This window comes from Enterobacter sp. 301B (assembly GCF_003850715.1).
Classification (GTDB): Bacteria; Pseudomonadota; Gammaproteobacteria; order Enterobacterales; family Enterobacteriaceae; genus Enterobacter; species Enterobacter intestinihominis.
The window spans coordinates 1-57,671 of sequence record NZ_PQTC01000017.1 but is presented as its reverse complement, the minus strand read 5'-3'; the positions used below and the strand labels follow the sequence as shown (position 1 = coordinate 57,671).

The window sequence follows — 57,671 nt, the reverse complement described above, 5'->3', positions numbered from 1 at the left end:
ACCACCTGGGCCAGGAAGTAATTGATAACAGTGTGGACGAAGCGCTGGCAGGTCATGCCAAACGCGTGGACGTTATCCTGCACGCCGATCAGTCGCTGGAAGTCATCGACGATGGCCGCGGCATGCCGGTGGATATTCACCCGGAAGAGGGGGTTCCTGCCGTTGAGCTGATCCTCTGCCGTCTGCATGCGGGCGGTAAGTTCTCCAACAAAAACTACCAGTTCTCTGGCGGCTTGCACGGCGTGGGGATCTCTGTGGTTAACGCCCTGTCAAAGCGCGTGGAAGTGAACGTCCGTCGCGACGGACAGGTGTATAACATCGCGTTTGAAAACGGCGAAAAAGTGCAGGATTTGCAGGTCGTCGGGACGTGCGGTAAACGCAACACCGGCACCAGCGTCCATTTCTGGCCTGACGAAAGCTTCTTCGACAGCCCACGCTTTTCTGTTTCCCGCCTGACGCACCTGCTGAAAGCCAAAGCGGTGCTGTGCCCAGGCGTAGAAATCACCTTTAAAGATCACGTTAACAACACCGAACAGAGCTGGCGCTACGAAAAGGGTCTGAACGATTACCTGTGCGAAGCGGTTAACGGCCTGCCGACCCTGCCGGAAAAACCGTTCGTCGGGAATTTCGAAGGTGATACCGAGGCGGTGGACTGGGCGCTGCTGTGGCTACCTGAAGGCGGTGAGCTGCTGACGGAAAGCTACGTCAACCTGATCCCAACGCTGCTCGGTGGGACGCACGTCAACGGCCTGCGTCAGGGTCTGCTGGATGCGATGCGCGAGTTCTGCGAATACCGCAACATTCTGCCGCGCGGCGTGAAGCTTTCCGCAGAAGATATCTGGGACCGCTGCGCCTACGTGCTTTCCGTGAAAATGCAGGATCCGCAATTTGCCGGTCAGACTAAAGAGCGCCTGTCGTCACGCCAGTGTGCGGCGTTTGTTTCCGGCGTGGTGAAAGATGCGTTTACCCTGTGGCTGAACCAGAACGTTCAGGCCGCAGAAATGCTGGCTGAAATGGCGATCTCCAGCGCCCAGCGTCGTCTGCGCGCGGCGAAGAAAGTGGTGCGTAAAAAACTGACCAGCGGCCCCGCGCTGCCGGGCAAGCTGGCGGATTGTACCGCCCAGGATCTCAACCGCACCGAGCTTTTCCTGGTGGAAGGGGACTCGGCGGGCGGATCGGCCAAGCAGGCGCGCGATCGTGAGTATCAGGCGATCATGCCGCTCAAGGGTAAGATCCTCAACACCTGGGAAGTCTCGTCTGATGAAGTGCTGGCCTCGCAGGAAGTACACGACATCTCCGTGGCGATCGGCATCGATCCGGACAGCGACGATCTGAGCCAGCTGCGCTACGGCAAGATCTGCATTCTCGCGGATGCGGACTCCGATGGTCTGCACATCGCCACGCTGCTGTGCGCGCTGTTCGTGAAGCACTTCCGCACGCTGGTGAAAAACGGTCACGTCCACGTGGCGCTGCCGCCGCTGTACCGTATCGACCTTGGCAAAGAAGTCTACTATGCGCTGACGGAAGAAGAGAAAGCGGGCGTGCTGGAACAGCTGAAGCGCAAGAAGGGCAAACCGAACGTGCAGCGCTTTAAAGGGCTGGGCGAGATGAACCCGATGCAGCTTCGCGAAACGACGTTGGATCCGAACACGCGCCGTCTGGTGCAGCTGACGATCAGCGACGAAGACGAACAGCAAACCAACGCCATGATGGATATGCTCCTTGCTAAGAAACGTTCGGAAGACCGACGTAACTGGCTGCAGGAGAAAGGCGATATGGCGGATATTGAGGCCTGATGCTGAAAAAGCCCTGCGATGCAGGGCTTTTTTTTGCCCGGTGGCGCTGCGCTTACCGGGCCTACGATCGATCCCCTCGCCCCTCTGGGGAGAGGGTTAGGGTGAGGGGAACGCCTCGCACTGACGTCAAAACTCCATCTTCACCGTAAACTGCACTTCACGCGGGTCGCCAATCTGGTTGCCCAGGTTATTGGTCGCAATCGACGACGTGTAGTAGGTCTTATCAAACAGGTTTTTCACGTTCACCTGTAGCGTCACCGGATATTGCAGCTTCATTTTGTACGCCGCAAATGCATCCGCCACGAAATAGCCCGGCAGATAATAATCCGCACCGTTAGTCGCTGAACGACGGCTCACGCCGTGCCCGCCGCCGCCAATTGTCAGCGTATTCCCGGCAAACGCATTGTGAATATCGTACGTCAGGAACAGGGAGCCGGTATGGCGCGGCACGTTCGGCAGCGGTTTGCCCGCGTAGTCCGGGTCTTCCAGCACCTTCGCATCGGTATAGCCGTAGCTGGCGATAATGTTGGTGTTCTCGGTCAGCGATCCGGCGAGATCCACTTCGACACCCTGCGAGCGCACGCGGCCCGCGGTTTTGGCGACGGTTTCATCACCGATGCTCTCGGTGTACAGCACGTTGCGCTTGTGGATATCAAACAGCGCGATGTTGGCGGTAATGCCGTCGAACAGGTCGAATTTAGCGCCTATTTCATACGCATTCGACGTTTCCGGCGGCAGGTCGCCGATGTAGCTCGCAATGGACGACTGCGGCATAAACGTCTGGGAATAGTTAGCAAACAGGGAGACTGCCGGCGTGAGCTTGTATACCAGGCCCAGCTTCGGCGTCCACTGGTCGTCGCGGCTGTCGGTGTTGACATTAAACGGACGGCCTTTGCCCGCGTACTGGGTGTAATACTGGTAGCGCAGTCCGGCAACGGCGATCCATTTATCGGTCAGGTACAGTGCGTCCTGCGCGTAAGCGGAGTAGCTCTCCTGCTTGATGGTTTGATCGCTGTCGGATGCCGAGACGGTGGTGCACTTGCCGAGGCTGCCGTAGCTCGGGTTGTAAATATTGAAATCCTTAACGTTCTTACAACGGATCATGTCCGTACGCAGCAGATCGTAATTCTCATACGACACGCCGGTCAGGATCTCATTGTAAAAGCCCGCGATGTCCACGTTCCCCTGCAAATCTGCCCGCGTTGTGTGCATACGCTGGGTCGAACCCTGGGTCGCATCCACGCGGCGGGTCAGGTTGCCGGTTTTTGAATCGTAGGCCATCACGCGAGCCTGGTTATCGCTGTACTTATCCTGGCTGTAGCTGTAGTCGAACTTCGCGGTCCACTGGCTGTTAAGGCGATACTCCGCATTAAGCTGAGCGAGGTCGGACTGACCGTCGGTCACGTTAAATGGCTCATCAAAGCGGGTTTTGCGATCGACGTCGACGGCCTTTTTGGTGTTGAGATCGAAGATCGTTCCGCGATCGAACGGCGTTTTATAGTCGCGATGCGAATAGAGCATGGTCACGGTGGCATCATTGCCGAACCAGGTCAAAGACGGGGCGATAAAGGTGCTGCGTTCGGTGCCGTAATTACGCCAGTAATCCTCGTCCTGATACTCCCCCGTCAGGCGATAGGCCAGACGCGTACCTTCAATCGGACCGGTGACGTCAAACTGTCCGGTACCGCCGCCAAAGCTGGTTGATGTGGCAGAAATCGAGCCGCCGAAGGTTTTCTCCGGGCGTTTGGTCACTACGTTAATCAGGCCGCCGGGGTCGAGAATACCGTAAAGGGTCGAGGCCGGGCCTTTTAGCACCTCCACGCGCTCGGTTGCGGCATTGAAGCTGCGCGGCAGCACGGTGCGCAGGCCGTTGGTCATGATCGAGCCATCGCGGTTTGCGCCGAAGCCACGGCGCACGAAGGCATCCTGCGTGCCGCCCAGGGTGTTGGTCTGCACCACGTTGCTGACGTTATACAGCGCCTCGTCGAGCGTGGTCGCGTTTTGGTCTTCCAGCACTTTATCGCTGACGGTATTGACCACCTGCGGGATGTCCAGCATCGGCATGTTGGTCAGCGTGGCGGTGGAGGTGTTCAGGGGCTGATAGCCGCTGGTGGCGTCGGTGGAAGCGTAAGGGTCGGCAGTGACGGTAAGCGTCTCACCGTCTTTTGCTGCTGCGTGCACCAGAGGCGCCATGAACAGGAGTGAAAAGAGCGCGCGCCCTTTTACCCCGGCGAATGAAGGTGTGAACTTAGCCATTACATCTGTTTTCCCAAAATATCCTGCGATGAAATGCTCGCGGAAGAATGTGTGAGTCATTGCCCTTACGGTCTGTCCGTTAGCCTCTACGGCATCGGACTTGTAATTGAGAATCATTCAAGCATGAGGGAATGTAGTAGTAAATGGAATAAATAAAAATTTCGCTACAGAGGTTTCTCTCTGGCTAATACGCGTTGATTTCCTGTTTAAGGCATTGAAAATAATTGATAAAAAGGAATTTCGATTTGTGAATCGATGCTCAGTTATCCCTGGGTTTTACAGGGTATATCTTCGCTTGACTACTACATGGCGCGGCGGCAAACTCACAAAAGAGAATGAGTTTTATTTTTATTTGTTGGTTTTTTTTCTTACGTTGGCGTTCACGTGGCTCACTACATCAAAAAGCCGGGACTGGTTCTTGAGAACCTCTCCGCGGGTTACCAGAAAAAAATCATCGTTGATGATATCTCCCTTGCGATCCCCCAGCAGAAAATGACTGTTCTGGTGGGCGCAAACGGCTGCGGAAAATCGACGCTGTTAAGTACCCTCGCGCGGCTGCTTCAGCCGCTCGGCGGCAGCGCGGTGCTGGACGGCAAAGCCATCCACTCGCAGCCAACCAAAGCGGTCGCCCGCCAGCTCGGGATCCTCCCGCAGTCTCAGCTGCTTCCAGAAGGGTTAACCGTATTTGAGCTGGTCTCGCGCGGACGTTTCCCCTGGCAGAACGTGATGCGCCAGTGGAGCGAGGAAGACGAGCGGGCCGTGGAGGAGGCGTTACGCCTGACCGGGACGGCAGAGTTTGCCCATCATCTGGTTGAAAGCCTGTCCGGCGGCCAGCGCCAGCGCTGTTGGATCGCCATGGTGCTGGCGCAGCAAACGCCCTACATCCTGCTGGATGAACCCACGACGTACCTCGATCTTCGCTACCAGGTGGAGATCCTCGAACTGCTGCACACGCTGACGCGCCGGCACGGGCGCACCGTGGTGGTGGTTCTGCACGATCTCAACTTCGCCGTGAACTACGGTGATTCGCTGGTCTTTTTACGTCAGGGAAAGGTTGAGGGGGTACTGCATGAGGGCGACGCCTGCACGCCGGAGCTGATCAAAGCGGTGTTTGATGTCGACGTGCATATGTCGGTTAACCCGCTGACCGGCAAGCCGTTCTTTATGCCGTTCCGTCAGGCTGTCGACAAACCATGATGCGCACGTCTGTGGCCTTTATTCTCTTTACGCTGCTGCTTCTGGCAGGCGCGATTGCGCACCTGAGCATCGGGGCGCGCGTTATCGCCCCCCGGACGGTAGTAGACGCATTTTTCCACTTCGACCCGCGCAATTTTGAGCATAGCGTGATCGTCAGGCTGCGCTTGATGCGACTGTGCGCTGCCCTGGTGACGGGCGCGGCGCTCGGCGTCGCGGGCGTGCTGCTGCAGTCAGTGATCCGCAACCCGCTCGGCGAGCCGCATATCCTGGGGCTAAATGCAGGGGCGGCGCTGGCGGTGGTGCTGACGAGTGCCCTCGGGCTGTCGCTGCCGTTTGGCCGCCCTCTGATAGCCGCAGCCGGCGCCGCCGCGCTCTTTTTGCTGGTGCTAACGTTCTCCTCATCCGGGCGTACCGGTCTCACGCCGATGAAAGTCACGCTGTGCGGCGTGGCGATGTCGGCATTTGCCTCATCGATAACCGCCACGGTGTTGATTCTGGATGAACAGACGCTGCTGGCCATGCGGACCTGGCTTGCGGGGGATGTGGCGGGAGTCATCGGCGAGACGACCGCTAGCGCCGCGGGGGGCGCTGCCGTGGGTTTTGCGCTGGCGCTCTGGCTGTCGCCGTCGCTGAACATGCTGGCGCTGGGGGACAGAATGGCGCAGGGGCTTGGCGTGTCGCTGCTGAAAACGCGCCTGCTCGCGCTGCTGGCCATCGCCCTGCTGTGCGGCGCGGCGGTTTCAGTTGCCGGACCGATCGGGTTTATCGGACTCGTTGTGCCGCAGCTGATTCGCCGTCTGGTATCGGTGGACCTGCGCGTGATGGTGCCGCTCTCAGCCCTCTGCGGGGCGCTGGTTCTGCTGATGGCGGATATCGCCGCCCGCACGCTGTTTACGCCGTATGAGCTGGCAACCGGCGTGATGACTGCGCTGGTCGGCGCGCCGGTCTTTATCCTTATGGCGTCAAGGATGTTCAAATGAACCGGGCTGGATTGAGGGCAGTACGATTTCCCTCCTTCTCGGCGCTGGTTCGCCCGAGGGCGCTGCTGTATCTGACCGTTTTAACCCTTGCCGTTTTACTGCTGCTAAGTTTTGGCCTGACGCACGGCTCGCTGCCCATTCCTGCTTCCGCCATCGGACGTGCGCTGTTTTATCCTGAACGTCTGACGGCGGATGCGCATTACATTGTGATGGATATCCGCCTGCCGCGCCTGCTGATGGCGGTGCTGTGCGGCGCGATGCTCGGCATGGCGGGGGCGGCCATGCAGTCCATTACCCGCAACGGCCTTGCTGACCCCGGACTTATCGGCGTGAAAGAGGGCTGTAGCGCGGCGGTGCTGCTGCTGATTTTTCAGTTTCCGGGATTGGGGCCGTACTGGCGTCCACTTATCGGCATGGCCGGTGGGCTGCTGACCGCGCTGCTGGTAGTGGCGCTGGCGCGTGATATCTCGCGCCCGCGATTCATCCTGATCGGCATCGGCGTGTCATGGGCGTTTGCCGCCGCGATGGGGGTCTTTATGACGACCGCCGACGTGCGCGACGTCCAGACGGCGATGCTGTGGCTGGCGGGGAGTCTGCATGCGGCAAGCTGGACGCTGGTCAGCATCGCTGCTGCCTGGACAGTGCCGGCGTTTGCGCTGCTGCTCTTAACCGCGCGCGCCGCAGACGTAGCCTTGCTCGGCAACCACACTGCGACGGGGCTGGGCGTGCGGACTTCACGCCTCGCGCTGCTGCGCGTGTTTGCCCCCGTGGTGCTCACCGCGGCCTGCGTCTCCTGCGTGGGGAGTATCGGCTTTGTCGGGCTGATTGCCCCGCACATGGCGCGCCTGCTGCTGCGCGGAGGGCAAACGGCACTGCTGACGGGAAGTGCCGTACTGGGCGCGCTGCTGGTGCTGCTGGCGGATAACGTCGGGCGGCTGGCATTTCTCCCGTTGCAGCTGCCGGCGGGAATTGTCATTTCACTGATTGGCGGACCGTTTTTCCTGCTGCTGCTCTGGCAGCGTCGGGATCGATTTTAGGGGATAGAAATGCGCGTATTTTTTGCAATGCTGGTGCTGGTGGGTTTTGCTGTAGGAGCCGCAGAGCCAACGCAGACGTTTACTGACGACCTGAACCGCAAAGTGGTGGTGCCGGTTAACCCGAAGCGGATTGTGTCCCTGCACGACCTGGATATCACCATTCCGCTGATCGAGTTTGGCGTACCGCCGGTTGCCAGCCATGGCCGTACCCGACCGGACGGCAGCCATTTTCTGCGCTCCAGCGGCATGCTGACGGGCATCGATTTTGATAATTCCGACATCACATTCATCGGCACCGCCGATATCGATATTGAAGCCATCGCCGCGGCGAAGCCGGATCTTATCATCACCGAGCCGACCCGCAACACGCCGGTCGAACAGCTGGAAAAAATTGCCCCGACGGTGAGTATCGATCACCTCGACGGCGGCGCGCCGGAGATCTACCGCAAGCTGGCGCAGCTTACCGGGACAGAGGCGCGGCTGAAGATTCTGGAGCGTCGCTATCAGGAGCAGATCGAGGCGCTAAAGGCGACCATCGATACGAGCAAACTGACCGTCTCGGTGATTCAGGCCAATCAGGGCAAAATCAACGCCATGCACAGCTACCACTCGCTTGGGCGCGTGCTGCGCGACGCAGGGTTCAGGTTCCCGCCGCTGATTGAGAGCATCCCGGAGGGCGGGCGCATCGACGTCAGCGCCGAGCGTCTGCCGGAGCTGGATGCTGACTTTGTCTTTGCAACCTGGCGCGGGGACACCGGCGGAAAACCGCAGGACGAGCTGGCGGCGATGGATGCGGTGATGCCGGGCTGGTGTCAGTTTCTCAACGCCTGCCGAACCGGGCATTACGTGCTCATCTCCCGCGAGGAAGCGATCTCAAATTCATTTGCCTCGCTGGGGCTGATGGCCGCGCAGGTGCAGTCGCAGATAGCGGGCCGTCCGCTGCCGGAGGCCGCTCGATGATCCGAAAAATTGATGTCTACGGCGACCGCCTCCGCTCGCGGGCGCACCAGCTGACGCCGCGCCTGCTGCAGGTGGCGAGCTATATCAATGAAAATCGTGAAGCGGTTATGGAGCAGACGGCAATGGAGATTGCCGCTGTGCTACACACCTCGGACGCCACCGTGGTGCGTGCCATTCAGGCGCTTGGGTTTGGCGGGCTGCGGGATCTCAAGCAGACCCTGGAGCAGTGGTTTGGCCCGGTGGTCTCCTCCAGCGAGAAGATGTCCACGACGGTAAACACGCTTACCAGCGACGTCGACGCGAGCATCGATTTTGTGCTGGAAGGCCATCAACACACCTGCGCGGTGTTGTCCGAACCGGGCAACCGCTACGCGATGGCGCAGGCGGTGTCGCTGCTGGCGCAGGCGAGACAGGTCGCTATTTTTGGCATTGGCGCATCCGGCATTCTGGCTGAGTACACCTCGCGACTGTTTAGCCGTATAGGCCTGCCTGCGATCCCGCTCAACCGCACCGGTATTGGCCTCGCCGAACAGCTGATTGCCCTACAGCGCGGTGACGTGCTGGTAATGATGGCGCAAAAATCCGCGCACCGGGAGGGACAGACCACGCTGCGCGAAGCGAAGCGCCTGGGTATTCCCACCATTTTGCTGACCAACGCCACGGACTCGCGCTTTAGCAAAGAGGCAAGCGTAGTGATCCACGTCCCGCGCGGCGGCGAGAAGGGCAAAATCCCGCTGCACGGCACGGTGCTGCTGTGCCTGGAGATGATTATTCTGTCCGTCGCCTCCACCGAGCCGCAGCGCACCATCAAGTCGATGAAGCGCATCAACGAGTTACACCGCGGATTAAAGCCGGGCAAGAAGAGCGGTTGATTTTCCCCCTCTCCCCGTGGGCTGAGGGATCCCCAGTAATTTTTTTATGCAGAAGCAATAAAGTTGCTTTCTAAATGACTGAGGACTGTCAGCGATGCCCTGGTCCGGCTGTAAATCGCTGAGGCGTTTGCCTTCCGGCCGGGGCGAGGCGCAGGGATGCGCCGAGAGGGCGGCTTTACAGGGACGTTGCCTCCGCCCGTACCCGATAAGCCGGAAGGAATGAGCCGAGGGCACCGCGAAGCGGCGATTTACCGCCGGGAGCCCGGGTCGCCAGGGTGGTGGCGACTGAGCCACCCTGGCACGTTCACCGGTCATGTCGTTACAGAGTAGCAAGGAACATAAAGTGAACGGAATGACCACCACCGCCGTATGTTCCCCTCACCCTAACCCTCTCCCCGGAGGGGCGAGGGGATTGCTCAGTGCTCGCATTAATTTGTGGGGAACCCTCAGCCCCGTGGGTGAGGGCGTCAAACCGCACGATGGTTCTTCCTGTACTGCAGCGGCGTCTCGCCAATTCCTTTTTTAAACGCGCTGATAAACCACGTCACGTCGGAAAAACCCGCCTGTGCGGCAATGTCACGCACGCTCGAATCAGTGTGGAGTAAACACTCACACGCCTTACGCAACCTTAGCGTATTCAGGTAGTCGTGAATTTTTTCGCCCGTTTCCGCATGGAATTTTCGCGATACATAGCTGCGGGATTTTCCCAGCTCATTGGCCAGCGCATCCAGACGAAATTTCTCCTGATAATGCTCGTCGAGCCAAAACATCACCTGGCTGGCGATCCCCTGGGTGTTTCCCGGCTCGCCGTCGCGATCGTCGGGCAGCATCGCGAACAGGCCTATCAGCAGGCTGGCGATGCTCTCGCCGTTCATCGGCGGTTTATAGCAGCTAAACAGATGGTCGATATGGTGATGGAAGTGGGCTAAATCGGCGACCCACGCTTCGCCGCCACGGCGTGACAGCCGCTCCAGACGCTGCCGGGTCTGGGGAAAATCCCGCAGGATCTTCAGCACCGCGTGCTGGTCGAGATGAATAATGGTGCGGCGGTAAATTGCCTCCGCCTGTTCGTCCACCATGACCTTGTGCAGCGTAAAAGGCGGGAAGAAAAACAGCCGTCCGGGGCGCATGGTGTAGTGACGATTATCGACAATCGCCACGCCAAAGCCCTCTTCCACATAGAGGATCTCCAGACACTGGTGCCAGTGATGGTAGCGCACGGTATTGGCAAACAGGCGGCTGAACGAGGCCACGGTATCGTTCAGGGCGATCAGTTCCAGAAGATCGGATGTCGGCGTGTCGCGCATAGTGCAATAAAACTCAACTTTTTCCCGTCTGACCGTCTTTATAAACCACCTTTTTAAATTTTCTCAACTGGAGGTTTATTCATCGTTCATGCCTGTGACACGGCTAACATTTCTGCCCCTTGCGGATTCACTATGCTTTGCCGCAGTTGATTACGAGGGCGAACCGATGTGGGCGGCAAACAAAGAAAAATCAAATCCGTTGTCTTCACGCCAGGAGGTAGTGGCGTCGTTGAATGCACTTTTACAGGCGCTGGATACGCAATTTCCGGCGAACCGTTCACGATTCTCGCTGGGTGATACCTGCGCCCATTACACAGCGGATATTGCGCAGATGGAGGGACTTTCCCGCGCGCTGTGGGGGCTGTTTCCGCTGATGGCATCCGGCGAAAGCACGCCGTTCAGCGAGAAGTACCTTACTGCCATTAAGCTTGGTACCGACCCGCAAAGCACCGGCTACTGGGGTGAAACCGGCCCGTACGATCAGCGTCTGGTAGAGATGGCGGCCTACGGTCTGGGGCTCGCTCTGCTGGGAGATAAACTCACCGCGCACTTTACCGGGCGCGAGGTGATGAACCTGCACGCGTGGCTCAACCAAATCACCGACGCGCAGATGCCAGACAGCAACTGGAACTATTTTGCCATTATGGTCCAGCTCGGCTTTAAGCGCGCCGGCCTGCCGTACGATCAGGCCGCCATTGACCACCGCTTTGCGCTGATGGACGCCTACTATCTCGGCGACGGCTGGTACTCCGACGGTCCCGGCCGCCCGAAAGACTATTACATCTCCATGGCTTTCCATTTTTACGGCCTGATTTACGCCACCCTGAGTGACGACGAGGCGAGGGCGAAGGTGCTGCGCGAGCGCTCGCGTCTGTTCGCGGAAGACTTTATCTACTGGTCCGCCGCCGATGGTGCCTCGGTGCCGTTTGGCCGCAGCCTGACCTACCGCTTTGCCATGGTTGCCTTCTGGAGCGCGGTGGCTTTTTCTCAGCTGGACGTCTTCACCCCGGGTATCGTGAAGGGCATTGTGCTGCGGCATCTGCGCTGGTGGCAGCAGCAGTCGATTGTCGATCGCGACGGTATTCTTACCCTGGGGTTTGCGTATCCGAACCTGGCGATGTGCGAGGATTACAACTCCCCCGGTTCACCGTACTGGGCGCTGAAAACCTACCTGATCCTGGCGCTGCCGGAGGCGCATCCGTTCTGGCAGGCCGACGAGCAGCCGCTGCCCGCGCTTGCTGAAAAACATGTGATCCCGCATGCGCAGCAGATCCTGATGCATTCGAAAGCTTCGCAGCACGTCGTCATGCTCACCGCTGGTCAGCTGGAGCTGAATAACTACGTCAACACCGAAGCGAAATACACCAAATTTGCCTACTCCAGCCGCTTCGGATTCACCATTGAGCGCGGGCGTTTTGGCCTGAAGCATACCGCCTGCGATTCCATGCTGCTGCTGGCGGACGAAGATGACTATTTCCGCGGTCGTCGCGAGTGCGAAGAGGTTCGGGTGGATGAACATTACATTTTCTCGCGCTGGTCGCCGTGGCGCGACGTGCAGATTGCGACCTGGCAGATCCCGTTCGGGGAGTGGCACCTGCGCCTGCACCGCATCAACAGCGCGCGCACTCTGCAAACCGTCGAGGGCGGCTTTGCGGTGATGAAAACCGCCCACCAGGTGCGCGATCGCGGTTGTTATCTGATGGCTGAAAACGGCAGCAGCGTCATTGTCGATCTTTCGCCGGTCATTCACCGCCAGCCAGACAGCATCGTCACGCCGCCGAACAGCAGCATTATGTTTGCGGAGTGCGCTTCCATTCCGTTGTTAAAGGCCGACCTCCCGCAAGGGGAAAGCTGGCTCTGTTGCGCCGTTCTGGCTGGCGGAAAACAGCCCGTTGCGGCGACGCCGCAGCTGAATATAACCCATAGCCGGGTCGTCATTAGCGAACCCGGAAGCGAACGTAAGCTGTCGTTCACATTATAAAAATCTGGCCCTACACGTCGGCGAGGATGATATGAAAAGCACATCGACAACTAACAGAACTGAATATTACAAAATCAGTAGCTTTATCTTTCTCTATTTCTTTACCTGGTCTGCCAGTATTGGACTGCTGGCGATCTGGCTTGGCCAGAAAGCCAATCTCAGCGGCTCGGTGATTGGAACCGTTTTTGCGGTGAACGGGATATTCTCCGTTATTCTTAAACCGATCTACGGCTATATTCTCGATAAGATCGGCATGAGCAAATACCTGCTCTATTTTGTGGTGATCATGTCGGCCCTGATGGCGCCGTTCTTTATTTACGTATACCAGCCACTGTTAATGTCTAATACCCTGCTGGGGATTATTATCGGCGCGCTCTATTTAAGCTTTGCCTGGTACGCGGGTGTGGCGGCGTGCGAATCGTATTCCGACCGCTTTAGCCGTTTGAACGGCATGGAATTCGGGCAAATTCGCATGTGGGGTTCGCTCGGCTGGGCGGTGGCATCGTCCTTCTCCGGCCTGCTGTTTAACCTCTCACCGGCGTATAACTTTATCCTCGGCAGCGTGGCGTCGGTGGTGATGCTGATCGTCCTGCTGAGCCTGAAAGTGAACACTAACTCCATTCACGCGGGCGAGGTGCTGACGAAAGAGAAAATCGCCCCGTCAGACGTTTACGCCCTGCTGCGAAACCGCAAATTCTGGGCCTTCTGCCTGTACGTGGCGGGCGTGGCGTGGATGATGTTTATCGCCGAGCAGCAGTTCTCGCGCTATTTCGTCACCTTCTTCGATGATATTCATGAGGGCAACGCGGTATTCGGTTATCTCGGGACCGTGCAGTCGGGCATGGAATTTGTCATGTATATGGTGGTCCCGCTGTTTGTGAACTTTATTGGCGCCAAACGCGGGCTATTAATTGTCGGGCTGGTGGTCGGGGCGCGTCTGATTATTTCCGGCATGTGTGATTCTCACCTGTTAATTTCAGTGCTTAAGCCGCTGTACGGTCTGGAAATTTGTCTCCTGCTGGTGTCGGTATTTAAATATATCGCCGAGCATTTCGACAAGCGCGTCAATGCCACCATGTATTTACTCGGCTATCAGGCAATGCTCTACGTTGGCAACGTGGTGGTCTCTTCCCCTGCCGGGTATATGTATGACCGTATTGGCTTTGAGCACACCTATATCATCATGGGCGCAACGGCGCTGACCTTTACCCTTATTTCTGCTTTTACGTTATCCGCCTGTCAGAGCAAATGGCGCGGGGCTCGTGCGCTGAACGTAGCAGAAACGTCAACACGATAAATTACGCCGTCAAAGAAGGAACCGAAATATGTTAAGTCGTATCAAAGAAGAACGTCTGCCTGTTATCGCTGCGCCCGTTGACTCCCGCGCATTCAGCGATGAACTGAATTCGGCGCGCAGCCACGTTCTGGACCTGATTAGCCGTCATTTAACGGAGTTCGGCGACAAATTCCCGGCGGAAACCTGCCAGAACGGTTTTTATCCGCTGACTGACAACGTGGAGTGGACCACCAGCTTCTGGACCGGGCAGCTATGGCTGGCATGGGAGATGAGCGGCGAGGAAAAATTCCGCGCGATGGCGGAAAAACACGTGCGCTCGTTTGGCCTGCGCATCGCCGGGCGCAACGACACCAACACCCACGATTTAGGCTTCCTCTACACGCTCTCCTGCGTAGCCGCGTGGCGGCTGACCGGAAACCGCGAGGCGCGCGGCTTCTCGCTGCTGGCGGCGGAAGCTCTGCTGGAACGCTTCCACGAGAAGGCGAAGATCATCCAGGCGTGGGGCGATCTCTCCGATCCGGACCAGGCCGGGCGGATGATCATCGACTGCAACATGAACCTGCCGCTGCTCTACTGGGCAACGGAGCAGACGGGCGATCCGCGTTTTGCCGACGCCGCAAAAGCGCACGTCATGCAGGCGGCGACGTACCTCATTCGTGACGATGCCTCCACCTTCCACACCTACTATATGGATGTGACAACCGGCGCACCGCGCTACGGCAACACCCAGCAGGGCTACGCCGACGACTCCTGCTGGTCACGCGGGCAGGCGTGGGGAATTTACGGCTTCCTGCTGAGCTATATCTATACCGGCGACGAGACGATGATCGCCCTGTCAAAACGGCTGGCGAACTACTTCCTCAATCGCCTGCCCGACGACTACGTCTGCCACTGGGATCTGGCGCTGGTGGGCACCGACGCGCTGCGTGATTCTTCCTCGGCGGCGATTGCGGTATGTGGGCTGCTGGAGCTGGTGAAACACCTGCCGGTCACGGATCCGGATCGCGAGCGCTATATGGAATGGGCTAAAGGCATTATGTCGTCACTGACGAAACACTATCTGATGGGGAGAGAAGAAAAGGGCAACGGGCTGCTTAAACACTCGGTTTACCACCTCGGGAGCAACAAAGGCGTGGATGAGTGCGCAAGCTGGGGAGATTACTTCTACGTTGAGGCGCTGGTGCGTTTCACCCGGAGCTGGAAACTGTACTGGTAACTGGCCGGGGGATTACCATCCAAGCACGTCTTTAATGACGCGCCGGTAGGGCGTATCAAGCTGGGCAGGCACGCGGCAAATATAGTCCTGCGCATGGCTACGGGTCTCTCCGCTGAGGCCGTCGAGATAAGCGATGGCTTCGTCCACGGCAGGAACCCTGCCTTCCTGTGACGCGCTTCTCGGCGGGAGCCCGGTCCAGATGATCGCTTCAATACCTTTCTCCCTGGCCCATGTTGTCAGGATACCCGTGTCGCGTCCGGTGATTAGCAGCGAGCCAATGCCATCGCAGCGATCCTCGGGAATGGCTTCGCGCTCACGCAAAGCGCGGCAGGCCACGCTCAACGTTGTGGCCTCCAGCCATGCCCAAAGCACCGGCACGGCAGGGGCATTCATACAGATGGCGGTCGCCAGTTCACCGCCATCGCTGACCCGACAGAACTCGACGGGCAAAGAAGGCCCGTCGGTCTGCCACTCACCGGCTACCGGTAACGCGCCGCTTTTCCAGATTAACGAACCCCAGCCAAGACAAGCTATTTTCATTCTGTTCCTCTGCGCGACGTGAACCGACTGTTTTAGACGTTATGCTTTAGGAATACGCAGCGTCTGGCCGGGATAGATTTTATCGGGGCTGGAGAGCATAGGGCGGTTAGCCTCAAAAATCTTGTTGTACTGGTTAGCATCGCCGTACACGGTTTTAGAGATCGCGCTCAGGGTATCGCCGGATTTCACCGTATAGTAAGTAGCTTCATCTTTGGCATCTGTCGCGGTGATGTTGTTCTCCACCTCGCTGACGCCTGCGATGTTGCCGACGGCGACCTGGATTTTTTCTTTCTGCTCCTGCGTCAGCCCGTCGCCCGTCACGCTGGCTTTGCCGTCGGTGACGTCAACCTGAACCTTATCGGAACCGGGAATGTTGAGTTTCTTGAGGTGCTCGGTGATTTTATCGCTCTGACCCTTATGATCGGTCAGATTGTCCCACAGCTTTTCGCCTGCTTCTTTTACGAAATTAAAAAGACCCATTCCATCCTCCTGTTTAACATGAAGTCAGAATAAGCATAGCAGTTGAGTGTTAAGGTGATAAAAAAAGCCCGGTGGCGTTAACGCTTACCGGGCCTGGGAGGGAAGTTGTAGGCCGGGTAAACGCAGTGCCACCCGGCAAATTTCACAGAACTTAAACCCCTTGCTCCAGAATACGGATATGGGTTTCCAGAACGTCCCCTTTCACCGCGTCGCTCCACGCTTTCATATGCGCGGTCTGCAAATGCGCTTCAAGGTGCGCGACGGTTTCCCACTGCTCAACCATGATGATCGAGTCTGGCGCGGTCGCCTGGAAGCTTGCGCTGGTGGCGGCGTCCACCATTGGCGCGTAGCCGTGGCAGCCTTCTTCTTTCAGTACGGTCGGGATGATCTTTGCGAACTCATCCAGCACCGCCTGGCGGTGATGTTGGCCAGGACGCGTACGGATTTCAGCAATAACGGTAAGCATAATTAACTCCTTCTAATTCCAGGCTACCAGTTAAGCAAAAATTTCCGCGAGATGCTTGCGATATTCTGCGATATAGCGTGGGACGTCCGGCATTTTAATTACGTCATTGACGATAAAGGTCGGCAGCGGCTCCATAGCCAGGAACTGATTCGCCTTGTGGAATGGCAGATACGCGCCGTCTACGCCTACGCCTTCAAAGAACTGATCTTGCTCGGTGAACGCTTCAAGCGGGGCATTCCAGGTCAGGGAGAGCATGTATTTCTTGCCCTGCAACAGGCCGCCGGAACCGTATTTTTTAGACGCGTCTGAGCGGGTGCGGCCGTCGCTGGCATACAGCGAACCGTGACCTTCGGTAAACACATCGTCCATGTATTTTTTCACGGTCCACGGTGCGCCCATCCACCAGCCCGGCATCTGCCAGATAACCACGTCGGCCCACAGGAAGTTCTGCACTTCGGCCTTCACGTCGTAATCGCTGTCCGCGTGCACAACCTTAACATCATGTCCGGCGTCGCGCAGGAAACCATCCGCGACCTCGGTCAGGGTGTCATTGAGCTGGCCTTTAGAGTGCGCAAATTCTTTCGCGCCGTTGATAATCAGAATGTTGCTCATTATTTGTCCTCGATGCTGAGAGTATGCCAGGTATTCTACGCGCGAGGACGGAGCGGAAAAATAAGCAAAATGTGCAAAGTCTTTTGCGCTCAGCGCAATAATGGCTACCAGCTGACGGTCACCTCAAAGCCCCCTTCAGGCGCATTGCCCAGCGAGACGCGCATCTCGTATAACGCCGCGATGCGCTTCACGATAGACAACCCCAGACCGCTGCCGGTGGCGTCCTGGCCCGGTGGACGATAAAAGCGCTCGCCGAGACGCGCCAGCGCATCGGTTGAAATGCCCGGGCCGTTGTCGCGCACGGTAAAGCTTTGGGTGTTCAGCGTCACGTCCACCACGCTGCCGCGCGGGCTGTAACGAACGGCGTTGTCCAGCAGGTTACGCGCCAGCAGGCTCAGCAATAGCGGCTGTCCGTGACGCATCACCTCGGGCGCGTTGACGTTGAGCCGAATATCAATGCCCGCCTGCTGCGCCGGATGCCAGATATCCAGCACCGCGGATTGCAGCAAATCGGCCATCATCACGGGTTCGACGTCATCAAGATTATCCAGTGAATCCAGGCGCGACAGGGTGAGAAGCTGATCCACCAGCCGGGAGGCGCGGTCGATGCCCGCATGCAATTGCCCCAGCGCTTTAGACTGCGCCTCGGGATCGTCAAGGGAAAGCTGCGCCACGTCGGTTTGCACCTTCAGCGCGGCAAGCGGGCTGCGCAACTCATGAGCGGCATCCGAGGTGAAGCGGCGCTCGCGGGCCATCATCTCCTGCGTACGGGCGAAAAGATGGTTAAGCGCATCAAGCAGCGGGCGAACCTCCGTCGGCACGCCGTGGGTGGGCAGCGTATCGGTCGCATCCGGCGAGCGTGAACGCAGGGTCTGCGCCAGGTTTTTCAGCGGTTTCAGTTCCCGGCTCAGCAGGACAATCAGCAACAGAAGCATTACGGGCAGCGCCACCAGCCACGGCGTCAACTGCGAGCTGACCACGTCCAGCGCCATATCTTGTCGGTACTCCCACTCCTGGCCAACCACCACGCGGTATTTCCCGTCCGGGGAGGTCAGCCACAGGAAACGCCATTCGTCGTTGTCATCCTGCAACCGACCGTCATCAAATCCGTCCCGGCGGTAGTGATAAGGTATGTCGCGCCCGTTCTCACCGTCGTTAAGCACCATGCTGCCGTCTGCGGTGAAGATTGCGAAGGCCAGCGCATCGTCGTCAAGATGGCCGTGTTTGGCTTTTTTCGGCACCTCGCGCATGCGTTCCGGGGCGCGGAGTTCGTCCACGTCCATCGTCAGCAGCCGTTTGGCAAACAGCATCTGCTGGGTATCGAACAGCTTATCGAGCTTGTCGGTCGTCTGGTGCCAGGCCACCACGCTTGCGGCAAACCAGGCCGCCAGGGACAGCAGCAAAAAGAGGAGCGTCAGGCGCAGCTTTAGGCTCAGGCGTTGGGTCAGTTTCATGCGTCACCCAGGGTATAACCGATGCCGTGCACGGTGCGGATAAATTCGCTGCCGAGCTTGCGGCGTAAATGATGAACGTGGACTTCGACGGCGTTGCTGGAGACGTCATCATCCCAGTTGTAGAGTTTCTCTTCGATGGCCTTGCGCGGCAGCACGCGGCCCGCGTTGCGCATCAGCAGTTCCAGCAGGGCGAACTCTTTGGGTTTGAGCACCAGCGTTTCGCCCTCCAGCGTGGCGACGAGACTTGCCGGATCGAGCGTGACCTTGCCGTGACGCAGCTCGCTGCGCGCCTGCCCGTGGCTGCGGCGCACCAGCGCTTCGAGGCGGGCTGCCACTTCAATCAGCGCGAACGGCTTACACAGGTAATCATCCGCCCCCAGGCGTAACCCTTCGACGCGCTGATTCAGCGCATCCCGCGCGGTGAGGATCAGCACCGGTTCGCTCTTACCGCTTTCGCGCCAGGCGCGCAGGATCTCAAGCCCGTCGATTTCCGGCAGCGTCAGGTCCAGCACCACGGCATCGTACGGCGCGGTGTACAGGGCCGCCTGCCCGGTTTTACCGTCGGTAAACCAGTCCACGTTAAAGCCCATTTTGCTTAAGCCCGCTTTGATGCCATCGCCGATGAGCTTGTCGTCTTCTACCAGTAAAATGCGCATATTTCCTCCTTGATGCCGTCAGTAAACCTTCTGCAAGCGCCTGCTGTACAGTAAAAATAAATAAATTTTCCCCTTAAGAAGTTGTTAAGGTTTACCCTGTTTAATGGATTGTGAAACGACATTAAAGGGAGAGATTAAGATGAAAAAATACGCTGCAATTGCTGCCATCATGATGATGACCACTGCCCCTGTTTTTGCTGCACAGGGTGGCTTCTCTGGCCCATCTGCGACACAGACCCAGACGCAAACCCAGCAGGGTGGCTTTGTCGATAATAACGCCAACCTCACTACCGCGGCTAAAGTCAAAGATATGAAGGACGACAGCTGGGTGAAGCTGCGCGGTAATATTACCGAGCGCCTGTCCGATGACCGTTACACCTTCCGCGATGAAAGCGGCACGGTGGTGGTGGAGATCGACCACAAGCGCTGGAACGGCGTGACGGTGACGCCACAGGATAAAGTCGAACTCCAGGGTAAAATCGATAAAGACTGGAACGAGTTTGAAATCGACGTGAAGCAGGTTATCAAGCTGAACAAATAACCCGGAAAGGGCCGCTTATGCGGCCCTTTTTCTTTGTGACTCAACTCGCCAGATGAGGTAGTATCTGCGGCAATATTGCCTGAAACCCATCGGTTTCTGAGTTGAGGAATCACACGTAATGAGCGATATGGCAGAGCGCCTCGCGCTACATGAATTCACGGAAAACGCCTACCTGAACTACTCCATGTACGTCATCATGGACAGGGCGTTGCCGTTTATCGGGGATGGCCTGAAGCCCGTTCAGCGCCGCATCGTCTATGCGATGTCCGAACTGGGGCTGAATGCGACCGCCAAGTTCAAGAAATCCGCCCGTACCGTTGGTGACGTGCTGGGGAAATACCATCCGCACGGTGACAGCGCCTGCTATGAAGCGATGGTGCTGATGGCCCAGCCGTTCTCTTACCGCTATCCGCTGGTGGATGGCCAGGGGAACTGGGGGGCGCCGGACGATCCGAAATCCTTCGCGGCGATGCGTTATACCGAATCCCGTCTGTCTAAATATGCCGAAGTGCTGTTGGGCGAACTGGGGCAGGGTACGGTCGACTGGGTGCCAAACTTCGACGGTACGATGCAGGAGCCGAAAATGCTGCCTGCGCGTCTGCCGAACATCCTGCTGAACGGCACGACCGGTATCGCCGTGGGCATGGCGACGGACATTCCGCCGCACAACCTGCGTGAAGTGGCGAAAGCCGCCATCACCCTGATTGAGCAGCCAAAAACCTCGCTGGACGATCTGCTGGATATCGTGCAGGGGCCGGACTATCCGACCGAAGCCGAGATCATCACCTCGCGTGCGGAAATCCGTAAAATCTACCAGAACGGCCGCGGCTCCGTGCGCATGCGCGCGGTATGGACCAAAGAGGATGGCGCCGTGGTGATCACCGCGCTGCCGCACCAGGTCTCCGGCGCGAAGGTGCTGGAGCAGATTGCCTCCCAGATGCGCAATAAAAAGCTGCCGATGGTGGACGACCTGCGTGACGAATCGGACCACGAAAACCCGACCCGTCTGGTGATTGTGCCGCGCTCTAACCGCGTGGATATGGAGCAGGTGATGAACCACCTGTTCGCCACTACCGATCTGGAAAAAAGCTACCGCATCAACCTGAACATGATTGGTCTGGACGGTCGCCCGGCGGTGAAAAACCTGCTGGAGATCCTCACCGAATGGCTGGCCTTCCGCCGCGATACGGTGCGCCGCCGTCTGAACCATCGCCTGGAGAAAGTGCTTAAGCGCCTGCATATCCTCGAAGGTTTGCTGGTGGCGTTCCTCAACATTGACGAAGTGATTGAGATCATTCGTACCGAGGACGAACCTAAGCCTGCCCTGATGTCGCGCTTTGGCATCAGCGAAACCCAGGCCGAAGCGATCCTCGAACTGAAGCTACGCCATCTCGCTAAGCTGGAAGAGATGAAGATCCGCGGGGAGCAGAACGAGCTGGAAAAAGAGCGCGATCAGCTTCAGGCGATTCTGGCGTCCGAGCGCAAGATGAACACCCTGCTGAAGAAAGAGTTGCAGGCCGATGCCGACGCCTTTGGCGACGACCGTCGTTCTCCGCTGCATGAGCGCGAAGAAGCGAAGGCGATGAACGAGCACGACATGCTGCCGTCCGAGCCGGTGACCATCGTGCTTTCCCAGAGCGGCTGGGTGCGTAGCGCCAAAGGCCACGATATCGACGCGCCGGGTCTGAGCTACAAATCCGGTGACAGCTTCAAGGCGGCGGTGAAGGGCAAGAGCAACCAGCCGGTGGCGTTTATCGACTCCACGGGCCGCAGCTACGCCATTGATCCGATCACGCTGCCATCCGCGCGCGGGCAGGGCGAACCGCTGACCGGCAAGCTGACGCTGCCGCCGGGCGCCACGGTTGACCATATGCTGATGGAAGCCGACAATCAAAAACTGCTGATGGCGTCTGATGCTGGCTACGGCTTTATCTGCACCTTTAACGATCTGGTATCGCGTAACCGCGCCGGTAAAGCGCTGATCAGCCTGCCGGATAACGCCCACGTCATGCCGCCGCTGATCATCGAGAACGAAAGCGATATGCTGCTGGCGATCACCGCTGCCGGACGCATGCTGATGTTCCCGGTCAGCGATCTGCCGGAGCTGTCGAAAGGGAAGGGCAACAAGATCATCAGTATCCCGTCAGCGGAAGCGGCAAAAGGCGAAGATAGCCTGGCGCATCTCTTCCTGCTGCCGCCGCAGAGCACGCTGACCATTCATGTCGGCAAACGTAAGATCAAACTGCGTCCGGAAGAGTTGCAGAAGGTGGTTGGCGAGCGCGGACGTCGCGGCTCACTGATGCGTGGCCTGCAGCGCATCGACCGCGTGGAGATCGACTCGCCGGCGCGCAGCAAAGCGGACGACAGCGAAGAGTAACCTGTTTCATCCCCCCCTCTTTCCGGAGGGGGATTACCATAAAATTTCCCGTAAAAACGTTGTTAATTCGTGCGTTGCGATTAACAATACGCGCTCGTAATAAAGTCCTTACCTGGCCACAGGTGAAGTATAATTGTCAGCTGTCAGGGCTTCAGAGGTCGCTATGCTATACATTGTTCGTCTTATTCTTACCGTTATTTACTGCATTCTGGTCTGTATTTTCGGATCGATTTATTGCCTGTTCAGCCCGCGTAACCCAAAACATGTCGCGACGTTCGGGCACATGTTTGGTCGCCTTGCGCCATTGTTCGGCCTGAAGGTTGAAAAGCGTCTGCCTGAAGGGGCGGAGAATTTCGGTAACGCCATCTATATCGCTAACCATCAGAACAACTACGATATGGTGACGGCCTCAAATATTGTTATTCCGCCGACCGTAACCGTCGGGAAAAAGAGCCTGCTGTGGATCCCGCTTTTCGGCCAACTGTACTGGCTCACCGGTAACTTGCTGATTGACCGCAACAACCGTGCGAAAGCGCATGGCACCATTGCGGAAGTGGTGGATCAGTTTAAAAAGCGCCGGATCTCAATCTGGATGTTCCCGGAAGGGACGCGCAGCCGCGGTCGCGGCCTGCTGCCGTTCAAGACCGGCGCGTTTCATGCTGCAATTGCGGCAGGCGTTCCAATTATTCCCGTGTGCGTTTCCAATACATCGAATAAGATTAATCTTAACCGTCTGAAAAACGGACTGGTCATTGTCGAAATGCTACCGCCGGTGGATACCTCCAAATACGGTAAAGACCAGGTGCGCGAGCTGGCCACGCACTGCCGCGAGCTGATGGCTCAGCACATTGCACAGCTCGATAAAGAAGTTGCAGAGCGAGAAGCCGCCGGTAAGATTTAACCCGGTTTCGTTCAAGGGAAAACGAATTCCCGCGTTGTTAGTCGTTTCAGATGGAGCTTATATGTCACTCAGTCGGCGTCAGTTTATTCAGGCTTCGGGTATCGCCCTTTGTGCGGGTGCGATGCCGCGGACAGCCAGCGCCGCCGGGCAGCAACAGCCGCTGCCTATTCCGCCGTTGATTGAATCCCGTCGCGGACAGCCGCTATTCCTCACGCTTCAGCGTAGCCACTGGTCCTTTACCCAGGGAACGCGCGCGCAGGTATGGGGCATTAACGGACGCTACCTCGGGCCGACCATTCGCGTGTGGAATGGGGATGACGTCAAGCTCATCTACAGTAACCGGACGACGGAAAATGTCGCAATGACCGTCAGTGGGTTGCAGGTGCCGGGGCCGCTGATGGGCGGCGCGGCGCGCATGATGTCGCCGAATGCCGACTGGGCGCCCGTCCTCCCGATTCGTCAGAGCGCGGCGACATTGTGGTATCACGCCAACACCCCGAACCGCACCGCCCAGCAGGTCTATAACGGCCTGGCCGGGATGTGGCTGATTGAAGATGAGGTCAGTAAAACGCTGCCGATCCCGAATCACTACGGTGTTGATGATTTCCCGATCATTATTCAGGACAAGCGTCTGGATAACTTCGGTACGCCGGAGTACAGCGAGCCGGGCAGCGGTGGCTTTGTAGGCGATACGCTGCTGGTTAACGGCGCGCAAAGCCCGTATGTCGAAGTGTCTCGAGGCTGGGTGCGCCTGCGTCTGTTGAATGCTTCTAACTCGCGCCGCTACCTGCTGCAAATGAGCGACGGCCGCGCCCTGCATGTGATTTCAGGCGATCAGGGGTTATTACCTGCGCCGGTGTCGGTGAAACAGCTGGCGCTTGCGCCGGGCGAACGTCGTGAAATCCTCGTGGATATGACCAACGGGGATGAAGTGTCCGTGACCTGCGGCGAAGCGGCAAGCATTGTTGACCGCATTCGCGGCTTCTTTGAACCGTCGAGCGTTCTGGTCTCCACGCTGGTGCTGACGCTGCGCCCGACCGGCCTGTTGCCGCTGGTGACCGACAGTCTGCCGATGCGCCTGCTGCCGCAAGAAATTGTGACCGGCCCGGCAGTACGCAGTCGCGATATCAGCCTTGGCGACGATCCGGGCATCAACGGCGCGCTGTGGGACGTAAACCGTATTGATATCACCGCCCAGCAGGGAACCTGGGAGCGCTGGACCGTCCGCTCGGAGATGCCGCAGTCGTTCCATATTGAAGGGGTGTCATTCCTGATCCGCAACGTCAACGGGGCGATGCCGTTCCCGGAAGACAGGGGCTGGAAAGACACCGTCTGGGTGGATGGGCAGGTAGAACTGCTCGTCTACTATGGACAGCCGTCATGGCCGCACTTCCCGTTCCTGTTCCACAGCCAGACGCTGGAGATGATGGACAGGGGGTCGGTAGGGCAGATGCTGGTGAATCCGGCACCGTAAAACGAGTCGGGTGGCGGCTTCGCCTTACCCGACCTACAGGCCCGTAGGCCCGGTAAGCGTAGCGTCACCGGGCAATAAATACCCCTTCATTTCCCCCGATAAACCAGCGTATAATCCCGCTCCTTTTGTCTATTTTTTCTTCGGAAGCATTATGAGCGCAATTTCCCTGATCCAGCCGGATCGCGACCTCTTCTCCTGGCCCCAGTACTGGGCAGCCTGCTTTGGACCGGCGCCGTTCCTGCCGATGTCCCGGGAAGAGATGGATCAACTGGGCTGGGACAGCTGCGATATCATTCTGGTGACGGGTGATGCGTATGTCGATCACCCGAGCTTTGGCATGGCGATCTGCGGCCGTATGCTGGAAGCTCAGGGTTTCCGCGTGGGGATTATTTCTCAGCCTGACTGGAACAGCAAAGACGACTTTATGCGTCTGGGTAAACCTAACCTGTTCTTTGGCGTGACCGCGGGCAACATGGACTCGATGATCAACCGCTATACCGCGGACCGTAAGCTGCGTCATGACGACGCTTATACGGCAGATAACGTGGCGGGTAAACGTCCCGATCGCGCGACCCTCGTCTACACCCAGCGATGCAAAGAAGCATGGAAAGACGTGCCGGTGATCCTGGGCGGCATCGAGGCGAGCCTGCGCCGCACCGCGCACTACGACTACTGGTCTGACACCGTGCGCCGTTCGGTGCTGGTGGATTCGAAAGCCGACATGCTGATCTTCGGCAACGGCGAGCGTCCGCTGGTGGAAGTGGCGCATCGCCTGGCGCAGGGTGAAGCGGTCAGCGAGATCCGCGACGTGCGCAACACCGCGATCATGGTGAAAGAGGCGCTGCCGGGCTGGAGCGGGGTGGATTCCCGCATTATCGATATGCCGGGCAAAATCGACCCTATCCCGCATCCGTACGGTGACGATCTGCCGTGCGCGGATAACAAACCAGTTGAGCCGAAGAAAGCGGAAGCAAAGGCCGTGGTGGTGCAGCCGCCGCGTCCGAAGCCGTGGGAAAAGACCTATGTGCTGCTGCCGTCATATGAGAAGGTCAAAGCTGACAAGGTGCTCTACGCACACGCCTCCCGTATTCTGCACCATGAAACCAACCCGGGCTGTGCCCGCGCGTTGATGCAAAAGCACGGCGAGCGTTATATCTGGGTTAACCCGCCGGCGATCCCGCTCTCTACCGAAGAGATGGACAGCGTTTTTGCCCTGCCGTACAAGCGTGTGCCGCATCCGTCATATGGCAACAGCCGTATTCCGGCGTACGAGATGATCCGCTTCTCGGTCAACATCATGCGCGGCTGCTTCGGCGGGTGCTCCTTCTGTTCGATCACCGAACACGAAGGTCGTATTATTCAGAGCCGTTCCGAAGAGTCGATTGTTAACGAGATCGAAGCCATTCGCGACACGGTCCCGGGCTTTACCGGCGTAATCTCCGATCTGGGTGGTCCAACGGCTAACATGTACATGCTGCGCTGCAAATCGCCGCGCGCTGAGCAGACCTGTCGTCGTCTCTCCTGCGTCTATCCGAGCATTTGCGAGCATATGGACACCAACCACGAGCCGACGATCAACCTTTACCGTCGCGCCCGTGACCTGAAAGGCATCAAGAAGATCCTGATCGCCTCCGGCGTGCGTTACGACATTGCGGTGGAAGATCCGCGCTACATCAAAGAGCTGGCGACGCACCACGTTGGCGGTTATCTGAAGATCGCCCCGGAGCACACCGAAGAGGGCCCGCTGTCCAAAATGATGAAGCCGGGCATGGGCAGCTATGACCGCTTTAAACAGCTGTTTGATACCTTTTCAAAACAGGCGGGGAAAGAGCAGTATCTGATCCCATACTTCATCTCCGCGCACCCCGGCACCCGTGATGAAGACATGGTGAACCTGGCGCTGTGGCTGAAGCAGCGTCGATTCCGTCTGGATCAGGTGCAGAACTTTTACCCGTCGCCGCTCGCCAACTCGACGACCATGTATTACACCGGCAAAAACCCGCTAAGTAAGATTGGCTATAAGAGTGAAGACGTGGTGGTGCCGAAAGGGGATAAACAGCGCCGTCTGCACAAAGCGCTGCTGCGCTATCACGACCCGAAAAACTGGCCGCTGATCCGTCAGGCGCTGGAAGAGATGGGGAAAAAGCACCTGATCGGCTCGCGTCGTGATTGCCTGGTGCCTGCGCCAACGCTGGAAGAGATGCGCGAAGCGCGCCGCCAGAACCGCAATACGCGCCCGGCGCTGACCAAGCACACGCCAATTGTGCATCAGCGTTCGAACGGTGGGGCTTCGGGGACGAAAAAAACGGGAAAACGTAAGATCGGATAACGATGATGCCCTCACCCCGGCCCTCTCCCACAGGGAGAGGGTGGAAAGCATTCCCTCTCCCTGTGGGAGAGGGTTAGGGTGAGGGGAAACTACCCGCCGAACTGATCCGGGTCCGGCCCAAGCCGCTTGCCCTGATCCAGCTTCGCAATCTCACCCAGCTCGTCTTTATCCAGGCGGAAATCCCAGACGTCGAAGTTCTCGGCGATACGCGATGGCGTGACCGATTTCGGGATCACCACCAGACCGCTATCCAAATGCCAGCGAATGACGATCTGCGCCGGCGTTTTGCCGTACTTATCCGCCAGTTCACGAATGATTTTCTGGTCAAACACCCCTTCGCCGCCCTGAGCCAGCGGGCTCCAGGATTCGGTCTGGATCTTGTGCGTGGCGTTCCACGAATGAAGCTGGCGCTGCTGCATCAGCGGGTGTAGCTCAATCTGGTTAATCACCGGCGCGACGCCCGTTTCATCAATCAGGCGTTGCAGGTGATGAACCTGAAAATTACAGACGCCGATGCTTTTTATCAGCCCCTCTTTTTGCAGCTCAATCATCCCTTTCCAGGCATCAACGTAATGGTCGATAGCCGGTACCGGCCAGTGCATGAGATAAAGATCGACGAAATCGAGCTGGAGTTTCTCCAGACTCTCCTGTAACGCTTCGCGTGGACGCTTTTGATCGTCGTTCCACAGCTTGGTGGTGATGAATAACTCATCGCGGGGAATGCCAGCGCTGGCAAGCGCGGTCCCCACGCCGTCCTCGTTTTTATAGGCGGCGGCGGTATCGATGGACCGATAGCCTACTTCCAGGGCTTTATGAATGGCGGAGACGACCTCGTCGTTACCGGCTTTCCATACACCTAGCCCCAGCTGGGGCATCACGTTGCCGTCCTGTAGCTTGATTACGGTTTGGTTTGCCATTTTTCCTCCTTCAGGTGCTCATCGCCGGAGGGAACCTCCGACAATGTGATGTGCATTAAGTCTGGACGAAATGTCAAAAAACGAAAGTCAGGATCCTAAAAACGCTTAGCGTGCCGCTTCGTAAATACGACGGCTGACGTCCAGGGTGATGTCGCCATGCTCGCCGATCTGCGTCATACCGTGTGCTTCCAGCTTCGCCAGCAGGGCAGGGATGGAGCTGCCGTCCAGGCCGTAGCCAGAGAGACGCGTAGGCACGCCCAGGCTTTCAAAGAAGTGACGGGTGGCTGCAATTGCGGCATCAATACGCGCATCGTCGGAACCCTCGGTGATGTTCCACACGCGTTCGGCGTACTGGAGCAGTTTGGCGCGTTTAGCGTCACGTTTTTCATTCCACAGCGCAGGCAGAACCACCGCCAGCGTCTGGGCGTGATCCAGGCCGTGCATCGCCGTCAGCTCGTGACCGAGCATATGGGTCGCCCAGTCCTGTGGCACGCCTGCACCGATAAGGCCATTCAGTGCCTGTGTTGCAGCCCACATCACGTTAGCACGCACGTCATAGTTTTCAGGCTCTTTCAGCGCTTTCGGACCTTCTTCAATCAGCGTCAACAGAATGCCTTCCGCGAAACGATCCTGAATTTTGGCGTTCACCGGGTAAGTGACGTACTGCTCAACGGTGTGAACAAAGGCGTCGACCACGCCGTTCGCCACCTGACGCGCAGGCAGGGTATAGGTGTAAACCGGATCGAGGATCGCGAACACGGGCTGAACGTGTTCGTTCATAAAGGCCTGCTTGTCACCGGTGGTTTTACGGGAGATGACCGCGCCTTTGTTGGACTCAGAGCCGGTGGCCGGCAGCGTCAGCACGGAGCCCATCGGGATCGCACTGCTGATGTCGCTGCCGCCCGTTTCCAGAATATGCCACGGGTCGATGCCGTCAGCGTAATGCGCTGCCGCCGCGATGAATTTGGTGCCGTCCAGCACGGAACCGCCGCCCACCGCCAGCAGGAAAGTGATCTGCTCGTCACGGGCGATTTTTACCGCGTTCATCAGCGTTTCATAAGACGGGTTAGGCTCGATACCGCCGAACTCGCGTACGTCCAGCCCTTCCAAAGCGCTGTAAACCTGATCCAGTACGCCGGTTTTTTTCACGCTGCCGCCGCCGTAGGTAATCAGGACGCGGGCGTCCGTCGGGATTTGCGCGCGCAGGTCAGCGATAGCGTCTTTACCAAACAGAATGCGGGTTGGGGTGTGAAGATTAAAGTTGTTCATGGCTTGTTCCCTGTAGTGGGTAAAAAATCGTGGTGGCGCAGAAGGCAACCTGATGCTGCACATTGTGGCGGGCAGGCGCTATCCTCTCAATGCACATTCCTGCCGATGTCTTGCCCATTTCTACAGCACGCTGGAGAAACGGTAAGAAAATGCGCACACTGTCAGCGTCGGAAACCGTACCCGGAGTAACTGAAAATGAACCGTGATGCCATCTGCCGCCAGCTAACGTCGCAGATTAAAAGATTGATAGATAACGGAAATGATTCGGCTGAGCTGTTGCCGGATATCCGATTGCTCTACGGTACCCAGCCCGGAACGCGCACCCCGGTGATGTATCAGCCCGGCATCGTGTTTCTCTTTTCTGGCCATAAGATTGGCTATATCAATGAGCGCGTGTTCCGTTACGACACCAATGAATATCTGCTTCTGACTGTACCTTTACCCTTTGAATGTGAAACTTTCGCGACAGAGGAGGTACCGCTGGCCGGGATCCGCGTCAACGTCGACATTCTCCAGTTGCAGGAGTTGCTGATGGAGATTGGGGAGGACGAACTTTTCCGGCCGTCGATGGCGGCAAGCGGTATCAACTCCGCGACCCTATCGGAGGAAATTCTCTGCGCGATTGAACGCCTGTTAGACGTGATGGAAAGGCCTCTGGATGCGCGTATTCTCGGAAAGCAGATTATCCGAGAAATTCTTTACCATGTGCTGCTGGGACCGGGCGGCGGGGCGCTGCTGGCGCTGGTAAGCCGGCAAACGCACTTCAGCCTCATTAGTCGCGTGCTGAAGCGCATCGAGAGCCAGTACACGGAAAACCTCAGCGTTGATCAGCTGGCGGCGGAAGCCAATATGAGCGTCTCGGCGTTTCACCATAACTTTAAATCCGTCACCAGCACGTCGCCGTTGCAGTACCTCAAAACTTACCGTCTGCATAAGGCGCGGATGCTGATGATCCACGATGGCATGAAGGCCAGCGCCGCGGCGATGCGGGTCGGGTATGAAAGCGCGTCGCAGTTTAGTCGGGAGTTTAAGCGTTACTTCGGCGTCACGCCGGGGGAAGATGCGTCACGTATCAGAACCATGCAGGGAGCGTGAGGGGAAACGGAGGCCGGGTAAGCGGTAGCGCCACCCGGCTTTTATTTATGCGCTGCAATACTTTTTCTTGATCACCACCGCAATGGTCCCCACCAGCCCTGCAACCAGCAGGAAAATCGGCAGGATCATCAGGAAAGTCATTACCTGGTCTTCATGGCGCTTAACAAAGGGGATCATATTCAGCGCGTAGCCGAGCGTGGTGACCACGCCCACCCAGAGCAGAGCGCTCAGCCAGTTGAAGAACTGGAAGCGGCGGTTAGAGAGGCCTGAAATACCCGCCATGGTAGGCAACAGGGTGCGAACGAACGCCAGAAAACGCCCGGCAAGCAACGCCAGCAGGCCGTGACGGTCAAACATGCAGGTCGCGCGCTGATGATATTTATGCGGCAGCTGCGCCAGCCAGCCTTTCACCACGCGGGTGTTTCCAAGCCAGCGCCCTTGCAGGTAGCTCAGCCAACAGCCGAGACTGGCCGCAGAGGTGAGGATCACCATTGTTGGTGCGAAGTCCATCACGCCCTTGCCGATTAACGCCCCTGCGAGCAGGAGCAGGCTGTCACCGGGTAAAAATGAGGCTGGCAGTAATCCATTTTCCAGAAACAGCGTCGCGAACATCACGAAATAGACAATCCCGACGACATGTGGGTCCGCCAGCGCGGCAAAATCGTGTTGCCAGAGCGCCGTGATGATATTTTGAATAACAGCCATGGACTTTCCTGTGGAACAGCAGATATAACGCTATTGTACTCCCAATTTTGCCTGTCGGGGTTGATCGCAGGCGCATCTCATACAGACTTTTCTGCTTGCGGTGTTCAGAATAGCGTCCAGGGAGTACATGTCAGCCAGCACTTTACACGATGCGCTCAAATCCTGCCGATAAATCCGCAATTAAATCGTCCACATTTTCCAGCCCGATATGCAGGCGGATTAAGGTCCCCTCGAAGTCCACCTCGCCGCCCGGGCGCAGGGCCGCAATCTGCTCCGGCTGATTGGGCAGGATCAACGATTCAAACCCACCCCATGAATAGGCCATGCTGAAGAGGGTAAAGTTATCCAGATAGCTTGCCAGCTCGGCGTCATTCAGGCGCTTCTTAAGAACAAATGAGAACAACCCGCTGCTGCCCGTAAAGTCACGTTGCCAGTATTCGTGGCCCTTGCTGCCCGGCAGCGCCGGATGGTTAACGCGCTCCACCTGCGGATGCAGCGCCAGCCACTGAGCAATTTGCAGGCTGCTTTCGTGATGCTGACGCAGACGCACGCCGAGCGTACGGATGCCCCGGCTGGTCATGTAGGCGGTATCGGCATCCACCATCTGGCCCATCAGGTAGGCGTTTTCACGCAATTGCTCCCAGCAGCGGGCATTAGATACCGCCGTACCGATCATGCCGTCTGAGTGGCCAATCAGGTATTTGGTCGCCGCCTGAATGGAGATATCGATGTCAAATTCCAGGGCTTTAAACAGCACACCTGCCGCCCAGGTGTTGTCGATCATGATGATCGCTTCCGGCGCTATGCTGCGCACCGCCTTCACGATGGCCGGGACATCATGCACTTCCATGGTGATGGAGCCGGGAGATTCCAGGAACACAACGCGCGTGTTGGGCTGAATAAGCCCGGCAATACCGGCCCCAATCAGCGGATCGAACCAGCTGGTGGTGACGCCGAGCTTGCTGAGTATTTTGGTGCAGAAGTCCTGGCTTGGCTCGTAGGCGGTATTGGTCATCAGGACGTGGTCACCCTGTTCCACAAACGCCAGAATGGTATTGGCGACCGCCGCCGCACCGCACGGGAACAGCGCGCAGCCCGCGCCGCCCTCCAGTTCGCACATGGCTTCCTGCAACGAGAAATGGGTTAACGTGCCACGGCGACCGTAAAACAGCCCGCCCTTCGCGCGATTACGCGTGGCGATTTTTTTATCTTCGACGGTATCAAACACCAGCGAGGAGGCACGCTGGATCACGCTGTTGACCGAGCCCTGGGTGTATTTTTTACTGCGTCCTGCCTGCACCAGCGTGGTCTCAAGCTGCTTTTTAGTCATGTTCGCTAACCCTATTTTTATACGTCTGGACGTCCAGACTACCACGATTGTCAGAATGTGCATCCGGATGCTTATCGAATAAGCAGAAAATATTATCAAATATTCGCACAAGAAATTTTTACTGCGTAAGCGCAAGGAAAGTGAGCGAAAATTACGGCACTATGTAAATACTAATGAGAACTACTATCAATTCGACGACGTTTTGATATTATTACGTTCAGATTGTGTGATTTGCGTCCTGGAGATACAGAGTGGGTAATAATTTGATGCAGACGGATCTCTCCGTTTGGGGCATGTATCAACATGCTGACATCGTCGTTAAGGTTGTGATGATCGGCCTGATTCTGGCGTCCGTGATCACCTGGGCTATCTTCTTCAGCAAGAGCGCCGAACTTCTTTCACAAAAACGCCGCCTCAAGCGTGAGCAGAAGCAGCTGACGGAAGCCCGCTCTCTGGATCAGGCTTCTGATATCACCTCATCCTTCCATGCGAAAAGCCTGACTACCCTGTTAGTGAACGAAGCGCAGAACGAGCTGGAACTCTCCGCAGGCAGTGAAGATAACGAAGGCATTAAAGAGCGTACCGGTTTCCGTCTGGAGCGTCGCGTTGCGGCCGTGGGTCGTCATATGGGCCGCGGTAACGGCTACCTGGCGACTATCGGCGCTATCTCCCCGTTCGTCGGCCTGTTCGGTACCGTCTGGGGCATCATGAACAGCTTTATCGGTATCGCCCAGACGCAGACCACTAACCTTGCGGTCGTCGCGCCGGGTATCGCAGAAGCGCTGCTGGCAACGGCTATCGGTCTGGTTGCCGCTATCCCTGCGGTAGTTATCTATAACATCTTCGCGCGCATGATTGGCAGTTACAAAGCCACACTGGGTGACGTTGCCGCGCAGGTTCTGCTGCTGCAAAGCCGCGATCTGGACCTGAACGCCAGCGCCGTTAAACCGGTGCATGCGGCGTCCAAACTGCGCGTAGGTTGATTGTATGGCAATGCGTCTTAATGAAAATCTGGACGATAACGGTGAAATGCATGAGATCAACGTGACGCCGTTTATCGACGTCATGCTGGTTCTGCTGATTATCTTTATGGTTGCCGCGCCGCTGGCGACGGTGGACGTGAAGGTGAATCTGCCAGCGTCCTCCAGCCAGCCGCAGCCGCGTCCGGAAAAGCCTGTCTACCTTTCCGTGAAGGCCGATAAGTCCATGTTCCTGGGCAACGATCCGGTGACGGATGCCTCGGTTATTCCGGCGCTGGACCAGCTGACCGGCGGCAAGAAAGACACCACCGTCTTCTTCCGCGCGGATAAAACCGTCGATTATGAAACCATGATGAAGGTAATGGACACGCTGCATCAAGCGGGATACCTGAAGATTGGTCTGGTCGGCGAAGAGAAAGCGGCCGCGAAGTAAAACGAAGGCGAAGCCGCCTTCCGTGCCGGGTGGCGGCTTCGCCTTACCCGGCCTACAATCTCAGGCTAGCGCCGCCGGGCGAACCATGTTGTCAGCAGTTAGAAGATGTTGTTGACGCCTCTTCATCGAGCGCCACGCAGGTGACGTTTGATGTGCGATAGTTGCCTTCCGAGAGTTTACGGGTCAGGCGCAGGGTGGCTGTCTCGCGTGCCAGCAGGTACTGATAGTTCGTCTCCAGTCGCCCAAGGATCTTCTCTTTAAGCTCAGGGCGCAGCTCAATAATGGCGTTCATCACCGCGCCGTAAATCTCCTCTTTGGCCTGCAAGGCATAAATTTCCCGACGGTTCTGCCATTTCAGGCGCACCAGCGTGGCCGGAATCGAAACCAAGTCCTGCGTTATTCGCGTCATCTCGTCATTTTTTATCTTTTTCAGGGCGTCGAGATTCTGCTTTAAGATAAATTCATCGCTTTTCTTATCATCTAAAGTCAAATAAACGTTATTACCGCTATCATCATTCACGTTAATCATCCCCCAGGTTATAAAAAATGGGATTGCTTTTTTCACGCGTAATTAAGTTAAGCCAAATTTCATTGCCAGCTTCATTTATTTGCTGTGTTTTCTCGGCCATTATTTGACTTAGAGCCTGGGCATCTATTTCCCCTTCGGCCTGTAAATCATTCAGCAGATGAACTAAGGCTTCAATCTTGATGGCACGAAATAACCGTTCTTTTAAATGGCGATCGTGTTCTTCCAGCACCATATTACGGGATTTGCCGGTGCGTGAAACACCAATTAATATATCGGCTTCATAGTCGGAGAGTTTTCTTTTTCCTTGAGTGAAATTCGCCTCTTTATCTGCTTCCGTCGAAGGCTGTTCCACAGGCGTAATGTGGTACTTTGCCGGGACAAGATTGTCGGGCAGCATTTTAATTTCCTTTAATTTCAAAAGGGTGGGGTTGGAAAAAGGGTGAGATTCGTTGACAATATCATGAGGCGATTTTAAAATCAAAAAAAATGGAGCCTACCCATGAACAGCATTTTCTTCACGGTCGTAACGTTACTATTACTGACCGCTGGCGTGCTTTTATTGATGCAAGAGTTCAATAAAACGAAAGTGTCAAATGACGCCAGTGAACCACCGCAGCCTGAATTGATGTCCAAAGAGGAGGGGGAAGATCATTTCTCCGTCTTGATGAACGCCGTGACGCCAGTCTGGTACTGGCGGGTGAATCACGAATATATCGATTTTCTCCATGCGACAATTAAGCGAATGAAAATGGCCGAAATTAATGATACGCCCGGCCTGTTCGACGCGCAGCGCCGCTGTAGCGACCTTAATTCGGCGGTCTATAAATATTACGACAATATCAAAAAGCGCTGTCTGAATGGCGAGAAGGTGTCGTATTCCGATTTAGACGTATTAAATCTGCGCCAGTGTTTTCGCGAGTTTAGCCTGGAAGCCTACCCGGAACTGGTCGCACTGGTCTGGCCGGAGTATGCGCGTCCGGATGTGGATCCCAACGAGGTATAGTTGAGATATACTGAGCGCTGGTTTCGTTTGCAGACAGGATTTTATGGAACGCTTCTTTGAAAACGCAATGTATGCCTCTCGCTGGCTGCTCGCACCCGTCTATTTTGGTCTCTCTCTGGCGCTGGTCGCCCTGACGATCAAGTTCTTCCAGGAGATATTCCACGTCCTGCCAAACATTTTCTCCGTGGCAGAAGCCGATTTGATTCTGGTTCTGCTGTCGCTGGTGGATATGACGCTGGTAGGAGGATTACTGGTGATGGTGATGTTCTCCGGTTATGAGAATTTCGTCTCTCAGCTTGATATCGCCGAGCACAAAGAAAAGCTCAACTGGCTGGGGAAAATGGACGCCTCATCGCTGAAAAATAAAGTCGCGGCGTCGATTGTGGCGATTTCGTCTATTCACCTGTTACGTGTCTTTATGGATGCTAAAAACGTCCCGGATAATAAGCTGATGTGGTATGTGATTATCCACCTGACGTTTGTACTGTCGGCGTTTGTAATGGGATATCTGGATAAGATCAGTAAGAAATAAATTTACAGCGCCCCTCACCCTGCCCTCTCCCCAGAGGGGAGAGGGCAGGGTGAGGGGCGAAAGCATCGGACCGCACTATTTATTTATCCGACGACGCCTGCCACAAATTCAGCTCACCATCCGCCACGTGCTGGTCAATCCGCGTCAGTTCATCTTCGGTAAAGCACAGGTTATTCAGCGCCTGAACGTTCTCTTCCAGTTGCTCCGGGCGGCTCGCGCCGATGAGCACTGACGTTACACGTGTATCTTTCAACAGCCAGCTTAGCGCCATCTGCGCCATCGTCTGCCCGCGCGCGTGCGCCATCTCGTTCAGCAGACGAAGGCTGCTCAGGTTGGCTTCGGTCAGCATTTTCTCCGTCAGGCCGCGCACTTTTTTCCCTTCGCGCTGCATACGTGAACCGTCCGGAATACCGTTCAGGTATTTCCCGGTCAGCAGGCCCTGCGCCAGCGGGGTAAAGGCGATACAGCCCGTTCCGTTTTTCTCCAGCGCGTCCAGCAGACCAGTCTTGTCGACCCAGCGGTTAAGCAGGTTGTAAGACGGCTGGTGGATCAAAAGCGGGATCTTCCACTCGCGCAGCAATTCGGCCATCACCGTCGTGCGTTCCGTGGAGTAGGACGAAATGCCGACGTACAGCGCTTTTCCGCTCTGCACCGCGTGTGCCAACGCGGCGGCGGTCTCTTCCATCGGCGTGTTTTCGTCTACGCGGTGAGAATAGAAAATATCCACATACTCCACGCCCATGCGTTTCAGGCTCTGGTCGAGGCTGGCGAGCAGATACTTACGTGAACCACCCGAACCATACGGTCCTGGCCACATGTCGTAGCCCGCTTTGGTGGAGATGATCAGCTCGTCGCGATACCCGGCAAAATCTTCTCGCAGCAGGCGGCCAAAATTTTCTTCAGCGCTGCCTGGAGGGGGGCCGTAGTTGTTGGCAAGGTCAAAATGGGTAATGCCGAGATCGAAGGCCTTACGCAGCAGCGCGCGCTGGGAATCGAGCGCCTGAATGTGGCCAAAGCTGTGCCACAGACCCAGCGACAGCGCCGGTAAGCGCAGGCCGCTTTTGCCGCAGTATCGGTACTGCATGTTTTCGTATCGGCCGGTGTAAGGGTGCCAGGACATGATGTCTCCTTTCTTATCGGTGAATTTTCGAAACAGCGTTTTTATTCTAAGCTTATCAAATCATAAATCATGGAGATAAGCGATGACGCGCCTGACTGCCAAAGATTTTCCGCAAGAGCTGCTTGATTACTATGACTATTACGCCCACGGTAAAATCAGCAAACGCGAATTTCTGAATCTCGCGGCGCGCTATGCCGCAGGCGGCGTAACGGCGCTGATGCTGTTTAATATGCTTAAACCCAACTACGCCCTCGCGGAGCAGGTTAAATTCACCGATCCCGATATTCTTCCGGAATACATCACTTATCCCTCGCCCAATGGTCACGGCGAAGTGCGCGGTTACCTGGTGAAGCCGGCCAAAGCCACCGCGAAAACGCCCGCGGTAGTGGTCGTGCATGAGAACCGGGGGCTGAATCCGTATATTGAAGACGTGGCACGACGCGTGGCGAAAGCGGGGTATATCGCGCTGGCTCCCGACGGCCTGAGCTCGGTGGGGGGATACCCCGGCAACGACGACGAAGGAAAGGTTTTGCAGCAGAAGGTCGACCCGACAAGGCTGATGAACGACTTTTTTGCCGCCATAGAGTTTATGAAAAATCATCCGGAAGCCACCGGTAAGGTGGGGATTACCGGTTTTTGCTACGGCGGCGGCGTATCGAATGCCGCCGCCGTAGCGTATCCGGAACTCGACTGTGCGGTGCCCTTCTATGGTCGTCAGCCGCGGGTGGAGGATGTGCCAAAAATTAGCGCGCCGCTCCTGCTTCATTATGCCGAGCTGGACAAAAATATTAACGAGGGCTGGCCTGCCTATGAAGCCGCGCTGAAATCAAATAATAAGGTTTATGAAGCGTATATCTACCCCGGCGTAAACCATGGATTTCACAACGATTCTACCCCACGCTATGACCAGCCCGCAGCCGAGCTGGCCTGGTCGAGAACGTTAAGCTGGTTTAAAAAATATCTGGAATGATAAGCCCTGCTTAAATAAATCATCACAAAGGGTTATCTTTTCCCCTGTCCCTGCCGATAACGAGGGTAGTACTCGCCTCTGGGCGAATTCACCCTCACGGCAAGGAATACTCAATGAAGATGCTTCGTAATTTCACCATCCGTTTCGTCATGCTGACGGTACTGGGGATCTTTTGTGTCATGTGGGCAGGCGTGGGGCTTTACAGCACCTGGTCTCTGTCTCGTGTTTCTGATGGTAATGACGTTGACCGCCAGCTGGTCAGGCAAATGACGGTGCTGAGCCAGGGCAACGATCAGTATTTCCGTTTCGTCACCCGCCTGAGCCGGGCGATGGAAGCTAAAGCAGCGGGCGGCACGCCGGACCTGGCTCCTGCTCAGCAGGCGCTGGATAACATGAGTAAAAAGCTGGAAGAGATGAAGGCTATCTCCCCGGGCCCGATGGATGAAAAGGTCTCTGCGCAGGTGATTTCCACCTGGCAGGCGCTGCTCGATCGGGGCGTTACGCCTCAGATGGTGCAGGCAAAGCAGGCGACGCTCGAAGGCTATCGTCAGCATGCCAACAATGTTACGCCGCCGCTAAGCCGCGCGTTTGGCGCCGCGGTTGAGAACTTTAACAATTCTGCGGTGAAGGCGCTCGACAGTACGCGCGTTGTGGTCGACAGCCTGACCAGCATGACCCGGACGGTGATTATCACCGCCACGATCGTGGGTCTGCTGATCCTGCTGTTCACCGACCGCTACCTGGTGGCGCTGCTGGTAAAACCGCTGGAGCGTATCCGTCAGCAGTTCCGCCAGATTGCGCAGGGCGATCTCAGCCAGCCGATTGAGCCTATTGGCCGCAACTGCGTGGGGCAACTGGTTCCGCTGCTAAGCGCCATGCAGGACAGCCTGCGGGAGGCGGTCAGCACGATTCGTTCCGGCAGCGAGAATATCTGGCGCGGGGCAACGGAGATCTCCAGCGGGAATAACGATCTCTCTTCGCGTACCGAAGAGCAGGCCGCTGCGCTGGAAGAGACCGCGGCCAGCATGGAACAGCTTACCGCAACGGTGAAGCTGAACGCCGAAAGCGCGCGCCAGGCCAGCCAGCTTGCGGATGTCGCCTCCAGTACGGCCAGCCGCGGCGGGTCGCTGGTAGATGATGAGGTCACGACCATGAGCGGCATTTCGGACAGCTCGAAGAAAATTGCTGAAATCACTACCGTTATCAACAGCATCGCCTTCCAGACCAATATTCTGGCGCTGAACGCCGCGGTGGAAGCGGCTCGGGCCGGGGAGCAGGGGCGCGGCTTTGCGGTCGTGGCGGGTGAGGTGCGTAATCTGGCCAGCCGCAGCGCGAATGCGGCAAAAGAGATCGAAGGGCTGATTGCGGATTCCGTTGCCCGCGTGGAGCAGGGGGCGCAGCTGGTGAACGATACCGGCACGACGATGGAAGCTATCCTGCGCGACGTGACGGAGGTGAACGTCATTATGAAGCAGATCGCCACCGCGTCAGAGGAGCAGAGCAAAGGTATTTCTCAGGTCGGCGTTGCCATCACGCAGATGGACGGCGTGACCCAGCAGAACGCCTCGCTGGTGGAGCAGGTTTCCGCCGCCGCCGCCGCACTGGAACGGCAGACCGAAGAACTCCAGCGCTCAGTGCAGAAGTTCCGTCTCACCGCGTAACCTCATCGTGTCAGGCCGTCTCTGGCGGCCTGACGTTTATCGCTCTGAATAATCTGTGTCACCTGCGACAGCTGACCAATTTTCACTTCGCTTGCCCGCATAAATTTACTTTTGTCTATCAGCAGCAGCGACTGGCTGGCGCGGTTTAACAGCAGCGCCTTAAAGCCCGCGTTGTGCTCGGATGGATCCCAGAGGACGCCATGCTCATCGACCCCTTCACACGAGAAGATGAACAGATCGATCTCCAGCCCTTTTAGCTGCGTCACCAGCGCCGGATTAACATAGCAGCGATACTTACGCTCAAGCGTTCCGCCGGAGCAGATAAGCGTGATCCGCTCGCGCTTCGCCATCTCGTGGCAGACAGGCAGGCTATTGGTAAACACGGTGAGTTCGATATCCGGAAGCTGGCGCGCCAGATGAAAGCAGGTCGAGCTGGCGTCGAGGGCGATGGTCATCCCTTCGCTGATCCAGCCCAGCGCGTGTCGGGCAATATCGGCTTTGTCGGCATAATGGCTTTTCAGGCGTGCGCCAAAGGGTTCACCGCTGTCGCGGCTGTCCGGGTGAATCAGACGCGCACGCCCGTGCTGGCGCAGAAGTTTCCCCTGCTGCTGTAACGACTTCAGATCCCGGCGGATCGTCTCTTTGCTGACGGAGAGCTTTTCAGCCAGGGCATCAGTGGTCAGCCAGTCACTTTTACTCAGCAGGGTGATGATGCTCTGCTGTCGGGTCGCTTTTAGCGTCTGGTCTGACATTCGAGGATCCTTGCGCACGCGTGCTGACTCATTTTTCTCATCGCAGAAGAGGGGCGGCGAACCGCCCGGTCATGGGTCAATCCTGACGTTTATCTTCCGTCTGGGTATCGAAGTCGCTCGCTGAATGGCGCTCATGCAGCTGCTCGTTCAGCTCGCCGTTGGTGCGGTTAACAATGCGCCCGCGTTTAACGGCCGGGCGATTCGCCACATCTTTTGCCCAGCGCTGCACGTTGGTGTACTTCCCGGCGTCGAGGAATTCGGCGGCGTTGTAAACGCTGCCCAGCGCCACGCAGCCAAACCACGGCCAGACTGCCATATCCGCAATGGTATATTCCTCACCCGCTACATAACGACCGCGCCCCAGCTGCTTGTCCAGCACGTCGAACAGGCGTTTAGCTTCCATGGTGAAGCGATCGATAGCGTACTCAATCTTCACCGGCGCGTAGTTATAGAAGTGGCCAAAACCGCCGCCGAGGAACGGGGCCGCGCCCTGTAACCAGAACAGCCAGTTCAGGGTTTCCGTACGTCCTGCCGGATCTTTTGGCAGGAAGTGACCAAATTTCTCGGCCAGATAGAGCAGGATATTGCCGGATTCAAAGACGCGCGTCGGCGGGGTGGTAGAGTGGTCACGCAGTGCCGGGATCTTCGAGTTCGGGTTCACGTCGACAAAACCGCTGGAGAACTGATCGCCCTCACCGATGCGGATTAACCATGCGTCGTATTCCGCGCCCGTCACGCCCAGCGCCAGCAGCTCTTCCAGCATGATGGTAACTTTCTGTCCATTCGGCGTACCCAGAGAGTACAGCTGGAGCGGGTGCTCGCCCACAGGCAGCTCTTTCTCGTGCGTAGCGCCCGAGACGGGACGGTTGATATTGGCGAACGCGCCGCCGTTATTCTGTTTCCATTCCCACACTTTCGGTGGCTGATAGGTGTTATCTGACATGTTGGCCTGCCTTTTTGGTGTTGTGTTGAGGCAGTGTAGCAGGAGATAGGGGAACCGTTTAACGATGCGAGCGTAATGGGCAGGGCGGGTGTATGATAACGCCACCTCTGTCAGTTAATTACAACGTGCAGACGACGACAACCCCACAAAAAAATTGCCGCCTGCCTGTTTTAGGTTGGACACATGCGTAAAGGAACGTTAAGCAGTGACGCACCCTTCGGGACGTTATTAGGTTATGCGCCGGGTGGCGTGGCGATTTACTCTTCAAATTACGGCAGTCTCGATCCGCGGCACTACCCGGAAGACGCGGAATTCCGCAGCTATATCGGCAACGAATACATGGGCCATAAATGGCAGTGCGTTGAGTTTGCGCGCCGTTTCCTGTTTCTCAACCACGGGTTTGTCTTTACCGACGTCGGGATGGCGTGGGAGATCTTCTCCCTGCGTTTTTTACGCCAGGTGGTGAATGACAACATCCTGCCGCTACAGGCCTTTGCTAATGGCTCAAAACGCGCGCCGCAGGCCGGTGCGCTGCTCATCTGGCAAAAGGGCGGTGAGTTTCAAGAGACCGGCCACGTCGCCGTCATCACCCAGTTGCTGGACGACAAAGTGCGCATTGCCGAGCAGAACGTTATTCACTCTCCGCTACCGATGGGGCAGCAGTGGACGCGCGAGCTGCGTCTGAGCGTTGAGAACGGTTGCTATACGCTTCATGATACGTTCAGCGATACCGAGATCCTCGGCTGGATGATCCAGACGGAGGAGACGGAACACAGTATTCCTCAGCCGGAGATCGACGGTGAGCTGCTGAAAATCAGCGGCGCGCGGTTGAAGAACAACCGTCAGTTCGACGGAAAATGGCTCAATGAAAACGACGCCCTGCAACAGGCGTACGTTCGCGCGAACGGCCACGTTATTAACAACGATCCCTGCCAGTACTTCACCATTACCGAAAGTGCCGAGCAGGAGCTGATCAAAGCCACCAACGAACTGCACCTGATGTACCTTCATGCCACCGACAAGGTGCTGAAAGACGACAGCTTACTCGCGCTTTTCGACATCCCGAAAATTCTCTGGCCGCGTCTGCGCCTCTCCTGGCAGTGGCGTCGTCACCATATGATCACCGGTCGTATGGATTTCTGCATGGATGAGCGCGGCATTAAGGTTTACGAGTACAACGCGGATTCCGCCTCCTGCCATACCGAGGGCGGGCTGATTCTTGAAGAGTGGGTGAAAAACGGCTATCGCGGCACCGGCCACAATCCGGCGGAAGGCTTGCTGGAGGAGCTGACCGGCGCCTGGAAGCACAGCCACGCGCGGCCGTTCGTCCATATTATGCAGGACAACGATATCGAAGAGGATTACCACGCGCTCTTTATTCAGCGCTCGCTGATCCAGGCCGGGTTTGAAACCAAAATCCTGCATGGACTGGGCGCGCTGAGCTGGGATGCCGCCGGGCAACTGATTGATGATGAAGGCCGTCACGTCAACTGCGTATGGAAAACCTGGGCGTGGGAAACGGCGATCGAGCAGATCCGCGAGGTGAGCGAAACCGAGTACGCCGCCGTGCCCATCCGTACCGGTCACCCGCAAGGTGAAGTGCGCCTGATTGACGTCCTGCTGCGCCCGGAAGTGCTGGTCTTTGAACCGCTGTGGACGGTGATCCCAGGTAACAAGGCGATCCTGCCGGTGCTGTGGCAGCTGTTCCCGAACCACCGTTACCTGCTGGATACCGATTTTGAGGTGAATGCGCTGCTGAAACGGACAGGCTATGCCGTTAAACCGATAGCCGGACGCTGCGGGAGCAATATCGATCTGATCGGCGCCCAGGATCAACTGCTGGACCAGTCCAGCGGCAAGTTTGTTGACCGCAAAAATATCTACCAGCAGCTATGGTGCCTGCCAAAGGTTGACGGCAGATACATACAGGTCTGCACCTTTACCGTGGGCGGAAACTATGGCGGAACCTGTCTGCGTGGGGATGACTCGCTGGTGGTGAAGAAAGAGAGCGATATTGAACCGCTGATTGTGGTGAAGGATAACTAATTCATACCCGCGACAAAAAAGCCCCCGCCGGATAACCTGCGGGGGCTTTTTCTTACTCTTCTTCCTCGACCTGCTGCTCGCTGATCTTCAGATCAATGATCCGGCCGATCTGGTCATGATAGACCGTCAGCAGGTTGTACTGGCTCATCTCAGACATAATTTGCGGCGTGACGTTAAAACTTTGGGCAAGCTCGTCATGGCGCAACATTTGCGGATGACGCCGCCTCACATGCGCGCGGCGGCGATTGTACTGATACCACAGGATCAGCAGCCAGCCGTTGAACGCGGCAATCAGCAGATAAACCAGCACTGTATTAAAGGAGGCGATAATCATGCTCCAGCGGTGATCGCTCGCCTCGGTTAACTGCATCCACAGCCTGGCATACAGGAAAAACAGGAATCCTCCCCAGGCTATCAGCGTTAATGCGGCATCGAAAAGACGCGGTGCCAGCCGATGTTCAGTCAAAATTAACGTATTCTCGTTCATTGAATGCTCCCTTTTCCCCGGTCCGGACTGATCCAGCGCGCGCGGGCGCGTTTACGTTTAAGCATGACTTTCGGAAATGCCACGAGGGTGGTAAACAGGCCAATCATCCAGTACACCATCGGGAACCAAATCACCCAGAACAGCGAGCCTGCCACTTTCCGCTCGTAGCGCCGCTCGATATACAAACTGACGAGGAATTGCAGCAGGCACATCACCCCCAGCAGCAGCCCGGTAAACGCCGGGGGAAACAGACTCGCAACGGCCAGGTTCGCGGGAAGAGGGATAATATGGCTAAGAATGAACAACACCACGGTCGCTCCATAGGCAAACGCCCACAGCGTTGACAGCGCGTACTCGAGAAACAGGGGCCACATCCGATGATGCTCCCAGCGGGCCATTTTGCGCAGGTTAACCAGAAACACCTCTGCACCGCCCTGAGCCCAGCGCAGACGCTGTTTCCACAGCCCCTTGAGCGTCTCCGGCATCAGGATCCAGCACAGCGCCCGCGGCTCGAAAAAAATATCCCAGTGGCGCAGCTGAAGCTTCCAGCTTATGTCAATGTCCTCTGTGATCATATCCGGGCTCCAGTACCCGACATCCGCCAGCGCCTGTCGGCGAAAGGCGGCGATGACGCCGGAAACCGTAAAGACCCGGCCATAGATCCGCTGCGTTCGCTTGATAAGACCAATAATGGAAGAAAACTCGCCCACCTGAATACGACCAATCAGCGTTGAGCGCGTGCGAATACGCGGATTTCCGGTGACGGCCCCAACGTGGGGATACTGAATCAGCGGTGCCACCAGATACGCGGCCGTATCGCGATCGAGCAGGGCGTCGCCGTCAATGCAGACCAGCAGATCGCCCCGGGCCGCCGCCGCACCAGCCTTGAGCGCCACGGCTTTCCCCTGATTCTCCGCGAGATTAATCACCCGCAGGCGCGGCTGCTCCTGCGCCAGTTGATGCAGCACCTGCGCGGTATTGTCCGAAGAGCCGTCGTTGATGGCGATAACCTCAACATTCCAGTACCGCTGACCCAGCGCGGCGCTAATGGTCTCCCGTGCGTTGCGTTCCTCATTAAAGCAGGGAATAAGAATCGAGATTAACGGTTCGCCGGCTAAGGCGGGCGCGGGTGTTGCGTTATCCCACGACCAGTGCCGTTCAAGCTGAAACCAGAAATAGAGGCCGCCGGTTACCCAGAGCACGGACATAAACAGCGGCCAGAAAAAGACAAAGTCCAGAATCAGTTCGCCGGTAAACAGCGCGGCTACGCCTAACGGCAACCCGAATACCAGACACAAAATAGAGAAGGCGATAATGCGATCAGTCATTGTCAGGATACCAGTACGAAGAAAATTCAGGCCTGATACGCGAAATATCAGGTTGGTTGTTGAGGAAGTCGTCGGGGTAATAACCGTAATTTTTGATGCCGTTCAGCTGGAGCACCTGCATCCACCCCACCAGACGTTCATCGGCTACGGCACGCTGCGGTTTCTGCGCCCAGTCCCTGGCCTGTAGCTCAAAAATCGTTTTATTCAGCGCGCCGGGGCGTGCGGCGACGGCGTTGACTAAACGCGTCAGCCAGGCATTGCTCTCTTCTGCCGGGACGGACTCCATCAGTGGCATTGCCATCGGCACCGTCCAGTCGTAGGCCGCCAGAAAATCATCCAGATTTTGCGCAAACCACGCTTCGCTTTCGGGCTGCAGAATGGGGAGGGCGAACATATTGCGCGCGGTCTTGATCTGCGGGCCACGGATGTTTTTCACCGCCTGGCTCAGGGTGCGGGTAAAGCCGATAAGCTGCTGGCTTTTCTGGCGCGTCGTCTTCTGCCCGGCATCGTCAACGTCCGTCAGCACCGCGTCGTCATGGAACAAGATCCCGTTGAAGCTGGCATAGCGGGCCAGATCTTCATAGATCTCCGTCACCTGCTGGCGAACCTGCGGACTCCAGGGGGAGAGCCGGATATAGGGCTCGGCGGCCACGGTCAACTCTCCCGTTTGACGATCCCGGCGCTGCACGCGCGGCAGGGCTGGACTGAGATCGAAAGAGAGGACCGGCATCCACGCAAAGACTTTCACTCCCGCGCGGGTTTGTAGCTGCCAGGCGACAAAATTAAAGAGATCGGCCCGGACCGGAAGCCGGCGGTTGGGGAAATAGAGCGCGCCGATCCTGCCGTCGCCCCGCGGATCCGAAAACGCCTGGAGAAACACATGGCTGATTTTCATGTCGTAGACCCGCTGGACGAGTTTGTTGATGTTTTTCGTCTGCTGGGCCGGATCGGGATCGTAGACATAATCGAGATCAACATGCATGACGCGCACCGGGTCAAACTCCTGAACGCGGCTAACCGTGTTGGCAAAGGTTTTTATCGACGGATTTCCGGCAATCAGCAGGCGCGGGATGTTGCCGAGGTCGCGCACGTTTGCCAGCCCGTCCTCCAGGGTAAAGGCCAGCTGATAGCCCTGTTTCTGGGCGATAGCGAGCGATGTACCGTTGGCAGCCCCATAGGGCCACACCCAGGCACGCGGCGCTTTTCCCGTCACCTGGGTGATTTTTTCGGTGACTTTCCGTACGTCTGCGGCGATCCGCTGGTTGAAGTGTTCATCGGTTTCGTAATGCCCCGTCGCGTTATCGAAAAAACGGTTGGCGATAGCGGGTTCACGGCTTCCCTGCGGGTTGGCCGGGATGCCGTAATGCGAGGCCCAGGTATGCGAGCCGATTTCAACCAGCGGGGAGCGGCTGAGCTCGCGCACCATGTCCCATGTCGCGAACCGATCGCGGGGCGTCATCAGACCGCCGAAGTTAACTTTTTGATTTGCCGGCGTATCCACCCAGCTGCCCACCGGCGCCCACAGCGCAGGAACGTTCCAGGCCTGAAGCAGGGGCCAGACCCGGGTGTAAAAACTGCTGTAGCCGTCGTCGAAGCTGAGCAAAACGGCTTTCGGCGGCAGCGCTTTTTTTCCTTCATGCGCATCCACAATGTCCTGCACGCTGATGGCGTGATAGCCGTTGTGCAAAAGCCAACTTATCTGCTCGTTTAACGCGCTGGTGCGAACGGAGAGGTAGCGCTGATCGGCAGCATCATCTTCGACGTCGTGGTAGGCCAGGACCAGAAACTGATTCTCCGGCCAGGGTTTGCTGGCCTCCAGCTGCGGCCTCTCTTCAGGAGCCATAAAGGAGAGCGGCTGCGCGCAGAGACTCGCGCTGAGGCAGAGCCAGCCGATGACGATCAGGCTTACAGAAAAACGTGTATTCAGCATATTCATCCTTAAAAGCGTAAAGTCGCATCTAACGTGACGGAGAGATTACTCTCGCGTTTGCCGTCGTAAGGGCGTTTATCCCAGTTCAGCATCACGCCAGTATCGACAACGTTGTTCCACTGAATGCGTTGCCCGTAACCCAGCAGGGTAATGGCGCCAGGCGACTGATTTTTCTGCCAGTAGCTGCCGCCGCCTGCCACGAACTGCTGGCTCCAGAGGGTGTCGTAGTGGCGGTACATCTCATGGTCAACGGACAGGGCTGCCGTCACGGACAGATCCCGTGCCGGGTTGTAATAGAGCGTATTCCGCAGGCTGTTTTTACTGGCGGCGATCCCCGGTTCGAGATCCAGCGTCAGGGTCGGGGTCTGCCAGAGACGCTCTTTCCCAGAGAGGGTGTATTCCTGACGGCGGTTGTGGTCTGAGAAGCGGCTGACGGCGGCGTTGAACTGGTATTCACGTCGCTCGTTTTGATACCAGCGCACCCCACCTTCACCCCGGTTGGCACTGATCCCATTGCGTAATGCCCGTAAGGGTGTCGCGCGTGATAAGCGCTCGAGGCTACCGCTGACCTGCCAGTTATCACTCAGGCTGTAGGTTGTTGAGAGCCGTGCACCCGGCCTGTTTGTGCCGTGATAGCGGTTGCTGGAGAGCTCGGCTTCGAGCGTGAGGTCACGTGGGCGCCACTCAACGCCGCCCAACAGGTGGCGGCTGATGCCTTTACCTTCGTCGAAATTCCCCTGTGCATAGCGGGCGCCAGCAAATAGCCGCCAGTTATCCGCCACGGGTGGGCCATAGAGCGTGGCGTCCCAGCTCATGTCGTGGCTACCGCTGACGAGGTTATCTGAATGCAATCCTTTACCCGCGTTCAGACGCAGCTCTGACATATGGTGGACCGCTCTGAGCCTGTCCAGGCGACGGGCGCTGCGATCGGCGGGGGCGCGAGCAATTACGTCATCAGCCAGTAAATCCATCTGGCGCCACTCCTGAAGGTCCATTGCGACGTAAGCCTGCTGTTTTTCAAGCTCCAGATTCGTGGGTTCGAGCGCCTCTGCTCGTTTAAGCTTTTGCTCGGCCGCGCGCGGCAGGCCCCTGGCCTGAAGCAGGGCGGCATAATCAATCTGTAACCCCTGATTTCCCGGCGCCGTTGATGCCAGACGATACGACAGCTTTTCGGCCTCCGGCAGGGCGTTGGTCGCCAGCAAATAGTTAAGTTTGAGTGACTGTCCGGTGAGCCACCGATCGTTCGGCTGAGCGGTCGGGGACCCGAAATCGTAGCGGGTCCAGGGAACGCTGCGGGTCTCGCGCTCAACGTAGCGGCGGGCGGTCTGATACTGCCCCGTATCCAGCCAGGCGTAGAAAAGCGCATGTTCCTCGTCCTGCGGATCGGAGGCGTAGTGTGGATAGCGTTGCACAAGCGAGAAGGCGGCGACGGCATTTTTCTCCTGCAAATATGCAGAGATCACCCAGCCGATGGCCCAGTCCGGCACCGGATGCTGGGCGGTCGTCAGCGCCTCGTATTCGCTAATGACCTGCCGGTAATCACCCTTCGCATACAGCGCGCCAAGCCGATCGATACGGGCAAGGATGACGTCTTCAGCCGCCTGCGGTTCGTTTTGCCAGCGGGAAAGCAGGGCGTGATAGCGATCTAATGCGTTTTGTGCCAGCCGCAGGCGCTCTTTCTCCGTTCTGCCAGGCACATCCGCCAGGCGTACCTTTTCAGCCGCGGCGTTACGCTCAAGGCGGCGACGCTCCGCGGGGGACATCGCTGCGCTTTGCGACAGCCAGAGTGCGGGTGTGCTTACCCGGTTATCCGTTAACGCATCGATCGTCTCGCGAAGAAGGGCGTTATTCCCTGGTGCGGCGTTTAGCGCGCGCATGTCCGCCAGCAGCCGGTCCCCGTTTTTTCCCTGGCGCATCCAGACATAGGAGAGCGTCTCAAGGTGCGCGGGAGAAGGATCGTCCTTAACCAGCTGCCGGGCTTTCGAAAGCGCGAGGCGATCTCTGCGGGCATCGGCCAGGGTCTTAACATAGCCGATGCGGTAATCGTCGTTATCCGGCGCAAGGCTGAGCGCCTCTTTCCACAGCGATAAGGCGGATGGCCAGGCTTTTTGGTTTCTTCTGGACTGGGCGACAGCAGCGATGGCGCGAGCGGGCAGCGGCATATAAATACCATAACGCTGCCAGACTCGAATAACCTCATCATCGCGTCCTGCCCAGGAGGCTACCTGTAACCAGTCCGCAACCTGTCCAGGTGTTAAAGCATGCTGTTGCTCATAGCGCTGTAGGTAATCAAGAAACAGAGCGTAATTACCGTTACGTGCCTGTTGTATCTGATGCTCATAAACGGATTCATCAGCCTGAACCAGAACAGGAAAGAGTAAAAGCAGGAACAATAATATTGTGGTGCGATAAAAGAATAACGTAGTGAAGCTAAGCGATCTTTCCATATCTATTTGCCATTTGTTTATCGTGAATCCATTGCATAACACGGCCGCCTTTTAACTCTGCGTTAAAGGGCATAAAGGAGAACATTAAATCTGAATGATGCTACGTTATGGGGTACTTACTTAAAGGTAATTATGCGCCCTCATCTCAGTGGTCTGATTGGACTTAATGTACACCCGATGTGTTGGGGGATAAATAAGTTGAAAAGCGGCTGGGAGGTTTTGAGATAATTCTGGAAGAAGTAAGTTTTTTAGATAATTCAGTGCAGGATTGTTCTTTTTAACTGATTGATATTGAATGTTTTTTCTTTTGCTGTTTGCAGTTTTTTTATATTTGAAATGAAGTTCTGCTGAGTTAATTAAAGTACTTTCTGGTACATGTTTGGGAAGTTTCATGACAAAAATTCTTAATGTTCAGAGAAGTGACTTTTCTGAAATTCTTTTTTATTTATAATTAACGACAGGCATTGAGTGATAGTCTGCAAAAAGTCTAGCTCACCAATGTCATATTGAGGGATGATCAAAGCCAGAAAACATTTGCCGTTAATGTAAAGCGCTATAAACGAAAGCGTCCTTGTTTCTTAAGAGGCGGGCTTGCTTTAATCTAAAAGGGATGATTAGTGGCGACTTCAATAGTGTTAGTGACTCAGGATTGTTTCCTTGTCAGGGGGATGCGGCTATTTTTCCCGGATATAATTTGCCTCTGTTCGATAGACAGAAACATATTTGATACCGACGCAAATGAATATACTGTACTGATTGATAGCCGTACGCCGCTCCGTTTATATGATTACCTGATACGCCATCCGGCCAGAACGAGAAAAACCATCTGCTGCGTTATGCTGGATATGCGCCCTCGAGAGGAGGATCTGCACAGTATGAAGCTGTTTATGAACACGTCGCTTACGCCTCCGGATATGGCGTCGTTATTCAATCTGGTGCTTGATATGAAAGGCTGGCGTCTGACAACCAAATGGCTGCTTAACTTACGGCTGAGTAGACATGAAGCGATAATGCTCCGGTTGCTGAAGGCAGGGAGGTCAATGGAAGAGATTGCAGATAAGCTGAATATGTCGGTTAAAAGCCTCTATCGCAAGCGAACGGCGCTATCGGAGCGGTTAGGGGCAGGGAACTTCAACGAGGCGTGTTTGTTTATCTTCAAAAACAAACTGCTGGACGCGGCTGGGAACGATCCCTAGCTTCGTCAGAAGCCAAAAGCACAAACCCGCCACGAGGGCGGGTTCTTTTAATGGAAATAATTCAGAACGACCAGCGCAGATTGGCGTTAACAGAGTTGACGCGGGTATCCGCACCATATTGTCCCTGGTAACCCACATCCAGCGTCGCAGCACGCGACAGCTGTACGCTCACGCCGATATCACCCACCATTACGTCCTCATCCACGGCTTGCCCCTGAGTAATGAACGCGTCGCTGCCCGCAAACGCCATGCGCGAAGAGGTATTTTTATCGCCATAAGCGTGCTGCCATCCCAGCGAACCGTAGAGGTTAACGTTCTTCGGCAGCTCGGTCACACCGCGCACCCCGAGTGTGGAATAGAAGGTGTTCATCGTTTCGTTACGGACGCTCAGCGCAGCGGCACCGCCGTCTTCCCTGAAGCTGTCGGTATGCAGCCGGATGTACGATAAATTGACGAACGGCTCAATATTCCTGTCTGGCTGGCCGAAACGGTAGCCCGCTTCGGTAAACGCCAGCAGCGAGTTAGCGTCGTAATCTGACTTCAGCCGATCCGAGAAGCCGCTGAAATCAACATTGCGCTCGCCCTCGATCTTGTGCCAGGTGTAACCCAGCGCGCCGCGAAGGGAGAACGCATCCTGTTGACCCGCCGCATACAGGCCAAGGTGATAGTTGTCGGTATCCGTTGAGGAGCGACGGCTGTCGACGTCGTAATCACCCCGGCTGTAGCCGAAGTAGCCGCCGACACGCACGTTATGGTCCGCCAGCTTGCGATCTGCCCCCAGCAGGAAGCCGGTGGTGTTGCCGTCCAGCTTGCCCACGTTACCGTCGCCGCTGTTTCGGCTCCAGGAGCTGAAGGTCTGGCCCCAGACGCCATTGTTTTGCGGCTCCGGCTGCTGCACCAGCGACATGGCTAACGGTGGGATCGGCAGGCTGTCGTTATCAAACGCGCGCTGCATACGCTGGTTTAACACGTTAAACACCTGCGTGCTGCCAGCGATCAGGTTGGACTGCATTGATGGATAAACTTCACCAGACAGCTGGTTGAACGCCTCGCGCGCTTCCGGCGCGCTCAGCAGAAGCAGCGAGTTATACAGCGCCAGCGACGGGCCGCTTTGCGTCAGCGTGGAGAGCGCGCCAGCGGTATTCCACTGGTTGCTGCTTTGGGCCACGGTCTGGAAAATGCCCGGCTTGCCGCTGCCCGGGTTTTCTCCACCCGGGTTCTCACCGCCCGGGTTTTCACCTCCGGGGTTTTCACCGCCAGGATTTTCGCCACCGGGATTCTCACCGCCCGGGTTCTCGCCCCCAGGATTTTCGCCTCCGGTCTCTTTCTGCGCGATGGTCAGATCGACGGCGTTGGTGCTTTGCTCAAGCGCCACGTCCAGGAAGGCGGATTTGGAAATCGCTCCGGCGAACTCACCGTCAATTCCCCCGTCGGAGGTCAAAATGCGGTAGCTTTGGCCCGTTTTATAGCTGGTTTGCGGATCCAGCGCGGTGACCTGTACCTTAGCCCGATCGCTGATGGTGGTTTTGCCCGATACCAGTAGCTGGTCGCTGCTGCCATCGCCCGCGATATCCACGTCATAGAAGGATTCGCCGATAAAGTTCAGATAGCGTTTCAGCGTCAACGTACCGATATTGCCGTCGCCCGGCGAGATATGCCCGCCGGACAGGATCTCGGTCTGGCCCAGCGTGCCGTTGCCGCCCAGCGTGCCGCCGGACTTGATTGACGCGGCGCTGCTGTAACCGACCCCGTCGCTGACGTCTGAACCCGCCGTCGCGTTGAGGATTAGCGTACCGCCGTTCTCGGCGCTAAGGGTCTGAACATCAAAAATATCGTCTTCTGGCTGGGTATTAATATTGCTGGCAATGATAACTTTACCGCCCCGCGCGGTTACGTTCGCCTTGAGTGCGGAAAGATCGCCGTTCAGCGTCGTTTGCCCGGAGGTGTTGATCACATCACCTTCACCGCTCATCGTGTTGCTGAAGATGTAATTTCCGTCGGTATGGTTGAAGTAGACATAGCTGCCGAACAGTCCGCCACGCAGGCTGATTGCCGTCTTCGCATCGAGGGTACCTGCGCCGCCCGCCGTGCCAGGCGTTGGCTCAGTTAAACCCGTGCCGGTGTCCATATTGCCGCGGCTGCCGATGATGAGCGCACCCCGGTTCGAGCCGGAACCCGATGTCCCCACGATCAGCGCATTGCTGCCAGCGGAAAATGAACCGCCGTCAATCACAGACAGCACGCCATTGCCGTAATCGCCCACGCTCACGCTGCTGCCGCTGGTAAAGCGCGAGTCCTTGCCCGCAATAACCAATTCGGCGGTTTTCCCTGCGCCGGAGACGCCCGCCACCTGCACGCCGTCAACGTTAACCGCTCCGCCGTTCAGTACGTCCAGGTCGCCATAAAGCGTCAACGTACGGCCAACGTTCCACTGTGAGCCACTCCCCGTGACGGTGGCTTTCGGGCTCAGCGTGTCGGTTTCACCCGGCCCGGTACCATTCCCGATGCGCGCATCGTAGGCGGTATTGAGCGCCGCGCCGTCCTCAATTGCCAGCGTGGAGCGTGCGCCCAGATCGGTGCCTACGCTCAGAAAATTACTGGTCACGCGAGAGCCGGCACCCGTGGCGATAAGGTGGCTGTCGTAGCCCCGGGTGGTGCCGACAACGATCTCCTTTGCGCTCGCCAGCGCGCCCTCTTCGACTCGCAGGGTGCCGAGGCCAAGATTCAGGTCGCCGCGCAGGACGTACCGATCGTTCACCGCGTTAAGCTCAGCGTCTGGCCCACGGACCGTGACCACGCTTTCATAAATTTTGCCGTCGAACAGCCGACCGATATTGATGTTATAGGCGGTGATTTTGCCATTATCGATCAGCAGGTTTCCGCGTTGATTACGTCCAACATAAACATCTCCGGTGTAACCCAGCGTTTCGGTAATACGCGAGTCGCCATCAAAAAAGGCATCGGCTGCACGCGCGATATCGGCAGGTAAAAACAGTAACAGCGGCGCGGAAAATAGAGCGAGGTAAAGTCTGGAAAGCGGCGTCTTAACCGCTAAAGCATGCGATGTAGAGTTATTCACGGGCTATCTCCGTACTCATTAGCGTGATGTCTGGAAAATCGTTTTTATGAAAACTCAGATACGTCAGAAAATGTAAAAGGCGTTATTTATGTACGCCTTTTGATGCGGCGTTAATTATTTATGTGTGACAACAGGTGTACAGGTTGGCGCGCTTAGCGTCGGTGCGGATCCTAAAATCCCCGGCATCATCATTGATGAACAATCGAAAATACGCCCTTTTTCTGTCGTGGCGCGATAAGACAGTTTTTGTCCTCCCAGTGCGTCCGGCTGGGCGCCATTAACGTTGGTCACGGTTATTTCATCCGATGAGCCCAGTCCCAGCATTTTAGCGGTCTCCGCTTGCAGGAGTGGAATAGCCTGATCGGTTTTCAACGTGGAACAACCGGCTAGCATCAACGTAACGGTTAAAACGATTAGTGGTTTTTTCATAAATTATCCTTGATATCCAACCAGTTAATTTCACTGATTGTATTTATGTTTTCTTTTACCCAAATCAGCGAATAATATATTTCTCTTTCCTAATCGAAAAAACCCTCCTAAAGTAGGGTGGGTAGATAATAATTCATCTGTACTCTAAGATATGCGAAGGTAAAAGGAGGCTCCTTTGGGACAGAATTATGCGTTAGTCGTTGATGACCATCCATTGGTAGCAAGCGGCATCGCCAATTTTCTGATTACACATTGCCAGTTTAAACAGGCGTGTGTGGTGACGAATGAGGATGATTGCTACCGCCAAATTAGGGATCATGGCCCGCCACGTTTGCTGGTAATCGATTTTTGGCTCTCTTCCGGAACGGCCCTGAAATTACTCAAAGAAGTAAAACAACTTTACCCACAGGTACGACTCCTGGTGGTCAGCGGGGATGACAATAATGACATCTGGCGCAAAGTTAATGCCGCCGGGGGACACGGTTTTGTATTGAAAAGCGAGCCACCTGAGATGTTCTCGCGGGCCGTTTTCGCACTCACTGATAATCAGACCTGGTTTCCTGAGGGAAACGAAATTTCCGTTAAGGCAAATAATGAGAAGTTAAGTAAATTTAACTTAACGCCGCGACAAATAGACGTATTAAATATGATTATGCGCGGCCTGCCAAATAAACGAATCGCCGCACAGCTTTCAATTTCTGAGCCCACGGTCAAAGAACACATCAGCAATATATTGAAAAAGATAGGTGTTAACAGCCGGGTCGAAGCCATCACGCTTCTGCACGGCAAGCAGGAACCGTCGGAATGAGGTTTTTCCAGAGCTTACAAAACGAAGGTATCTCTGCTCCGGCGCAGATCCGTTTGCTAAACAACACCTTTCTGCGGCTGGTATTTAGCTTTAGTGCGGTGCCCTTTGTGGGTATTCCTTTCGCCATCTGGATTTATATGCTTGGGGACGACCTCGGCCCAACGATTATCTGGATAATTATTTATCTGCTATGTGCCATGGCGATAAGACTATTGCACCGACGCTATCAGCGTGAAGCGAAAGAAAACGGTGATAGGGACGTCCTGCGACGCTGGCTTCCGCGTATTAATAATATCGCCTTTATTCACGGGCTGGGCATTTCTTCGCTCTATTTAATTACTCCACAGACGCAGAATTTTGACTTTTTCCTGTTACTTAATATCAGCATCGCCGCTATCGTCGCCGCCAATGCGACGCATCTGACGCCGGTCATCAGCACCTTTACGCGCTTTTTCTTCGCCTCCTGGGGGGTGCTGAACCTCGGTATTATCTGGCGGCTGGATGAGTTGATGTTCATCGTGCTCATGCTGAATCTGCTTTACGGCTTCGCAATTTACCGCCATGCGTTAACTTCCCATGCGTTCTTTATTCAGCAGGCACTGCTTGAGGAAAAAAGCTCACGCCTGGCGGAACAGTTTCGTCAGGCCAAAGAGGACGCGGAGCAGGCACTGCTGGATAAAAATCAGTTTCTGACCACCGCCAGCCACGATCTGCGCCAGCCCGTACACGCTATGGGCTTTCTGATCGAAGCCATCCTCCACCGAAACCGGGACGACAGCCTGACGCCACAGCTTCTTGACCTGCAGCAGAGCGTTCGCTCGGTACATTTAATGCTCAACTCTCTGCTCGATCTCAGCAAAATAGAATCCGGGAATGTCCTCTCTGTCCCGACCAAAGTGGATATCGGTGCTCTGCTCGACTCGGTCATCACGCTGTTTCGCGAAGAGGCCAACAGCCGCGCGCTTAGGCTGTGCATCCGGCGGCCTAAACGCCGTATCTACGTGATGGGCGATTCGCTGCTGGTACGACAGTCCCTGATTAACCTGATTCAAAACGCCCTTCGTTACACGCTCCAGGGCGGGGTGCTGGTCGCCATCCGACCGCGCGGTGACGAGTGTATGGTGGAGGTGTGGGACACGGGAGTCGGTATCGCCGATGAAGAGAAGGGCAAAATCTTCTCACCTTACTACCGCCCCGAGCTGGCATGGAAGATCGACAGCGCCGGACACGGGCTGGGACTGGCCGTAGTGGCCCGTTGTGCCAAGCTGATGAAGGTGAAATACGGGATGCAATCCATTGAAGGTAAAGGCTCACGCTTCTGGATGCGCTTCACCCAATATGCTGGCGAAGATAGCGCCCTGGATATCCCGCCCGCCGCTGACAACACCGCCACGCCGGTACGCTATGCCCCGCTGCACGGTTCCTGCCTGGTCGTCGATGACGACCCGCTGGTGACGTCTGCCTGGGAGAGCCTGATGAGCGTCTGGGGAATCGACGTACGCTGTGCGGCCTCGGCTGAAGAAGCGTTTGCCATAATCGACGACGGCTTTACGCCGTTCGCCGTGCTGTGCGACCAGCGTCTGCGATCCGGCGAAAGCGGCTTCGATATCCTGAAAGCGCTTTTTGACCGTCTGCCGGATATGAGCGGCGCCATAGTCAGCGGCGAATTTAATTCACCGGTTCTGCTGGAGGCGGAGCAGGAAGGGTATCTGGTGCTGCGCAAGCCTCTGGAGCCGGCTAAACTGCATGCGCTGCTGACGCAATGGTCAGGGTGTCGTGGATAGGGGAATAGATAATAGCAGCATTGCGCTTCACTGTAGGGCCAGATAGTACGCGGTGTCCTGCTGTGATGCCAATGTGTCGTTATGGTTGAGCCGCTGAGGGAGGATTTCACGGGCCTGATTAATGATTTCATCGTGCATGATTCAGCCTCCTGTGGTGATCTGCATGTTGCTTCTACCGGGCAGGGCGGGAGATGTTGGAAACGGCCCCGAAGGAGTCATTAGAGTTGCTACCAGCGAAGTTCCGCAGTGGGCAATAATGTCAGTTTTCGAGCGTATACTCTAAGATATCTTCAACTCGTTGATATATATAAATTTGACGAATATCGTCAGGTAGCGATTTATCCGCAAAATTAAGTTAAACTTCGTCACAGGTTTCAGTGAGTTATGGGACGGATAATAGAATGACCAGCGAAGAGGCACTTTTAAAATCAGGTTTTAGCAAACGAGATCTTCAAAAGTTAAAAAACAATATTGAAAATTACGGTGGTTCGTTTGATAGCGTAACTCATGATCTGGCCAATCGTTTTAAGGCTATGAAGTGGATAACTATTATTGCCTTCATCATACTGGCTTTAACTCTTTTACTTGCATCCAAGGATACAAGCCTGACACTTGCGCTCACATTATTGATTGTACTACCTTTCATCTGGTATATAACGCCAGCAAAACTTGGCTACAAATCCTGGCGTTATCGTAAAATGCTGACTAATTCTGGGACGGGTCGCTGACGGACAACAGATCAAAAATAATCTTAGCTTTCACGCCATAACCCGCTATTTTCATTGTAAGCTGCGGGCGGCTCAGTGTGCTCACCTTTCGGTAATAGTCAGCAGGGAGATAACGAAACAGTCGCCAGGTACCAGGTCGCCGTAACAAGCCAAAAATGGTGTACGCATGAGCGGCCAGTGAAATTGATTTGTAGACACCTAACCCATTCTCACGACTAAAGCCCATAAACTCAGCTGTAGACATCGCGGCATTCGCGACCAGCCCTTCACTGGTAGTGTTGTTAGTTGCGTAGCGAGCCACTTCTTTACTGATGTGAATCGCCACGGGTTTAACAGACACCTCAGAGTCATTTAAGATGGCTTAAAGAGAGGTGCCCATGAGCGGTAAGCGTTATCCCGAAGAGTTTAAAACTGAAGCAGTCAAACAGGTTGTTGATCGCG

The 57,671-nt window shown here is 56.5% G+C and carries 51 protein-coding genes (1 of these 51 running past the window's edge); 26 read left to right on the top strand and 25 right to left on the bottom strand.

The genetic code is table 11. The features are described from left to right. Window positions 1–1,796: the 3' portion of a DNA topoisomerase IV subunit B gene (gene parE / locus C3451_RS17805; RefSeq protein ID WP_023306966.1), read on the top strand. Its footprint begins 97 nt before the window's first position; the window shows 1,796 of its 1,893 coding nt (coding positions 98–1,893); its start codon lies beyond the left edge, outside the window; its stop codon occupies window positions 1,794–1,796. Between the two features lie 126 nt (window positions 1,797–1,922). Here parE and C3451_RS17800 read toward each other — a convergent pair whose 3' ends face one another. Further along, window positions 1,923–4,052, bottom strand: a complete 2,130-nt coding sequence (locus tag C3451_RS17800; protein ID WP_045623386.1) for a TonB-dependent siderophore receptor — start codon at window positions 4,050–4,052, stop codon at window positions 1,923–1,925. A gap of 384 nt (window positions 4,053–4,436) precedes the next feature. Between C3451_RS17800 and C3451_RS17795 the strand changes: the two genes are divergently transcribed. Genes C3451_RS17795 through C3451_RS17775 form a run of 5 tightly spaced genes read left to right on the top strand, consistent with a single transcriptional unit; the run spans window position 4,437 to window position 9,098 of the window. Beyond that, window positions 4,437–5,249, top strand: coding sequence for an ABC transporter ATP-binding protein (locus tag C3451_RS17795; RefSeq protein WP_045623388.1), 813 nt, complete (start codon window positions 4,437–4,439; stop codon window positions 5,247–5,249). Next, a complete protein-coding gene (locus C3451_RS17790) occupies window positions 5,246–6,229 on the top strand; it encodes an iron ABC transporter permease (protein WP_045623389.1) in 984 nt (327 codons plus the stop codon). Before C3451_RS17795 ends, C3451_RS17790 begins: the two co-directional genes overlap by 4 nt. Next, window positions 6,226–7,266, top strand: coding sequence for an iron ABC transporter permease (locus C3451_RS17785; protein WP_045623390.1), 1,041 nt, complete (start codon window positions 6,226–6,228; stop codon window positions 7,264–7,266). Before C3451_RS17790 ends, C3451_RS17785 begins: the two co-directional genes overlap by 4 nt. Window positions 7,267–7,275: 9 nt before the next feature. Continuing rightward, window positions 7,276–8,226: an iron-siderophore ABC transporter substrate-binding protein gene (locus C3451_RS17780; protein WP_045623391.1), complete on the top strand. Its 951-nt coding sequence runs from the start codon at window positions 7,276–7,278 to the stop codon at window positions 8,224–8,226. Next, a complete protein-coding gene (locus C3451_RS17775; protein ID WP_045623392.1) occupies window positions 8,223–9,098 on the top strand; it encodes a MurR/RpiR family transcriptional regulator in 876 nt (291 codons plus the stop codon). The genes C3451_RS17780 and C3451_RS17775 overlap by 4 nt, the downstream gene beginning before the upstream one ends. Before the next feature lie 467 nt (window positions 9,099–9,565). Here the strand turns inward: C3451_RS17775 and C3451_RS17770 are convergent, their stop codons facing one another. Beyond that, window positions 9,566–10,405 (bottom strand): AraC family transcriptional regulator, encoded by an 840-nt coding sequence (locus C3451_RS17770; protein ID WP_045622720.1) that lies wholly within the window; start codon window positions 10,403–10,405, stop codon window positions 9,566–9,568. Between the two features lie 166 nt (window positions 10,406–10,571). On the opposite strand from C3451_RS17770, the gene C3451_RS17765 reads away from it, so the two are divergent. The 3 genes from C3451_RS17765 to C3451_RS17755 are packed head-to-tail and all read left to right on the top strand — an operon-like array spanning window position 10,572 to window position 14,899. Next, on the top strand, window positions 10,572–12,386 hold the full coding sequence (locus C3451_RS17765; protein ID WP_045622722.1) for a DUF2264 domain-containing protein: 1,815 nt from the start codon (window positions 10,572–10,574) through the stop codon (window positions 12,384–12,386). Window positions 12,387–12,417: 31 nt separating this feature from the next. After that, a complete protein-coding gene (locus tag C3451_RS17760) occupies window positions 12,418–13,683 on the top strand; it encodes an oligosaccharide MFS transporter (RefSeq protein ID WP_022649415.1) in 1,266 nt (421 codons plus the stop codon). A gap of 28 nt (window positions 13,684–13,711) precedes the next feature. After that, a complete protein-coding gene (locus C3451_RS17755) occupies window positions 13,712–14,899 on the top strand; it encodes a glycoside hydrolase family 88 protein (RefSeq protein WP_045622724.1) in 1,188 nt (395 codons plus the stop codon). A 12-nt stretch (window positions 14,900–14,911) separates the two neighbouring features. Here C3451_RS17755 and C3451_RS17750 read toward each other — a convergent pair whose 3' ends face one another. The 6 genes from C3451_RS17750 to qseB all read right to left on the bottom strand — a co-directional run bounded on the left by C3451_RS17750 (window position 14,912) and on the right by qseB (window position 19,107). Continuing rightward, window positions 14,912–15,439, bottom strand: a complete 528-nt coding sequence (locus C3451_RS17750) for a hypothetical protein (RefSeq protein WP_022649413.1) — start codon at window positions 15,437–15,439, stop codon at window positions 14,912–14,914. Window positions 15,440–15,478: 39 nt separating this feature from the next. Beyond that, the gene (gene lysM / locus C3451_RS17745; protein ID WP_022649412.1) at window positions 15,479–15,919 is read right to left on the bottom strand and encodes a peptidoglycan-binding protein LysM; all 441 of its coding nucleotides are present in this window, start codon (window positions 15,917–15,919) and stop codon (window positions 15,479–15,481) included. 151 nt (window positions 15,920–16,070) lie between these two features. Beyond that, window positions 16,071–16,385: a putative quinol monooxygenase gene (locus C3451_RS17740; protein ID WP_003862506.1), complete on the bottom strand. Its 315-nt coding sequence runs from the start codon at window positions 16,383–16,385 to the stop codon at window positions 16,071–16,073. A 30-nt stretch (window positions 16,386–16,415) separates the two neighbouring features. Beyond that, a complete protein-coding gene (locus C3451_RS17735; protein ID WP_063139271.1) occupies window positions 16,416–16,997 on the bottom strand; it encodes an NAD(P)H-dependent oxidoreductase in 582 nt (193 codons plus the stop codon). Between the two features lie 104 nt (window positions 16,998–17,101). Next, window positions 17,102–18,451, bottom strand: a complete 1,350-nt coding sequence (gene qseC, locus C3451_RS17730) for a quorum sensing histidine kinase QseC (protein ID WP_045622726.1) — start codon at window positions 18,449–18,451, stop codon at window positions 17,102–17,104. Then, window positions 18,448–19,107: a quorum sensing response regulator transcription factor QseB gene (gene qseB / locus C3451_RS17725; protein ID WP_022649409.1), complete on the bottom strand. Its 660-nt coding sequence runs from the start codon at window positions 19,105–19,107 to the stop codon at window positions 18,448–18,450. The genes qseC and qseB overlap by 4 nt, the downstream gene beginning before the upstream one ends. Window positions 19,108–19,246: 139 nt before the next feature. Here qseB and C3451_RS17720 point away from each other — a divergent pair, with 139 nt between their 5' ends. The 5 genes from C3451_RS17720 (at window position 19,247) to C3451_RS17700 (ending at window position 26,729) form a co-directional block, all read left to right on the top strand. Then, window positions 19,247–19,648, top strand: coding sequence for a NirD/YgiW/YdeI family stress tolerance protein (locus tag C3451_RS17720; RefSeq protein ID WP_022649408.1), 402 nt, complete (start codon window positions 19,247–19,249; stop codon window positions 19,646–19,648). A 118-nt stretch (window positions 19,649–19,766) separates the two neighbouring features. Further along, a complete protein-coding gene (gene parC, locus C3451_RS17715; RefSeq protein WP_045622728.1) occupies window positions 19,767–22,025 on the top strand; it encodes a DNA topoisomerase IV subunit A in 2,259 nt (752 codons plus the stop codon). A gap of 163 nt (window positions 22,026–22,188) precedes the next feature. Beyond that, window positions 22,189–22,926 (top strand): 1-acylglycerol-3-phosphate O-acyltransferase, encoded by a 738-nt coding sequence (gene plsC / locus C3451_RS17710; RefSeq protein WP_022649406.1) that lies wholly within the window; start codon window positions 22,189–22,191, stop codon window positions 22,924–22,926. Between the two features lie 61 nt (window positions 22,927–22,987). Further along, entirely contained in the window at window positions 22,988–24,400 is a 1,413-nt protein-coding gene (gene ftsP / locus C3451_RS17705; protein ID WP_023298607.1) for a cell division protein FtsP, read from the top strand. A gap of 151 nt (window positions 24,401–24,551) precedes the next feature. After that, on the top strand, window positions 24,552–26,729 hold the full coding sequence (locus C3451_RS17700) for a YgiQ family radical SAM protein (protein WP_046618810.1): 2,178 nt from the start codon (window positions 24,552–24,554) through the stop codon (window positions 26,727–26,729). Window positions 26,730–26,818: 89 nt separating this feature from the next. On the opposite strand, the gene dkgA is transcribed toward C3451_RS17700, so the two are convergent. Next, window positions 26,819–27,646: a 2,5-didehydrogluconate reductase DkgA gene (gene dkgA / locus C3451_RS17695; protein ID WP_023306942.1), complete on the bottom strand. Its 828-nt coding sequence runs from the start codon at window positions 27,644–27,646 to the stop codon at window positions 26,819–26,821. Between the two features lie 105 nt (window positions 27,647–27,751). After that, window positions 27,752–28,915, bottom strand: a complete 1,164-nt coding sequence (yqhD, locus tag C3451_RS17690; protein ID WP_045623057.1) for an alcohol dehydrogenase — start codon at window positions 28,913–28,915, stop codon at window positions 27,752–27,754. Window positions 28,916–29,110: 195 nt separating this feature from the next. On the opposite strand from yqhD, the gene C3451_RS17685 reads away from it, so the two are divergent. Next, window positions 29,111–30,010, top strand: a complete 900-nt coding sequence (locus tag C3451_RS17685) for an AraC family transcriptional regulator (protein ID WP_017382749.1) — start codon at window positions 29,111–29,113, stop codon at window positions 30,008–30,010. Between the two features lie 45 nt (window positions 30,011–30,055). On the opposite strand, the gene yghB is transcribed toward C3451_RS17685, so the two are convergent. Further along, window positions 30,056–30,715, bottom strand: a complete 660-nt coding sequence (gene yghB, locus C3451_RS17680) for a DedA family general envelope maintenance protein YghB (RefSeq protein ID WP_015571869.1) — start codon at window positions 30,713–30,715, stop codon at window positions 30,056–30,058. A 142-nt stretch (window positions 30,716–30,857) separates the two neighbouring features. Next, window positions 30,858–32,045 carry a cystathionine beta-lyase gene (gene metC, locus C3451_RS17675; protein WP_045623055.1) on the bottom strand — a complete coding sequence of 396 codons (1,188 nt, stop codon included), beginning with the start codon at window positions 32,043–32,045 and terminating at the stop codon, window positions 30,858–30,860. A gap of 251 nt (window positions 32,046–32,296) precedes the next feature. Between metC and exbB the strand changes: the two genes are divergently transcribed. Both exbB and exbD read left to right on the top strand, forming a co-directional pair. After that, window positions 32,297–33,028 (top strand): tol-pal system-associated acyl-CoA thioesterase, encoded by a 732-nt coding sequence (exbB, locus tag C3451_RS17670; RefSeq protein WP_023306939.1) that lies wholly within the window; start codon window positions 32,297–32,299, stop codon window positions 33,026–33,028. A 4-nt stretch (window positions 33,029–33,032) separates the two neighbouring features. Then, window positions 33,033–33,458 carry a TonB system transport protein ExbD gene (gene exbD / locus C3451_RS17665; protein ID WP_023298601.1) on the top strand — a complete coding sequence of 142 codons (426 nt, stop codon included), beginning with the start codon at window positions 33,033–33,035 and terminating at the stop codon, window positions 33,456–33,458. Window positions 33,459–33,549: 91 nt separating this feature from the next. On the opposite strand, the gene C3451_RS17660 is transcribed toward exbD, so the two are convergent. Further along, window positions 33,550–33,987: a hypothetical protein gene (locus C3451_RS17660; protein WP_023298600.1), complete on the bottom strand. Its 438-nt coding sequence runs from the start codon at window positions 33,985–33,987 to the stop codon at window positions 33,550–33,552. Beyond that, entirely contained in the window at window positions 33,980–34,384 is a 405-nt protein-coding gene (locus C3451_RS17655; RefSeq protein ID WP_023330187.1) for a hypothetical protein, read from the bottom strand. The genes C3451_RS17660 and C3451_RS17655 overlap by 8 nt, the downstream gene beginning before the upstream one ends. Before the next feature lie 102 nt (window positions 34,385–34,486). Between C3451_RS17655 and C3451_RS17650 the strand changes: the two genes are divergently transcribed. Together C3451_RS17650 and C3451_RS17645 are read left to right on the top strand one after the other, a co-directional pair. Next, a complete protein-coding gene (locus C3451_RS17650) occupies window positions 34,487–34,990 on the top strand; it encodes a hypothetical protein (RefSeq protein WP_023298598.1) in 504 nt (167 codons plus the stop codon). Between the two features lie 43 nt (window positions 34,991–35,033). Further along, on the top strand, window positions 35,034–35,522 hold the full coding sequence (locus tag C3451_RS17645) for a TIGR00645 family protein (RefSeq protein ID WP_006811956.1): 489 nt from the start codon (window positions 35,034–35,036) through the stop codon (window positions 35,520–35,522). Window positions 35,523–35,601: 79 nt separating this feature from the next. On the opposite strand, the gene C3451_RS17640 is transcribed toward C3451_RS17645, so the two are convergent. After that, window positions 35,602–36,642, bottom strand: a complete 1,041-nt coding sequence (locus tag C3451_RS17640; RefSeq protein WP_022649394.1) for an aldo/keto reductase — start codon at window positions 36,640–36,642, stop codon at window positions 35,602–35,604. An 82-nt stretch (window positions 36,643–36,724) separates the two neighbouring features. Here C3451_RS17640 and yghX point away from each other — a divergent pair, with 82 nt between their 5' ends. Further along, window positions 36,725–37,612 (top strand): YghX family hydrolase, encoded by an 888-nt coding sequence (gene yghX / locus C3451_RS17635; RefSeq protein ID WP_023306936.1) that lies wholly within the window; start codon window positions 36,725–36,727, stop codon window positions 37,610–37,612. A gap of 113 nt (window positions 37,613–37,725) precedes the next feature. Continuing rightward, window positions 37,726–39,273, top strand: a complete 1,548-nt coding sequence (locus tag C3451_RS17630; protein ID WP_124304362.1) for a methyl-accepting chemotaxis protein — start codon at window positions 37,726–37,728, stop codon at window positions 39,271–39,273. Window positions 39,274–39,275: 2 nt separating this feature from the next. On the opposite strand, the gene fucR is transcribed toward C3451_RS17630, so the two are convergent. Continuing rightward, window positions 39,276–40,025, bottom strand: a complete 750-nt coding sequence (gene fucR, locus C3451_RS17625) for an L-fucose operon activator (protein WP_045623050.1) — start codon at window positions 40,023–40,025, stop codon at window positions 39,276–39,278. Window positions 40,026–40,101: 76 nt separating this feature from the next. Continuing rightward, window positions 40,102–40,968, bottom strand: coding sequence for a glutathione-dependent disulfide-bond oxidoreductase (gene yghU / locus C3451_RS17620; RefSeq protein ID WP_023306934.1), 867 nt, complete (start codon window positions 40,966–40,968; stop codon window positions 40,102–40,104). A 183-nt stretch (window positions 40,969–41,151) separates the two neighbouring features. Between yghU and gss the strand changes: the two genes are divergently transcribed. Beyond that, window positions 41,152–43,014 carry a bifunctional glutathionylspermidine amidase/synthase gene (gene gss / locus C3451_RS17615; protein WP_045623048.1) on the top strand — a complete coding sequence of 621 codons (1,863 nt, stop codon included), beginning with the start codon at window positions 41,152–41,154 and terminating at the stop codon, window positions 43,012–43,014. Window positions 43,015–43,066: 52 nt separating this feature from the next. On the opposite strand, the gene pgaD is transcribed toward gss, so the two are convergent. The 5 genes from pgaD to C3451_RS17590 form a co-directional block, all read right to left on the bottom strand. Beyond that, window positions 43,067–43,501 carry a poly-beta-1,6-N-acetyl-D-glucosamine biosynthesis protein PgaD gene (pgaD, locus tag C3451_RS17610; protein WP_045623046.1) on the bottom strand — a complete coding sequence of 145 codons (435 nt, stop codon included), beginning with the start codon at window positions 43,499–43,501 and terminating at the stop codon, window positions 43,067–43,069. Next, the gene (gene pgaC, locus C3451_RS17605; protein ID WP_022649386.1) at window positions 43,498–44,829 is read right to left on the bottom strand and encodes a poly-beta-1,6-N-acetyl-D-glucosamine synthase; all 1,332 of its coding nucleotides are present in this window, start codon (window positions 44,827–44,829) and stop codon (window positions 43,498–43,500) included. The genes pgaD and pgaC overlap by 4 nt, the downstream gene beginning before the upstream one ends. Beyond that, on the bottom strand, window positions 44,822–46,759 hold the full coding sequence (pgaB, locus tag C3451_RS17600) for a poly-beta-1,6-N-acetyl-D-glucosamine N-deacetylase PgaB (RefSeq protein WP_045623044.1): 1,938 nt from the start codon (window positions 46,757–46,759) through the stop codon (window positions 44,822–44,824). The genes pgaC and pgaB overlap by 8 nt, the downstream gene beginning before the upstream one ends. 8 nt (window positions 46,760–46,767) lie before the next feature. Then, window positions 46,768–49,206, bottom strand: coding sequence for a poly-beta-1,6 N-acetyl-D-glucosamine export porin PgaA (pgaA, locus tag C3451_RS17595; RefSeq protein ID WP_045623043.1), 2,439 nt, complete (start codon window positions 49,204–49,206; stop codon window positions 46,768–46,770). Window positions 49,207–49,326: 120 nt separating this feature from the next. After that, a complete protein-coding gene (locus C3451_RS17590) occupies window positions 49,327–49,599 on the bottom strand; it encodes a hypothetical protein (protein ID WP_124304361.1) in 273 nt (90 codons plus the stop codon). 275 nt (window positions 49,600–49,874) lie between these two features. On the opposite strand from C3451_RS17590, the gene C3451_RS17585 reads away from it, so the two are divergent. Next, complete coding sequence (locus tag C3451_RS17585) at window positions 49,875–50,402, top strand: LuxR C-terminal-related transcriptional regulator (RefSeq protein ID WP_045308383.1); 528 nt, start codon at window positions 49,875–49,877, stop codon at window positions 50,400–50,402. A 61-nt stretch (window positions 50,403–50,463) separates the two neighbouring features. Here C3451_RS17585 and C3451_RS17580 read toward each other — a convergent pair whose 3' ends face one another. Then, entirely contained in the window at window positions 50,464–53,481 is a 3,018-nt protein-coding gene (locus C3451_RS17580) for an autotransporter outer membrane beta-barrel domain-containing protein (protein WP_045623042.1), read from the bottom strand. A 114-nt stretch (window positions 53,482–53,595) separates the two neighbouring features. Further along, entirely contained in the window at window positions 53,596–53,910 is a 315-nt protein-coding gene (locus C3451_RS17575) for a lipoprotein (protein WP_003862457.1), read from the bottom strand. Window positions 53,911–54,085: 175 nt separating this feature from the next. Between C3451_RS17575 and C3451_RS17570 the strand changes: the two genes are divergently transcribed. The 3 genes from C3451_RS17570 to C3451_RS17560 all read left to right on the top strand — a co-directional run bounded on the left by C3451_RS17570 (window position 54,086) and on the right by C3451_RS17560 (window position 57,230). Continuing rightward, a complete protein-coding gene (locus C3451_RS17570) occupies window positions 54,086–54,718 on the top strand; it encodes a response regulator transcription factor (protein WP_003862456.1) in 633 nt (210 codons plus the stop codon). Then, window positions 54,715–56,502, top strand: coding sequence for a hybrid sensor histidine kinase/response regulator (locus tag C3451_RS17565; protein WP_124304360.1), 1,788 nt, complete (start codon window positions 54,715–54,717; stop codon window positions 56,500–56,502). The genes C3451_RS17570 and C3451_RS17565 overlap by 4 nt, the downstream gene beginning before the upstream one ends. A 401-nt stretch (window positions 56,503–56,903) precedes the next feature. Further along, window positions 56,904–57,230 carry a hypothetical protein gene (locus tag C3451_RS17560; protein ID WP_023298582.1) on the top strand — a complete coding sequence of 109 codons (327 nt, stop codon included), beginning with the start codon at window positions 56,904–56,906 and terminating at the stop codon, window positions 57,228–57,230. On the opposite strand, the gene C3451_RS17555 is transcribed toward C3451_RS17560, so the two are convergent. Then, window positions 57,208–57,555 (bottom strand): DUF4225 domain-containing protein, encoded by a 348-nt coding sequence (locus C3451_RS17555; RefSeq protein ID WP_240034215.1) that lies wholly within the window; start codon window positions 57,553–57,555, stop codon window positions 57,208–57,210. The genes C3451_RS17560 and C3451_RS17555 overlap by 23 nt on opposite strands. Between the last annotated feature and the right edge of the window lie 116 nt (window positions 57,556–57,671).

Excerpts from the sequence above, each read along its gene's own strand:
- C3451_RS17565 (WP_124304360.1), top strand. The coding sequence starts at position 54,715 with ATGAGGTTTTTCCAGAGCTTACAAAACGAAGGTATCTCTGCTCCGGCG.
- C3451_RS17770 (WP_045622720.1), bottom strand. The coding sequence starts at position 10,405 with ATGCGCGACACGCCGACATCCGATCTTCTGGAACTGATCGCCCTGAAC.
- C3451_RS17560 (WP_023298582.1), top strand. The coding sequence starts at position 56,904 with ATGACCAGCGAAGAGGCACTTTTAAAATCAGGTTTTAGCAAACGAGAT.
- pgaD (WP_045623046.1), bottom strand. The coding sequence starts at position 43,501 with ATGAACGAGAATACGTTAATTTTGACTGAACATCGGCTGGCACCGCGT.
- yghB (WP_015571869.1), bottom strand. The coding sequence starts at position 30,715 with ATGGCTGTTATTCAAAATATCATCACGGCGCTCTGGCAACACGATTTT.
- parC (WP_045622728.1), top strand. The coding sequence starts at position 19,767 with ATGAGCGATATGGCAGAGCGCCTCGCGCTACATGAATTCACGGAAAAC.
- C3451_RS17655 (WP_023330187.1), bottom strand. The coding sequence starts at position 34,384 with ATGCTGCCCGACAATCTTGTCCCGGCAAAGTACCACATTACGCCTGTG.
- C3451_RS17700 (WP_046618810.1), top strand. The coding sequence starts at position 24,552 with ATGAGCGCAATTTCCCTGATCCAGCCGGATCGCGACCTCTTCTCCTGG.
- plsC (WP_022649406.1), top strand. The coding sequence starts at position 22,189 with ATGCTATACATTGTTCGTCTTATTCTTACCGTTATTTACTGCATTCTG.
- pgaA (WP_045623043.1), bottom strand. The coding sequence starts at position 49,206 with ATGGAAAGATCGCTTAGCTTCACTACGTTATTCTTTTATCGCACCACA.
- C3451_RS17735 (WP_063139271.1), bottom strand. The coding sequence starts at position 16,997 with ATGAGCAACATTCTGATTATCAACGGCGCGAAAGAATTTGCGCACTCT.
- yghX (WP_023306936.1), top strand. The coding sequence starts at position 36,725 with ATGACGCGCCTGACTGCCAAAGATTTTCCGCAAGAGCTGCTTGATTAC.
- yqhD (WP_045623057.1), bottom strand. The coding sequence starts at position 28,915 with ATGAACAACTTTAATCTTCACACCCCAACCCGCATTCTGTTTGGTAAA.
- gss (WP_045623048.1), top strand. The coding sequence starts at position 41,152 with ATGCGTAAAGGAACGTTAAGCAGTGACGCACCCTTCGGGACGTTATTA.
- C3451_RS17590 (WP_124304361.1), bottom strand. The coding sequence starts at position 49,599 with ATGAAACTTCCCAAACATGTACCAGAAAGTACTTTAATTAACTCAGCA.
- C3451_RS17740 (WP_003862506.1), bottom strand. The coding sequence starts at position 16,385 with ATGCTTACCGTTATTGCTGAAATCCGTACGCGTCCTGGCCAACATCAC.
- C3451_RS17660 (WP_023298600.1), bottom strand. The coding sequence starts at position 33,987 with ATGATTAACGTGAATGATGATAGCGGTAATAACGTTTATTTGACTTTA.
- lysM (WP_022649412.1), bottom strand. The coding sequence starts at position 15,919 with ATGGGTCTTTTTAATTTCGTAAAAGAAGCAGGCGAAAAGCTGTGGGAC.
- C3451_RS17775 (WP_045623392.1), top strand. The coding sequence starts at position 8,223 with ATGATCCGAAAAATTGATGTCTACGGCGACCGCCTCCGCTCGCGGGCG.
- dkgA (WP_023306942.1), bottom strand. The coding sequence starts at position 27,646 with ATGGCAAACCAAACCGTAATCAAGCTACAGGACGGCAACGTGATGCCC.
- qseB (WP_022649409.1), bottom strand. The coding sequence starts at position 19,107 with ATGCGCATTTTACTGGTAGAAGACGACAAGCTCATCGGCGATGGCATC.
- pgaB (WP_045623044.1), bottom strand. The coding sequence starts at position 46,759 with ATGCTGAATACACGTTTTTCTGTAAGCCTGATCGTCATCGGCTGGCTC.
- C3451_RS17755 (WP_045622724.1), top strand. The coding sequence starts at position 13,712 with ATGTTAAGTCGTATCAAAGAAGAACGTCTGCCTGTTATCGCTGCGCCC.
- C3451_RS17585 (WP_045308383.1), top strand. The coding sequence starts at position 49,875 with ATGCGGCTATTTTTCCCGGATATAATTTGCCTCTGTTCGATAGACAGA.
- C3451_RS17575 (WP_003862457.1), bottom strand. The coding sequence starts at position 53,910 with ATGAAAAAACCACTAATCGTTTTAACCGTTACGTTGATGCTAGCCGGT.
- C3451_RS17720 (WP_022649408.1), top strand. The coding sequence starts at position 19,247 with ATGAAAAAATACGCTGCAATTGCTGCCATCATGATGATGACCACTGCC.
- C3451_RS17645 (WP_006811956.1), top strand. The coding sequence starts at position 35,034 with ATGGAACGCTTCTTTGAAAACGCAATGTATGCCTCTCGCTGGCTGCTC.
- C3451_RS17685 (WP_017382749.1), top strand. The coding sequence starts at position 29,111 with ATGAACCGTGATGCCATCTGCCGCCAGCTAACGTCGCAGATTAAAAGA.
- C3451_RS17800 (WP_045623386.1), bottom strand. The coding sequence starts at position 4,052 with ATGGCTAAGTTCACACCTTCATTCGCCGGGGTAAAAGGGCGCGCGCTC.
- C3451_RS17765 (WP_045622722.1), top strand. The coding sequence starts at position 10,572 with ATGTGGGCGGCAAACAAAGAAAAATCAAATCCGTTGTCTTCACGCCAG.
- exbD (WP_023298601.1), top strand. The coding sequence starts at position 33,033 with ATGGCAATGCGTCTTAATGAAAATCTGGACGATAACGGTGAAATGCAT.
- fucR (WP_045623050.1), bottom strand. The coding sequence starts at position 40,025 with ATGTCAGACCAGACGCTAAAAGCGACCCGACAGCAGAGCATCATCACC.
- C3451_RS17640 (WP_022649394.1), bottom strand. The coding sequence starts at position 36,642 with ATGTCCTGGCACCCTTACACCGGCCGATACGAAAACATGCAGTACCGA.
- C3451_RS17760 (WP_022649415.1), top strand. The coding sequence starts at position 12,418 with ATGAAAAGCACATCGACAACTAACAGAACTGAATATTACAAAATCAGT.
- ftsP (WP_023298607.1), top strand. The coding sequence starts at position 22,988 with ATGTCACTCAGTCGGCGTCAGTTTATTCAGGCTTCGGGTATCGCCCTT.
- yghU (WP_023306934.1), bottom strand. The coding sequence starts at position 40,968 with ATGTCAGATAACACCTATCAGCCACCGAAAGTGTGGGAATGGAAACAG.
- C3451_RS17750 (WP_022649413.1), bottom strand. The coding sequence starts at position 15,439 with ATGAAAATAGCTTGTCTTGGCTGGGGTTCGTTAATCTGGAAAAGCGGC.
- C3451_RS17630 (WP_124304362.1), top strand. The coding sequence starts at position 37,726 with ATGAAGATGCTTCGTAATTTCACCATCCGTTTCGTCATGCTGACGGTA.
- metC (WP_045623055.1), bottom strand. The coding sequence starts at position 32,045 with ATGACTAAAAAGCAGCTTGAGACCACGCTGGTGCAGGCAGGACGCAGT.
- C3451_RS17790 (WP_045623389.1), top strand. The coding sequence starts at position 5,246 with ATGATGCGCACGTCTGTGGCCTTTATTCTCTTTACGCTGCTGCTTCTG.
- C3451_RS17780 (WP_045623391.1), top strand. The coding sequence starts at position 7,276 with ATGCGCGTATTTTTTGCAATGCTGGTGCTGGTGGGTTTTGCTGTAGGA.
- pgaC (WP_022649386.1), bottom strand. The coding sequence starts at position 44,829 with ATGACTGATCGCATTATCGCCTTCTCTATTTTGTGTCTGGTATTCGGG.
- C3451_RS17650 (WP_023298598.1), top strand. The coding sequence starts at position 34,487 with ATGAACAGCATTTTCTTCACGGTCGTAACGTTACTATTACTGACCGCT.
- C3451_RS17785 (WP_045623390.1), top strand. The coding sequence starts at position 6,226 with ATGAACCGGGCTGGATTGAGGGCAGTACGATTTCCCTCCTTCTCGGCG.
- qseC (WP_045622726.1), bottom strand. The coding sequence starts at position 18,451 with ATGAAACTGACCCAACGCCTGAGCCTAAAGCTGCGCCTGACGCTCCTC.